The 40,412-nt window shown below is 71.5% G+C and carries 22 protein-coding genes, 1 tRNA gene and 1 pseudogene (1 of these 24 only partly in view); 8 read left to right on the top strand and 16 right to left on the bottom strand.

The annotated features are described in order from the left end of the window. Both IE278_RS14835 and IE278_RS42255 read right to left on the bottom strand, forming a co-directional pair. A partial coding sequence (locus IE278_RS14835) for a beta-ketoacyl synthase N-terminal-like domain-containing protein (RefSeq protein WP_189772406.1) occupies positions 1–281 on the bottom strand: 281 nt, incomplete at its 3' end. A gap of 6 nt (positions 282–287) precedes the next feature. Beyond that, positions 288–16,337, bottom strand: a complete 16,050-nt coding sequence (locus tag IE278_RS42255; RefSeq protein WP_246570318.1) for an SDR family NAD(P)-dependent oxidoreductase — start codon at positions 16,335–16,337, stop codon at positions 288–290. Between the two features lie 444 nt (positions 16,338–16,781). On the opposite strand from IE278_RS42255, the gene IE278_RS14805 reads away from it, so the two are divergent. Both IE278_RS14805 and IE278_RS14800 read left to right on the top strand, forming a co-directional pair. Next, on the top strand, positions 16,782–19,442 hold the full coding sequence (locus IE278_RS14805) for an AAA family ATPase (protein ID WP_189772405.1): 2,661 nt from the start codon (positions 16,782–16,784) through the stop codon (positions 19,440–19,442). A gap of 615 nt (positions 19,443–20,057) precedes the next feature. Continuing rightward, positions 20,058–21,086: a helix-turn-helix transcriptional regulator gene (locus IE278_RS14800; protein ID WP_189772404.1), complete on the top strand. Its 1,029-nt coding sequence runs from the start codon at positions 20,058–20,060 to the stop codon at positions 21,084–21,086. Here IE278_RS14800 and IE278_RS14795 read toward each other — a convergent pair. After that, positions 21,040–21,882, bottom strand: coding sequence for a 4'-phosphopantetheinyl transferase family protein (locus tag IE278_RS14795; RefSeq protein ID WP_189772403.1), 843 nt, complete (start codon positions 21,880–21,882; stop codon positions 21,040–21,042). The two genes, IE278_RS14800 and IE278_RS14795, sit on opposite strands and share 47 nt — an antisense overlap. 641 nt (positions 21,883–22,523) lie before the next feature. Then, positions 22,524–22,597 (bottom strand) — tRNA-Pro (locus IE278_RS14790). Positions 22,598–22,732: 135 nt separating this feature from the next. On the opposite strand from IE278_RS14790, the gene IE278_RS14785 reads away from it, so the two are divergent. Together IE278_RS14785 and IE278_RS14780 are read left to right on the top strand one after the other, a co-directional pair. Next, positions 22,733–23,245: a DUF309 domain-containing protein gene (locus tag IE278_RS14785; protein ID WP_189772402.1), complete on the top strand. Its 513-nt coding sequence runs from the start codon at positions 22,733–22,735 to the stop codon at positions 23,243–23,245. A 160-nt stretch (positions 23,246–23,405) separates the two neighbouring features. After that, complete coding sequence (locus IE278_RS14780) at positions 23,406–25,568, top strand: MDR family MFS transporter (protein ID WP_189772400.1); 2,163 nt, start codon at positions 23,406–23,408, stop codon at positions 25,566–25,568. Positions 25,569–25,624: 56 nt separating this feature from the next. Here the strand turns inward: IE278_RS14780 and IE278_RS14775 are convergent, their stop codons facing one another. Next, entirely contained in the window at positions 25,625–27,517 is a 1,893-nt protein-coding gene (locus IE278_RS14775) for a glycoside hydrolase family 15 protein (protein WP_189772398.1), read from the bottom strand. A 135-nt stretch (positions 27,518–27,652) separates the two neighbouring features. Next, positions 27,653–28,435, bottom strand: coding sequence for a sulfite exporter TauE/SafE family protein (locus tag IE278_RS14770; protein WP_189772396.1), 783 nt, complete (start codon positions 28,433–28,435; stop codon positions 27,653–27,655). 200 nt (positions 28,436–28,635) lie between these two features. On the opposite strand from IE278_RS14770, the gene IE278_RS14765 reads away from it, so the two are divergent. The 3 genes from IE278_RS14765 (at position 28,636) to IE278_RS14755 (ending at position 30,518) form a co-directional block, all read left to right on the top strand. Then, on the top strand, positions 28,636–29,442 hold the full coding sequence (locus IE278_RS14765) for an alpha/beta hydrolase (RefSeq protein ID WP_189772394.1): 807 nt from the start codon (positions 28,636–28,638) through the stop codon (positions 29,440–29,442). A gap of 66 nt (positions 29,443–29,508) precedes the next feature. Beyond that, a complete protein-coding gene (locus IE278_RS14760) occupies positions 29,509–29,859 on the top strand; it encodes a DUF3140 domain-containing protein (protein ID WP_189772466.1) in 351 nt (116 codons plus the stop codon). Beyond that, positions 29,856–30,518, top strand: a complete 663-nt coding sequence (locus tag IE278_RS14755) for an HhH-GDP family DNA glycosylase (protein WP_189772392.1) — start codon at positions 29,856–29,858, stop codon at positions 30,516–30,518. Before IE278_RS14760 ends, IE278_RS14755 begins: the two co-directional genes overlap by 4 nt. Positions 30,519–30,569: 51 nt before the next feature. Here IE278_RS14755 and IE278_RS14750 read toward each other — a convergent pair whose 3' ends face one another. The 8 genes and pseudogenes from IE278_RS14750 to IE278_RS14715 form a co-directional block, all read right to left on the bottom strand. Further along, on the bottom strand, positions 30,570–31,259 hold the full coding sequence (locus tag IE278_RS14750; RefSeq protein WP_189772390.1) for an SDR family NAD(P)-dependent oxidoreductase: 690 nt from the start codon (positions 31,257–31,259) through the stop codon (positions 30,570–30,572). Continuing rightward, positions 31,256–32,179 carry a cupin domain-containing protein gene (locus tag IE278_RS14745; RefSeq protein ID WP_189772388.1) on the bottom strand — a complete coding sequence of 308 codons (924 nt, stop codon included), beginning with the start codon at positions 32,177–32,179 and terminating at the stop codon, positions 31,256–31,258. Before IE278_RS14745 ends, IE278_RS14750 begins: the two co-directional genes overlap by 4 nt. Continuing rightward, positions 32,176–33,534, bottom strand: a complete 1,359-nt coding sequence (locus tag IE278_RS14740; protein ID WP_189772386.1) for an amidohydrolase family protein — start codon at positions 33,532–33,534, stop codon at positions 32,176–32,178. Before IE278_RS14740 ends, IE278_RS14745 begins: the two co-directional genes overlap by 4 nt. A gap of 60 nt (positions 33,535–33,594) precedes the next feature. Next, positions 33,595–34,575, bottom strand: coding sequence for an alpha-ketoacid dehydrogenase subunit beta (locus tag IE278_RS14735; RefSeq protein WP_189772384.1), 981 nt, complete (start codon positions 34,573–34,575; stop codon positions 33,595–33,597). Further along, entirely contained in the window at positions 34,563–35,594 is a 1,032-nt protein-coding gene (locus IE278_RS14730) for a thiamine pyrophosphate-dependent dehydrogenase E1 component subunit alpha (protein ID WP_189772382.1), read from the bottom strand. The genes IE278_RS14735 and IE278_RS14730 overlap by 13 nt, the downstream gene beginning before the upstream one ends. Next, complete coding sequence (locus IE278_RS14725; protein WP_189772381.1) at positions 35,591–36,931, bottom strand: M24 family metallopeptidase; 1,341 nt, start codon at positions 36,929–36,931, stop codon at positions 35,591–35,593. The genes IE278_RS14730 and IE278_RS14725 overlap by 4 nt, the downstream gene beginning before the upstream one ends. A gap of 48 nt (positions 36,932–36,979) precedes the next feature. Then, positions 36,980–37,651 (bottom strand): helix-turn-helix domain-containing protein, encoded by a 672-nt coding sequence (locus IE278_RS14720; protein ID WP_189772380.1) that lies wholly within the window; start codon positions 37,649–37,651, stop codon positions 36,980–36,982. A 154-nt stretch (positions 37,652–37,805) separates the two neighbouring features. Then, positions 37,806–38,432 (bottom strand): annotated as a pseudogene (locus IE278_RS14715) (penicillin acylase family protein); the annotation flags it as partial. Positions 38,433–38,576: 144 nt separating this feature from the next. Here IE278_RS14715 and IE278_RS14710 point away from each other — a divergent pair. Further along, positions 38,577–39,236, top strand: a complete 660-nt coding sequence (locus IE278_RS14710; protein WP_189772379.1) for an isochorismatase family protein — start codon at positions 38,577–38,579, stop codon at positions 39,234–39,236. Between the two features lie 77 nt (positions 39,237–39,313). Here IE278_RS14710 and IE278_RS14705 read toward each other — a convergent pair whose 3' ends face one another. Continuing rightward, positions 39,314–39,544, bottom strand: coding sequence for a hypothetical protein (locus tag IE278_RS14705; RefSeq protein ID WP_189772378.1), 231 nt, complete (start codon positions 39,542–39,544; stop codon positions 39,314–39,316). Continuing rightward, positions 39,541–40,412: the 3' portion of an amidohydrolase gene (locus tag IE278_RS14700; RefSeq protein WP_189772377.1), read on the bottom strand. Its footprint extends 703 nt past the window's final position; the window shows 872 of its 1,575 coding nt (coding positions 704–1,575); its start codon lies beyond the right edge, outside the window; its stop codon occupies positions 39,541–39,543. The genes IE278_RS14705 and IE278_RS14700 overlap by 4 nt, the downstream gene beginning before the upstream one ends.

Here is a 40,412-nt window from a genome sequence, read left to right as displayed (position 1 = left end):
ACGTAACTCTTGCCCGGACGACCGGGCTCGGGGTCGAACAGCCCGGCCAGATCCCAGCCCCGATCGACGGGGAACCCGGACAGCCCCTCCGCCCCGTCGGCGACCAGGTTCCAGAGGTCTTCCGGTGACTGGACCCCTCCCGGGTAGCGGCAGGCCATCGCGACGACGGCTATCGGTTCGCGCAGGTCCGAGGTGAGCCGGCGATGCTGCGCGCGCAGCCGTTCGGTCTCCTTGAGTGATGTCCTGAGTGCCTGGAGGAGTTTCTCGTCGGAATTGGGCATCGTCGTTCACTCTTCCCGCGTCGTGTCATCGAGACCGGCGCCTTCGAGCGCCAGGGTGATCAGGCTTTCCGCGTCCATCACGTCGATGGAGAGTTCGTCGGAGGGGCTGTCGGCCGGAGCCGGGTCCCGTTCCTGGGCGCCGGCGAGTTCGAGCAGGCTGTCCAGCAGTCCCGCCTCGCGCAGCCGGTGCAGGGGGATGGTCCGCAGGATCCGCCGGACCGACTCCTCACCGGCGTCGGTCCCGGCCGAGTCGGGGGCCAGCTCCGCGGCGATGTGTGCGGCGAGGACACGGGCGTTGGGGTAGTCGAACACCAGTGTCGGCGACAGCCGCAGTCCGGTCGCCGAGTTAAGGCTGTTGCGCAGTTCGACCGCGCTGAGGGAATCGAAGCCGAGTTCGTTGAAGGCCCGTTCCGGCTCGATCGCGCGGTGGTCGCCATGTCCGAGGACGGCGGCCGCGTGGCTGCGGACCACTTCCAGCAACACGTCGTCGCGTTCGTCCGGCGGCACGCCGTCCAGCCGTCGCACAAGCGCCGCCGCGGAGTCCGCTCCGGCATCGATGGTCCGCCGGGAGGTCCTGCCCACGAGGCCCCTGAACAGATGGGGCAGGTCGCCGCCCGCTGCGGCAAGGGCTTTGAGGTCGAGCCGTACGGGCAGCAGGGCCGCGTCGTCCAACGTGCTCACGGTGTCGAACAGGGCGAGGCCCTGGCCAGCGGAGAGCCCTTCCGCCCCGGACCGGGCGATCCGTTTGGCATCGGCATGGTCCAGCCGGGCAGCCATACCGCCGGACTCCGTGGCCCATGGACCCCAGGCGAGCGACTGGGCGGGCAGGCCGTTCGCCCGCCGGTGTACGGCCAGCGCGTCCAAGTAGGCATTGGCAGCGGCGTAGTTGCCCTGCCCCGGAGCACCCAGCACGCCCGCCGCCGACGAGAACAACACGAACGCCGACAAACCCATGTCACGGGTCAGCTCATGCAGATGCCAGGCCGCGTCCACCTTCGGACGAAGAATCGTGTCCACCCGCCCCGGCGTCAGGGACGAGATCACCCCGTCGTCCAACACCCCGGCGACATGCACCACACCCGACAGCTCACGGCCCGACACCAACGCCGCGACCGCTTCCCGGTCCGACACGTCACAGGCCACCGCCTCGACCTCGGCACCCAGCCCGGTCAGCTCCGCACACAACTCAGCCGCCCCGGGCGACTCCGCGCCCCGGCGCCCCACCAGGACGAGACGACGCACCCCGTGCCCCGTCACCAGGTGCCGCGCCACGAGGCTGCCGAGTGCACCGAACGCACCCGTCACCAGGACAGCGCCGGCACTGGAGAACACCGAGGCCGGCCCGTCCCGCCCTTCCAGCGCCACGCGGCCCAACCGAGGGGCGTGTACGACGCCGTCGCGGACCGCCAACTGCGGCTCGCCCATGGCGGCTGCCGCCACCACCTCGGCAAGGCCGGTGTCCGCATCGAGGTCGGCCAGCACGAACCGCCCGGGATTCTCCGACTGCGCCGACCGCACCAGACCCCACACCGCCGCACCCGCGAGGTCCGTGACGTCCTCGTCACCCACGGACACCGCACCCGAGGTCACGATCAGCAGTTCGGCCGCCGCATAGCGGTCCTCGTCGAGCCAGGCCCGTACGACCGCGAGCACCTCGTGGGTGGCCTCCCGGACGGCGGTGGCGTCCGGCCCGCCGACCACCGGGAACACCACGAGGTCGGGGACCGTGTCATCGGGCTTCAACGTGTCCCACCGCACCCAGGCCGGTTCCTCGGCCGGAAGCGGTGTGGTCGGCGTGGTCGGCGTCCACTCCACCTTGAACAGCGATTCATGGAACCGGTGAGTTCCGGCGGCGGACGACAGATGGTCCGGCGCGATCTCGCGCAGCGCCAGTGACTCGATGGACGCCACCGGTCGCCCGGACATGTCGGTCACCCGAAACGACCGCGCGCCGGTTCCGGCCGGGGCCACGTGCACCCGCAGCGCCGTGGCGCCGGAGGCGAACAGCTCCACACCCGACCAGGAGAAGGGCAGGGCCACTCCCTCACCGGCCGCCCCGTCGGCCGCCAACGCGTGCAGAGCCGCGTCCAGCAGTGCAGGGTGCAGCCCGAAACCGTCCACCACCTCCGTATCGGGGAGCGCGACCTCGGCGAACACCTCCTCACCACGCCGCCACACCGCCCGCAGCCCCCGGAACACCGGCCCGTACTCCAGACCTGCCTCCGCCAACCCGTCGTACAGGCCGTCCAGTTCAACCGGTACGGCGTCCACCGGCGGCCACTGCCGCAGGTCGAAAGCCGCGTCCGTGCCGTCGGCGGAGAGGGTGCCCAGTGCGTGGCGCGTCCAGGGGGCGTCGCCGTCCGGACGGGAGTACACCGACACCGGGCGCTGCTCGGGCTGATCGGTCTGCTCGGGCCGATCAGTCTGCTCGGGCCGATCGGTCGTACCACTGGCACCGACGACGACCTGGACGGAGGCATGGCCGTCGGCGGGCAGGACGAGCGGAGCCTCCAGGGTCAGTTCCTCGAGGCGGCCACAGCCCAGTTGGTCTCCGGCGCGGATGGCCAGCTCCACGAACCCCGTGCCGGGGAACAGGGTGACTCCGCCCACCGTGTGGTGGGCCAGCCAGGGGTGTCCGTGGACCGACAGACGGCCCGTCAGGACGACACCGCCCGAATCGGGCGACGAGACGACCGCGCTCAAGAGCGGATGCTCGGCCGCCCCGAGTCCCATCGAGCGGGCGTCCCCGCCGATCTGCGAATCGACCAGCCAGTACTTCTGGCGTTGGAACGCGTAGGTGGGAAGGTCCACACGCCGGACACCACGCCCGTCGAACAACCTGCCCCAGTCGACCGCGACGCCACCGGCGTACATCGACCCGACCGCCGCCAACAACGCCGCGGACTCTTCCTGCTCCCCGCGCAGCGTCGGCACCGCCAACACGCCGGCCCCGGCGTCATCCACCACGGCCCGCGTCATCGCGGTCAGGACGCCGTCGGGTCCCAGCTCCACGAACCGGGTGACCCCCTCGTCCCGCAGCGCCTGGACGCCATCGGCGAACCGGACAGCGTGTCGTACATGCCGCACCCAGTAGTCGGCGCCGGTGACCTCCGCTGCCGCGACGACACGACCCGTCAGGGTGGAGACGATCGGGATGGCGGGCGCGCTGTAGTTGACGGTCTCGGCGACTTCACGGAAGGCGTCGAGCATCGGGTCCATGAGCGGGGAGTGGAAGGCGTGCGAGACGCGCAGGCGACTCGTCTTACGGCCGAGCGCGGCGAAGTGGGCCTCGATGGCATCGACTTGGGCATCCGTACCGGACACCACGACCGAAGTTGGGCCGTTGACCGCCGCGATCGCCACCTCCGTGTCGTCCAGCAGCGGGGCGACCTCGTCCTCGGTGGCCTGGATCGCGGCCATGGCCCCGCCTGAGGGCAGCGCCTGCATCAACCGGCCGCGAGCGGCGACCAACCGCGCCCCGTCCTCCAGCGAGAACACCCCGGCGACATGGGCGGCGGCAAGCTCGCCGATCGAATGACCCGCCAGGAAGTCAGGGTGTACGCCCCACGATTCGAGCAGCCGGAACAACGCCACCTCGATCGCGAACAGACCGGTCTGGGTGAACACCGTCTGCCCCAGCGGCTCCGGCCCGGACCACATCACCTCGCGTATCGGCCGTTCGAGATGCTGGTCCAGCTCCGAGCATGTCTCGTCGAGCGCTGCCGCGAACACCGGGAAGGCCTCGTACAACACCCGTCCCATGCCCACCCGTTGCGCACCCTGCCCCGAGAACAGGAACGCCGTACGGCCGGAGGTCCCCGTTCCCCACACCACTCCACGGCCGGGGTCGCCCTCCGCCAACTCGGCCAGGCTGGCCAGCAGTTCGTCACGGTCCCGGCCGACCACCACGGCACGGTGTTCCATGGCCGGGCGTGACGTGGCCAGGGAGAACGCCACATCGGCAGGGTCCAACTCCGGGCGGGCCGTGAGATACGCCCGCAGTTTCTCCGCCTGGCCTCGCAAACCGTCGACGGACCGCCCGGACAGCACCCAGGGAACGAGCGGGAGTTCGCCCGTCGCCGACTCGTCAGGCTCGGCCTTCGCTACGACGGGTGCCGCTTCGATGATGACGTGGGCGTTGGTGCCGCTGATCCCGAACGACGAGACTCCCGCCCGCCGCGGACGACCATCCGCCTCCGGCCACTCCCGCGCCTCGGTCAGCAACTCCACCGCACCCGACGCCCAGTCCACCTCCGGCGTCGGAGCATCCACATGCAGCGTCCGGGGCAGGACCCCGTGATCCATGGCCTTGACCATCTTGATGATCCCCGCCACGCCCGCGGCTGCCTGCGTGTGCCCGATGTTCGACTTGATCGACCCCAGCCACAACGGCGGCCCGCCCTCCGGACGGTCCTGCCCGTACGTCGCCAGCAGCGCCTGCGCCTCGATCGGATCACCCAGCGTCGTCCCCGTGCCGTGTGCCTCCACCGCGTCCACGTCCGCCGTACCGAGGCCCGCGGTGGCCAACGCCTGCCGAATGACCCGGCGCTGGGACGGACCGTTCGGCGCCGTCAGACCGTTCGACGCGCCGTCCTGATTCACCGCGGAGCCACGGACGATAGCCAGTACCGGGTGACCGTTGGCGCGCGCGTCCGACAACCGCTCCACCAGCAGCATCCCCGCACCCTCACCCCACGAGGTTCCGTCCGCCCCGGCCGCGAACGACTTCGCCCGCCCGTCCGGAGCCAACCCGCGCTGACGACTGAACTCGATGAACGTCTCCGGCGTCGCCATCACCGTCACGCCACCGGCCAGCGCCAGCGCGCACTCCCCCGACCGCAACGCCTGGATCGCCCAGTGCAGTGCGACGAGCGACGACGAGCACGCCGTGTCCACGGTCACCGCCAGGCCCTCAAGACCGAGCGTGTAGGAGATGCGGCCGGATGCCACCGAACCCGTACTGCTGTTATGGGCGTAGTCGTGGTACATCATCCCGGCGAAGACACCCGTCGAACTGCCCCGCAGGGCGGCGGGGTCGATCCCCGCCCGCTCCAACGCCTCCCACGACACCTCCAACAGCAACCGCTGCTGCGGATCCATCAACCACGCCTCGTTCGGACTGATCCCGAAGAACCCGGGATCGAACCCGGCCGCGTCGTAGAGGAATCCGCCCTCGTTCACGTAACTGGTGTGGGGCCGTGCCCCTTCGGGGTCGTAGAGCCTGTCGGTGTTCCAGCCGCGATCGGTCGGGAAGCCCGCCACCCCGTCGGCTCCGCTCGCGACCAGGTCCCAGAGGTCTTCCGGCGAGGCGACGCCGCCGGGATAGCGGCAGGCCATGCCCACGATCGCGATCGGCTCGTCGTCGGCCGGGACCCTGACGGCGGTGGTCTTCCCGATGGTGGGCGCGAAGCCCATGATCTCGTCCACCAGGTGCTGAGCCAGTGCCAACGGCGTCGGGTGGTCGAACACCAGCGTCGCCGGCAGCCGGAGCCCCGTCACCTGGTTCAGCCGGTTGCGCTGCTCCACGGCGGACAGTGAGTCGAAGCCGAGGTCGCGGAAGGCCCGTTCCGGCTCGACCCGGCCCGGGTCGTCGTATCCCAGTACCGATGCCGCCTGGACACGGACGGTGTCCAGCATCGTCGGTACGCGCTCGGCCACGGGCAGCGCGGCGAGACGGACCCGCAGGGTCGACGCGGAACCCCCTCCCGCCTCGGCGGTGCGGCGCGTGCGTCCCGCGAGGGCGCGCAGCACATGCGGGAGCGCGTCGCCCGCGGCGGCCAGGGCCCCGGCTTCCAGGCCTATCGGGATGAGCAGGGCATCGCTGGTCCGCAGGGCGGCGTCGAAGAGTCCGAGTCCCTGGTCGACGGTCAGGGCGCGGACCCCGGACCTGCCCATCCGCTGGGCGTCACCGCCGTCCAGCCGGCCGGACATGCCCGTCCCGGTGGACCACAGGCCCCACGCCAGCGACCGTCCCGGCAGCCCGTGCGCTCGCCGGTGAGCGATCAGACCGTCCAGGTACGCGTTCGCCGCCGCGTAGTTCGCCTGCCCCGGCGCGCCCATCACGCCGGCCGCGGAGGAGAACACCACGAACGCCGACAGATCCATGGCGCGGGTCAGTTCGTGCAGGTGCCGGGCGCCCAGCGCCTTGGGGGCGAGCACCGTACGTATCCGCTCGGGAGTCAGGGACGCGATCACTCCGTCGTCCAGGAGCCCGGCCGCGTGGACGACGGCGGAGAGGTCGCGCTCGTCCAGGAGCGCGGCCACCGCGGTACGGTCGGCCACGTCGCAGGCCGCCACCTCGACCTCGGCACCCAGCCCGGCCAGCTCCGCACACAATTCCCCGGCCCCCGGCGCCTGCCCGCCGCTGCGACTGGTCAGCAGCAGGTTCCGTACCCCGTGGGCGGTCACCAGGTGCCGGGCCACCAGAGCGCCCAGGCCGCCGGTGCCACCGGTGATCAGGACGGTGCCCGTGCCGAACGCCGGTTCCGTGTCCCCCGACTCGGCTGGGACGACCGCCCGTGTCATCCGCGGTACGTGACCGGCTCCGGCCCGGATCACCACCTGGGGCTCGTCGGCGGCGACGACCTGCGCGACCACATCCGCGAGGTCGCCGGGCTCGTCCACGTCGGCGAGCAGGAAGCGGTCGGGGTCCTCCGACTGGGCGGACCGGACCAGCCCCCATATCGCGGCGCCGGTCAGCTCTGGTACATCTTCGCCTTCGAGTGCCACAGCGCCCGAGGTGACGAACAGGAGCCGCGAGGACGCGTACCGCTCGTGCGCCGACCACGTCTGCAGGGCGGTGAGCACCCGGCTCACCCCGTCGACGAGTTCGCCGCCCGTGACGGGCAGAACGACGACGTCGGGTACGCCCACCGCATCGGGCAGATCAGCCGCGCCGGTTCCGTCAGGTGCGTCGGGTACGTCGGAGATCGAGTCCCACAGCCCCCAGGCGACCCCGGTCCCAGCCCCGGCCTCTTCCCCCTCCTTCACCGGCGTGGCCGACTGCCACTCCAGGCGGTACAGGGAGTCGTGCGACGTCGATGCGGAGACCGTCAGCTGCTCCGGCGAAACCGGGCGCGACAGCAGGGAGTCGACGGACAGCACAGGCCGCCCGTCCTCGCCGGCGAGCCGCAGGGAGACCCCGTCGGCTCCGGCCGGTGCCAGCCGCGCCCGGACGAACCGTGCGCCGGAGGCGAACAGCCGCACACCGTTCCACGCGAACGGAAGCACCGTCTCGTCCGGGTCCCTCTCTCCCTGCTCCGTCCCGTCCTGGTCCGCGCCGTCCCCGGCGACCAAGGCTGTGTGCAGGACCGCGTCCAGGAGTGCGGGGTGTACACCGAATCGTTCGGCTTCCCCCCAGCCGTCCTCGGGGAGGGCGACCTCGGCGAAGAGTTCGTCGCCGCGCCGCCACACCGCCCGCAAACCCTGGAACAGGGGTCCGTAGTCGTAGCCCGCGGCGGCCAGACGTTCGTACGGGCCGTCCAGCGGGAGCTCCGAGGCGCCCTCCGGCGGCCACGCCGTCAGACCGAAGTCGGCGACGGGGGCGGGCACTTCGGCGGTCAGTACACCGGTGGCGTGCCGGGTCCAGGGCGCGTCGGGCGAGCCCTCGCTCGGCCGCGAATGGATGCCGACCGGCCGGCGGCCTGCCCCGTCCTCCTCGTCCACCACCACCTGCACGGTGACACCGCCGTGCTCGGGCAGGACCAGGGGAGCCTGGAGAGTGAGTTCCTCCAGCACCCCGCTGCCCAGGTGGTCGCCGGCGCGGATAGCGAGTTCGACGAGCCCGCTGCCCGGGAACAGGACCCCGCCCAGCACCCGGTGGTCGGCCAGCCAGGGCCGGGTTCCGACCGACAGCCTGCCGGTGAGCACCGCACCGCCCGAGTCCGGCAGGGTGAGGACCGCACTGAGCAGGGGGTGGTCGGCGGGCAGCAGTCCCGCGCCGGCCAGGTCGCCCGACTCGGCCGCCCCCTCCACCCAGTACCGCTGTCGCTGGAACGCGTAGGTCGGCAACTCCACCGCGGCGGGCGGGTTCTCGCCCTGGATCGCCCGCCAGGACACGGGCACCCCTCGCACATGAAGCTGCCCGACCGCGGCGACCAGGGTGACGGCCTCGGGTCGGCCGGACCGCAGGACCGCCGTCGCGGTGATGTCGCCGGTCTCTTCCTCCAGGGCGGCTTGGGTCATCGCGGTCAGCACGCCGTCCGGACCGAGTTCCAGGAACCGGTTCACACCCGCGGTCCGCAGGGTCCGCACACCGTCGGCGAACCGGACCGCCTCACGGACATGCCGGACCCAGTAGTCGGCCGAGTCCAAGTCCTCCGCGGGCCCACCCGTCACGTTCGAGACGACAGGGATGGCGGGCGCGCTGTAGGTGACGGTCTCGGCCACCTCACGGAAGGCGTCGAGCATCGGGTCCATGAGCGGGGAATGGAAGGCGTGCGAGACCCGCAGCCGGTTCGTCTTACGACCCAGCGCGGTGAAGTGGGCCTCAAGCGAACCCACTTGAGCCTCGGCACCGGACACCACCACCGAAGCAGGGCCGTTGACCGCCGCGATCGCCACCTCCGCGTCACCCAACCGCGCAGCGACCTCGTCCTCGCTCGCCTGGACCGCGACCATCGCCCCACCCGAAGGCAACGCCTGCATCAACCGGCCCCGTGCGGCGACCAACTTGGCCGCGTCACCGAGCGAGAACACCCCGGCCACATGCGCAGCCGCCAACTCACCGATGGAATGCCCCGCCAGGAAGTCAGGCCGTATACCCCACGACTCCACCAGCCGGAACAGCGCCACCTCGATCGCGAACAATCCCGCCTGCGTGAACACCGTCTGTCCCAGCAGCTCCGGCTCGGACCACACCACCTCACGCACCGGGCGATCCAGATACCGGTCCAACTCGCCGCACACCGCGTCGAACGCAGCCGCGAACACCGGGAACGACTCGTACAACTCCCGGCCCATTCCCGCCCGTTGCGCGCCCTGTCCCGAGAACAGGAACGCCGTACGGCCGGAGGCAGTCACCCCTCGTGCCGTGCCCGGCCCGGCGGTGTCCTCGATCAGCGAGTCCAGGCCCGACAGGAGTTCCTCGCGGTCGCGGCCCACGACGACCGCGCGGTGTTCCAGGAGCGCCCGCGTGGTCGCCAGCGCATGGCCCACCTCCGCCGGGTCGAGGTCCGGCCGGGACAGCACATGCGCGCGCAGCCGTTCCGCCTGTCCGAGCAGACCCTGTTCGTCCCGGCCGGAGAGCACCCACGAGAGGGCCGGGGGCGGATTCGGCGTCGTTTCCCCGGCCTCCGTGGTAGCGGGTTCCGGTGCCGCCTCGACGATCACATGGGAGTTGGTACCGCTGACCCCAAACGAGGAGATCCCGGCGCGGCGCGGACGGCCCTCCGTCCACGGCCACTCCCGGGCCTCGGTCAGCAACTCCACCTCGCCCGACGCCCAGTCCACCTCCGGGGTCGGCTCGTCGATGTGCAGCGTCCGGGGCAGGACGCCGTGGTCCATGGCCTTGACCATCTTGATGATCGCGGCGACTCCCGCGGCGGCCTGGGTGTGCCCGATGTTCGACTTGATCGAGCCGAGCCACAGCGGGCGCCCCTCGGGGCGGTCCTGCCCGTACGTGGCCAGCAGTGCCTGTGCCTCGATGGGGTCGCCCAGCGTGGTGCCCGTGCCGTGCGCCTCCACCGCGTCCACGTCCGCCGCGCCGAGGCCGGCGTTGGCGAGCGCCTGCCGGATCACGCGACGCTGGGACGGGCCGTTCGGGGCCGTCAGTCCGTTCGACGCTCCGTCCTGGTTCACCGCCGTGCCCCGCACCACCGCCAGCACCGGGTGGCCGTTGGCGCGCGCGTCCGACAGCCGCTCCACCAGCAGCATTCCCGCGCCTTCGGCCCAGGCGGTCCCGTCGGCCGAGGCAGCGAACGACTTGGCCCGTCCGTCGCGCGCGAGACCGCGCTGCTCGCTGAACTCGACGAAGACGTCCGGAGCCGCCATCACCGCGACACCGCCCGCCAGCGCGAGGGAGCACTCGCCCGAGCGGAGGGCCTGTACGGCGAGGTGCAGTGCGACCAGCGACGACGAGCACGCGGTGTCGACGGTGACCGCCGGTCCCTCAAGCCCGAGCGTGTAGGAGATGCGGCCGGAGGCGACCGAGCCCGTATTGCTGTTGTTCGCGTAGTCGTGGTACATCATCCCGGCGAACACGCCGGTCCGGCTGCCCCGCAGGGTGGTGGGATCCACCCCGGCACGTTCGACGGCCTCCCAGGAGACCTCCAGCAGCAGCCGCTGCTGCGGGTCCATCCAGCGGGCCTCGTTCGGGCTGATCCCGAAGAACCCGGGATCGAAGTCGGCCGCGTCGTGCAGGAATCCGCCCTGGTCTACGTAGCTGGTGCCGGGGCGGGAGCCCTCGGGGTCGTAGAGGCGCCGGAGGTTCCAGCCGCGGTCGGTGGGGAAGGGCGTGATGCCGTCGATCCCGTCCGCCACCAGGTCCCACAGCTGGTCAGGTGTGGTGACACCGCCCGGGTAGCGGCAGGCCATTCCCACGATCGCGATGGGGTCGTCGTCCACGGGGGTGCGTACGGTCACCGGCGCGGCGCCCGCCGCCTCTCCCAGGCCGGAGATCTCGTCCGCCAGGTACCGGGCCAGCACGGTCGGCGTCGGGTGGTCGAACACCAGCGTCGCGGGCAGCCGGAGTCCCGTCACCTGGTTCAGGCGTCCGCGCAGTTCCACGGCGGACAGGGAGTCGAAGCCGAGTTCGCGGAAGGCGCGCTCGGCGTCGATCGCGTCCTGGTCGTCGAAGCCGAGCACCGAGGCCGCCTGGGCGCGGACGATCTCCAGGACCACCGCGCGTCGGTCGTCCTCGGGCAGCGGCGCGAGGCGTTCGCGCAGCACCCCGGCGGCGGCCGGTCCTGACGCCACCCGGCGGCGCGGGCGGCCGGTGTCCAAACCCCGCAGGACGTGCGGCAGTTCACCGGAGGCGTCGGCCGGTGCTGCCGTGTCGAGGGCGATGGGGACCAGGAGTGGTTCCGGCCGGGAGGTGGCGGCGTCGAACAGGGCCAGGCCCTGCTCGGCGGTGAGGGCGTGCACGCCGGAGCGCGCCATGCGGCGGACGTCGCCGTGGTCCAGCCCGCCGGCCATGCCGGTGCCCGTGGCCCACAGCCCCCATGCCAGGGACCGGCCCACCAGCCCCCGCGCGTGCCGGTGCTGGACCAGTCCGTCCAAGTACGCGTTCGCCGCCGCGTAGTTGCCCTGCCCGGGTGAGCCGAGCACGCCCGCGGCGGAGGAGAACACGACGAACGCCGACAGGTCCATGCCGCCGGTCAGTTCGTGCAGGAATCGGGCGCCCATGGCCTTGGGCGCCAGCACCGCGTCCAGGCGTTCCGGGGTCAGGGACGCGACCACGCCGTCGTCCAGGATTCCGGCCGCGTGGACGACCGCGGTCAGGGTGCGCCCGGCCAGCAGCGTGGCCAGGGCCGCCCGGTCGCCGACGTCGCAGGCGGCCACCTCGACATGCGCGCCCAGTTCGGCGAGTTCGTCCCTGAGCTGTCCGGCGCCCGGCGCGTCCTCGCCGCGTCGGCTCGTCAGCAGCAGGTCACGTACCCCGTGGGCCGTCACCAGGTGCCGGGCCAGCAGGGCTCCCAGACCGCCGGTCCCTCCGGTGACCAGGACGGTGCCCGTGCCGAACGGCTCGTCCGGGCTGTCGTCGGACCGGCCCGGAACCCGCGCCAGTCTCGGGACGTGGGCCGTCCCGGCGCGGACGGCGGTCTGGGGTTCGCCCAGTGCCAGCGGGACGACGCCCGCCAGGTCGCCGGGGGTGTCGGTGTCCACCAGTACGATCCGGTCGGGGTCCTCGGACTGTGCCGAGCGGACCAGGCCCCAGGCGGCGGCGGCCGCGAGATCGGTGACATCCTCGCCGTCCACCGACACCGCGCCCGAGGTGACGATCAGCAGCCGGGATGCCGCGTACCGCTCCCCGGCCGTCCAGGCCTGCAGCGCGGCGAGCACGTCGTGAGTGAGGGCCCGTACGCCGCCGGCCCGTACGTCGTCGGCCCGTACGTCGCTGACCCGAACCTCGTTGGCCCGTACCCCGTCGGCCTGTACCTCGTCGGCCCGTACACCGTCGCCCCGTACCTCGCCCGCCCCGACCGGCAGGACGACGACGTCGGGGACCGTGTCACCCACCTCGTCCCACGCGGCCCAGCTCAAGTCGCCGGGGGCCGTGGGGAATCCCGCGGGAGACCATTCCAGCCGGTACAGGGAGTCCGCGGAGGCCGACGCGGAAGCCGACGCGGTGGCCGCGAGCCGCTCGGGCGCCACCGGGCGGGACACCAGGGAGTCGACCGACGCGACGGGCCGACCGGCGCCGTCGGCGATCCGCAGCGCCACCCCGTCCGAACCGGCCGGGCTCAGCTGCGCGCGGACCACCGGCGCCCCCGCCGCGAACAGCCGCACCCCGTTCCACGCGAAGGGCAGGACCAGGTCGTCGCCCGCGTCCCCGGAGACCGCGCTCGTGTGCAGGACGGCGTCCAGCAGCGCCGGATGCAGACCGAAGCGGGCCGCGTCGTCCCAGGCGTCCTCGGGCAAGGCGGCCTCGGCGAAGAGTTCGTCGCCGCGCCGCCACACCGCCCGCAGGCCCTGGAACAGGCGCCCGTAGCCGTAGCCGGTCCCGGCGAGCCGCTCGTACGCGTCGTCCACCGGGACCGCGGTCGCGCCGGGCGGCGGCCAGGCGGAGAGGTCGAAGGCCGGTGCGGCCGTACCGGAGGTGAGCGTGTCGGAGGTGAGCGTGTCGGGGATGAGCGTGCCGCCTGCGTGACGGACCCACACCTCGTCGCCGGCCGTGCCGCCCGACCGGGAGTAGATCCCGACCGGTCGCCGTCCGGTCTCGTCCGCGCTCTCCACCACGACCTGGACGGTGACGCCGTCGTGGTCGGGCAGCACCAGCGGCGCGTGCAGGGTCAGTTCCTCGACCGTTCCGCAGCCGACGCGGTCGCCCGCCCGGACCGCCAGCTCCACGAATGCCGTCCCGGGGAACAGCACGGCACCGCCGACCACGTGGTCGGCGAGCCAGGGCTGGGTGCCCGGCGACACGCGTCCCGTCAGTACGGCCCCGCCGCCCTCCGGCAGGGTCACCGCCGCTCCCAGCAGCGGGTGTTCGACGGGCTGGAGGCCCACCGAGGTGACGTCCCCCGCAGTGCCGGCGCTCTCCAGCCAGTAGCGGCGGCGCTGGAAGGCATAGGTCGGCAGGTCGACCCGGGTGGCGCTGCCGAGCAGCGGCCGCCAGTCGACGGCGAGGCCGTGCACGTGCAGATGGCCGATTGCGGTGAGCAGTTGGGTGGCCTCGGGCCTGTCCCGGCGCAGGACCGGAACGGTGAGCGCCGTGTTCCCCGCGGCGTCGAGGCAGGCTTCGGTCAGGGCGGCCAGAACGCCGTCGGGGCCCAGTTCCACGAAGCGGCTGACGCCCGCCGCCCGCAGCGTCCGAATACCGTCCTGGAATCGGACGGTCCGACGGATATGACGCGTCCAGTATTCCGCCGACCCCAGTTCTTCGGCCGTTCGGCCGGTGACGTTCGAAATGACGGGGATCGAAGGAGAGGAATAGGAAAGTCCCGCCGCGATCCCCTCGAATTCGGCGAGCATCGGCTCCATCAGCGGCGAGTGGAAAGCGTGCGACACCCGCAGTCGGCTGGTTTTGCGGCCGAGTCCCTCGAAATGCCCGGTGATGCGCCGCACCGCTTCTTCGGAGCCGGAGACGACGACCGCGTCCGGCCCGTTCACCGCCGCGATGTCGACGTCGGCGCCCAGTCGTGCGACGACCTCGTCCTCGGCGGCCTGGACGGCGGCCATCGCGCCGCCCGCCGGGAGCGCCTGCATCAGCCGTCCGCGGGCGGCGACGAGCGTGGCCGCGTCCGCCAGGGAGAGCACCCCGGCCACGTGGGCGGCGGCCAGCTCACCGATCGAGTGGCCCGCCACGTAGTCGGGCACGACACCTGCCGCTTCCAGGAGGCGGAACAGTGCCACCTCGACCGCGAAGAGGCCGGCCTGTGTGTAGGACGTCTGATCCAGCAGGTCGGGTTCGGACCGGACGACCTGCGCCAGGGGGCGGTCGAGGTGCGGGGCGAACGCGGCGCAGACGGCGTCGAAGGCGTCCGCGAACACGGGGAAGGCCGCGTGCAGTTCCTGTCCCATGCCGGGCCGTTGCGAACCCTGGCCGCTGAACAGGAACGCGGTCGGCTCCCCGGGCACGGCGACGCCCCGCAGTACGCTCCCCCGCCCGCCGAGCGGTTCGCCGGCCGGCTCGGCCAACTCGCTGAGTCCCGAAAGCAGTTCGGCGCGGTCCCGGCCGACGACCACGGCCCGGTGTTCCAGCGTGGCGCGGCCGGTCGCCAGCGAGTACGCCACGTCGTGGAGGTCCGGTTCGGGCCGTGTACGGAGATGGGTGCGCAGTCGGCCGGCCTGGCCCCGCAGACCGGCGCCGTCGCGCGCCGAGAGCGTCAGGGCCACGGCCGGGGGCCGGTGCGCCGACCGGTCGACGGCATCCGGGCCGGACGACGACCCACCGGCGTCCTGACCCTGGCCCGGAACCGAACTCGGACCCGAACCCGGAACCGAACCCGGCGGGGGAGCCGGAGCCGGAACGGGAACCGAACCCGGCGCGGGACCCGAACCCGGAACGGGAGCCGGCGCCTGCCCCCGCGCCTCCGCCCCCGCTTCTGCTTCCGCTTCCGCCTGCTCAAGAATGACGTGCGCGTTCGTGCCGCTGATGCCGAACGAGGAGACCCCCGCCCGGCGCGGACGGCCCGTCCATGGCCACTCCCGCGCCTCGGTGAGCAGCCGGACACCGCCCGGCGACCAGTCCACGTGGGAGGTCGGCTCGTCCACGTTCAGCGTCCTGGGCATCACCCCGTGCCGTAGCGCCTGGACGGTCTTGATGATCCCCGCGACGCCTGCGGCGGCCTGCGCGTGACCGATGTTCGACTTGACCGACCCCAGCCACAGCGGAGTGTCCTGCGCGCGGTCCCGCCCGTAGGTCGCCAGCAGCGCCTGGGCCTCGATCGGGTCGCCCAGTACGGTTCCGGTGCCGTGCGCCTCCACGAGGTCCACGTCGTGTGTGCTCAGCCCGGCGCCCGCCAGGGCCTGCTCGATCACCCTGCGCTGCGAGGGGCCGTTGGGCGCCGTCAGCCCGTTGGAGGCGCCGTCCTGGTTGACCGCCGAGCCGCGGACCACGGCCAGCACCGGGTGGCCGTTGGCGCGTGCGTCCGAGAGCCGCTCGACCAGCAGCATCCCGGCGCCCTCGCCCCAGCCCGTGCCGTCCGCGGCGGACGCGAACGCCTTGACGCGGCCGTCCGGGGCGAGTCCGCGCTGGCGGCTGAACTCGATGAACGTCTCGGGCGTCGCCATCACCGTCACACCGCCGGCGAGCGCCAGCGAGCACTCCCCCGACCGCAGGGAGCGCATGGCCCAGTGCAGCGCCACCAGCGACGACGAGCACGCCGTGTCCACCGTCACCGCCGGTCCCTCCAGGCCCAGCGTGTAGGAGATGCGTCCCGACGCGATCGCTCCGGTGCTGCTGTTGAACGCGTAGTCGTGGTAGTTGACGCCGGCGAAGACGCCGGTGCGGCTCCCCCGGTACGCGGACGGGTCGATGCCCGCCCGCTCGAACGCCTCCCACGAGATCTCCAGCAGCAGCCGCTGCTGCGGGTCCATCGTCAGCGCCTCGTTCGGGCCGATGCCGAAGAACCCCGGATCGAAGTCCCCCGCCTCGTGCAGAAAGCCGCCCCGGTCGACATAGCTCTTGCCCGGACGGCCGGGTTCGGGATCGAAGAGGTTCGCCACGTCCCAGCCGCGGTCCCGCGGCAGGCCGGAGAGTCCGTCCCGTTCCTCCGCGACCAGGGACCACAGTTCCTCGGGCGAGGCGACGCCCCCGGGGAAGCGGCACGCCATCCCGACGATCGCGACGGGTTCCCGCTCCCGCTCCTCGATCTCGGTGATACGGCGTCGCGCGTCGCGCAAATCCGTAGTCGTCCGCTTGAGATAGTCGAGGAGTTTTTCCTCAGTGCTCATCTCGGCCACCCCGCGCCCAATCGACCAGCTTTGGCGTCCACAATGGATCCGCACTCGAACGGCAATCGAAACGGACGCTAGCGAGCGGCCACCGGGGCTCACCACCCTTACCCGCCCCTACCCCTGTGCCACCCCCGCGCCGTCACCGGACGGGCTGCTGAATGGCGCGAGGAAAAGCCGAAGAGCGAAGCGGGTATTCAAATCCATCGGGGCGCGCCCTGCCACCCGCACCTCCCCCTGTTCCCAACCCGCGCACCCCTGTTCCGGCCGTACGCCCCGGGGTCGGGGTCCGGCCGGCGAAGATCTCCATGGCGTCGGGGCCGCGACTTCATGCAGTGCAACTTTCGGCCAGCGGACTCGCCGCTTCTCGGCCTGCCCCGTCCATAGACTCACGCCGGGCAAGAGGAACAAATGTTCATACAGTTCACACGGAACGGGGCCGCTGTGAGGCTGATAGATCGCACCAAGGAACTGGCCGTTCTGGACTCGGCGAGTGCCGAGGCACTGTCCGGGCGAACCCGGACGGTGCTCATCGAGGGCGCGGCGGGCTGCGGCAAGAGCGCGCTGCTCGCCACCGTGGCCGAGCGCGCCGCCGCCAAGGCCGTGGTCCTGCACGCGGAGGGCACGGAGTCGGAGAGCGTCCAGCCGCTGGGGCTGCTCCGCCAACTGCTGGACGGCGTCTCTGCCGACGGGCGGCCGCAGCTGCCCGACCCGGACGAGGGGCCGCCACGCCCCGAGTCGATGCGGGAGTTCTGCACGTGGCTGCACGGTTTCGCCGCGGCCAACCCGGTCGTGTGCTCCATCGACGATCTGCACCACGCCGACGAACTGTCGCTGCAGTACCTGCGGTACTTCATCCGTCATGTGCGCTCCGCGCGCATCCTTCTCGTCGCGGCCGCCACGCCGCACCACGGGAGCGCCGACTCCTCGCTGCAGTCCGAACTGCTGCGCAGTCCCGCCTCCCGGTACGTACGGCTGCGCAGGCTCAGCCGTCTCGGCGTCGCCCAGATGCTCGACGCCGATCCTGAACTGTCCCGGCACCACGGGCTGATGGAGGATCTGCACCACATCAGCGGCGGCAATCCGCTGCTGGTGCGCGCATTGCTGGAGGACTGCCGCGCCGCGTGGCCCGAGACCGCCGAACCGCGGGCACTGCGGCCGGTGACCGGGGGCCTGTTCGCGCACGCCGTGGACACCTGTCTGCGCCGCAGCGGTCGCGCCGCCCGCGAGGTGGCCGCCGCGTTCACCGTGCTGGGCGGTCTCGGGACCCCCGAGCGGTCCGCCGAACTGCTCGGCATCAGTGTCTCGGCCGCGGCGCGCGGCATAGCGGCGCTCACCGCCGCCGGCATTCTCGACGGCTGCGGTTTTCGGCACCCGGCGGCCCGCGCGGCCGTCCTCGACGACTTCACCTCGGCACAACAGGCCGGGCTGCACCGCCGTGTCGCCCGGCTGCTGCACGCCACGGAACCGCACTCGGCCGCCGTGACGGGGCATCTGCTCGCCTCCGCACAGGCGGACGTTCCCTGGTCCGAGACGCCGTGGGCGACGGACATGCTGCGCGACCACGCGGAGCGGCTGCTCGCCCGGGACGAGCCGAGGCCGGCGGCAGCGGCACTGCAACTGGCGTACGAGGCATGCTCCGACGAGCGGATCCGGATCGACATCACCACCCGCCTGTCCACCGTCCTGTGGCGCTTCGATCCGAGAAGGGCGGAAAGCCTCCTCTCCTCCTCTCTCGACAGCGCACAGGGCGGCACGCTGACGGGGCCGCAGCTGGGCTCGGTCGCCCATGTGCTGGCCTGCCAGGGCCGGGTGGCCGAGGCCGCGGCGATCAACGACCGGATCGCCGAGTCCGCGAACAGGACGGGTGACACGAGTCTCCAGCTCCCCGAGCTGCCGGGAAGCCGCGTCCTCACCTCGTACTGGGATGTGCCGGACGCGGCGGACCGCAGCGCGGGTACGGCGGCGGAGCGGGTGCTGGAGCAGTCGGTCCTCACCGATACGACCCTGCACGCGCTGCACCAGGCGGTCCGCGCCCTCGCCCATTCCGCGCAGCCCGAGCGGGCCGCCCACTGGAGCCAGAGCCTGGCCGAGGAGGCCGAGCGCCGCGAGGCTCCGGGCTGGCAGGCACTGTTCACCACCCTGCACGCGGAGGTGCTGCTGCGGCTCGGTGATCTGCGGGGTGCCGAACTGCAGGCCTCCGCCGCCCTGGACGTCCTGCCGGAACCCACGGCGGGCGCCTTCGCCTCGGCGCCCACCGCGGTACTCATCCGCGCGCACACCATGACCGGGCAGTTCGCCGCCGCGGCGGACCGGCTGAACCGGCCCGCCGACGACCAGCTGTTCGACAGCATCCACGGCCCCGGCCATCTGCGCGCCCGGGGGCTGTACCACCTGGCCACCGACCAGTTCCACCTGGCTCTCGGCGACTTCACCGAGGCAGGCCGGCTGCTGAAGCGCTGGCAGCTGGACAGGCCCCTCGTGCTGCCCTGGCGCACGGACGCGGCGGAGGCGCTGCTGCGGCTCGGTGAGGTGCAGCAGGCGGAGCGCCTCATCCAGCGTCAGCTCGCCTCTCCCGACGCCCGCCATCCGTGGGTGCGCGGCGTCTCCCTGCGGACGCACGCGAGGACGGTGCCTCAGGAGGACCGCCCCGCGCTGCTCGGTCAGGCCGTCGAGGAGCTGCGCCGGTCGGGGGACCGGGTCGAGCTCGCGCGGGCGCTCGGCGATCTCGGCAGGGCCCTGCAGTCGGTCGGCGAGGCCACCCGGGCCAACACGATGACCCGGCGCGCGTGGAACCTCGCGCACATCTGCGGGGCCAAGCCCCTGTGCGAGGAGACGATTCCCGGCAGGGCGTCCAGGGACCTCACCCGGGAGCGGACCCTGATCCCGGCGACCACCGCGATCGACTCGAAGCTCAGCAGCTCGGAGCAGCGGGTGGCCGCGCTCGCCGCGCAGGGCTACACGAACCGTGAGATCTCGCTGCGGCTCTACATCACCGTGAGCACGGTGGAACAGCATCTCACCAAGGTCTACCGGAAACTGAAGATCACCCGGCGGCAGGATCTTCCCGTGGATCTCCAACTGGCGTCGGCGCAGGGCTCCTGAGAACCTCGTCCGCGGCGACCGAAGGCCGCCGCGGGTTTCCACCGTTTCTTTGCCTTGGCACGGTGACAACCGAGTTCTGGAATTCACGTCGGGCCAGCACGGAGGCATTTTGCACTCGGTCAAGAATTACTGTCGCAATAGGTGGTGAACGTCGCGCTGCGCGGGCGACTCCCCGGCCGGGGCACCGCCCGCACCGCGTCCGCCCGCCGACCCGAGCCACCTGACCCTGGCACAGCAGTGGCCCCTCCCCGCGAAGGGGAGGGGCCACTGAAACTCACGTCAACTACACGTGCGCGGCCAGCCGTTGTCGTCGGACAGGCCCTGGAGCCAGCGCTCCCCGCCCGCCTCACGCCTAGCCGGACCCGCTGTCCCGCGCGCGGACCCCGTCGGCAGTCCGCCCGAAATGATGCTTCTCATCACGAAGAGCCCCATGCATCCCCCATTGATGCTGATTCTGTTTATTCAGCGGAGAAGCGTCGTACGTCGTCATCGCTTCCCACCCCCCTTCGAGTGACGAGATCCAGGATGCCCGACTCCCGCGCTCCCCCCAAGTCAGCTCCGCTGGCGTAAAGTTGCATGGCAACAACTGAAGTCAGCACGGGGGAGAAGGACTGCATGGGAGGAATCAACGGCTCCACGCCGGAGTTCGCCGAACTCGACCACGCAAGCGCCAACGCTTATCGACATGCAATTCAGCGTGGCCAGTTCGTGCGAGAAGAAATAGCCGATGAATTACAGGCGTCCAGCACGGAAGTGTCCCGGATCGAGGGGGTACTACGCCACCTGCGGCTGCTGCAGCCGCTGCCCGGCGACCCTGACCGGCTGGCTCCCGTGAGCCCGGACGCCGCCGCCGCGGAGCTGCTGGGCTCCTCGGAGTGGCAGATACGCGAACTGCAACAGGCGGTCAGTGAAGTCCGCACCCGAATGCTTTCCCTGATGCCGACCTATTTCGAGGGTCGCCGCCAGCGCAATCAGATGGAAGCCTTCGACCTCATCACGGACGTCGACACCATTCGCGCCCTCCTGGACGAGCATCTGCTCCGGGCGCGCGCCGAAATGTTGACCGTTCAACCTGGAGGAGCCCGTCCACCCGAAGTTCTCGACACCGTCCGGAATTCAAATGTCGCCGCACTGGACCGGGGTGTCCGAATGCGCACCCTCTACCAGCACACGGCACGCAGCGATCTGGTCACCAGCGCCTATGTCTCCGAAGTCACCGCCAAGGGCGCCGAGATACGCACCACCGACGAACTCATCGACAGACTGATCATCTACGACCGCGAAGTCGCCTTCCTGCCGGAACAGAACCTGCCCGACCCCGGGCGCGGCGCGGTGATCATAAGAGAGCCCAACCTGGTCGCCTTCATGTGCTCGGTGTTCGACCACATGTGGCAGGGCGCCCTGCCCTTCCAGCCCGGCACCAGCACCCCCGAGCCGCTCGCCGACGAGGTCAAGGCGTCGATCCTGCGGCTCATGGCCAACGGGTACAAGGACGAGATGGTGGCCCGGCGGCTCGGCATGTCCGTACGCACCTGCCGTCGGCACATCGCCGAGATCACCGAGGAGTTGAAGGCCACCAGCCGTTTCCAGGCGGGGGTCAACGCCACGCTGTCCGGGCTGGTCCAGCCCAGTTCGCAGGAGTAGCCACCTCGCGGGCGAGAGCCGTCCGTGAGGTGTCGAAGCCGGCGTCGTACACGGCGGCACCCACGCAGTAACCGTTGGGCAGCAGGAAGGTGCGGAACGCCCACTCGGCACCCGTGCCGGGCGTTCCGTCGGGCCGGTGCACCTGCACGGGCTTGCCGTCGGGGCCGAACCCGAACTCCGTGAAGCGGAGCCGGTTCTCGGCCCCGATGGCCTTTCCGTAGGCCTCTTTGAGCGTACGGAGCCGCACCAGCGTCGGATTGCGGTCGGCCTCCGGCAGGTTGGCGAGCGAGATCAGCTCGTAGGGCGTGCACACATGCCCGCTCATCCCCGGGCCGGACGGCTGCCGGTCGGCGCGCTCCGAGTCCACCCCGATCAGGCCGGTGGTGGTGAGCCCCACCAGCAGCAGGTCCTCGGCGTGACTCAGGCTGATGTCGACCCGGTCGCAGCCGCGCAGATACGGGCGTCCGGCCGGCCCGTAGCCGAGTTCCAGGTTCTCGGGGTCGCCGCACGGCATCGCGCCGGCCGCGTGTTTCAGCAGCAGGCGGCCGGCGACGTGCCGGATCCGGGCCTCGGGGCGGGCGAAGTCGAGATAGCGGGACCAGTCCCGGCCCAGCAGGCGGCGCATCTCCGGGACGTCCTCCGGCTCGGGGCACCAGTCGGCCAGCCGCGTGTGCACGAGGGCGGTCCCGCACTGCCGGAGATCGCGGAACACCCGTTCCCAGCCGTCGTCCCGGTCCAGGACCTCGACGGGTTCACGGAGCGGGGGTCCCACGGTCGAGTCGCCCGGAAGCGTCATAACGCGTCCCAGGGGAGCACGCGGCCCGCACGGCCGGCCGGAGAACCGCTCTGCCCACGGCCCCCCGCTCCGCGGCCCGCCTTCACCGGATCCGATGCCGTTCCGGGATCCCCGCACATCCGCCGCACCGAACGCGAGTGCCTGCCCAACGCCGTCTCCCGCCTCAAGACAGGGCACCCCCGGAGAACCACGAGGACACCGCTTACGCTACGAAGTCCGCACGTACGTCAAACCCCATATGAGACCAGTCGGCGCCCCTGCGGAACAAGGGGACCCGCCGCGCCCGAAGGGGAGAGTGTGGCCGATTTATCGACATGAGGATTCGGAACAGGCGTGTGGGCGCGACCGTCGCCGGCCGGATTACCGATTACGCGAACCGGTGCCCCCTGACGTTCCTGCCGTCTCTCCAAAACAATCCTCACCCATTGAATCAGTCTCCGGAGCATCGGAGCACTGATCAGTGAATCATGGGCCCACTCGGCGAAGAGGCCGACAGAACACCGGCACTTAATGCCGTGCAAGTTGTGGCCATCAGCGGAAACGTCTCGGCCATGATCGACGGACTCGACCGTGGAATCCGGAATGCGGCCCACGAGAAAAGGGCCCCCGCAGGCTGTCGCCTGCGAAGACCCTTCACACCGTCGGGACGACAGGATTTGAACCTGCGACCCCTTGACCCCCAGTCAAGTGCGCTACCAAGCTGCGCCACGTCCCGATGCGCCTCGCCGCGGTGAACCGCGTGATCGCGCGAACAGAACCTTACCGCACCCAAGGCGATGCCTCGAAGACGGCGAGTAGGGCGAGCAGGGCGGGTAGCACGAGCAGGGCGGGCAAGGGGGACAATCGAGGGATGAGTGACACTTCTGGCGACAGGCGGGACCGGGACACCGAGGGCCGCGCGCGCAACGCCCGGCCCCGGGACGGGCTCGGGCGACCCCTGCCGTACGGGGTGGACGGAGTGGAGCGGCAGCCCGAGGGGGTGGTGCGCGCCCCGGAGGACACGGTCACCGAGGCCCAGGTCCTACTGACGGCGGGGAAGCCGTTCCACGCGCACGAGGTCTTCGAGGACGCCTGGAAGTCGGGCCCCGACGAGGAGCGGGCGCTGTGGCGAGGGCTTGCCCAGCTCGCGGTGGGCCTGACGCACGCGGCCCGGGGGAACGTGACGGGCGGGGCCCGGTTGCTGCGGCGGGGGGCCGGCGCTGTCGAGGAGTGGGGCGCGGGTTCCGGGAACCCCCGTCCGTACGGGCTCGCGCTGGCCGAACTGGCCTCCTGGGCGCGGGAATTGGCGGGTTCCGTGGAGCGGGACGAGACTGCCGTGGACGCGTCGGCGCGGGCGCCGCGGCTGCGGGGCGGCGACTCGTAGGCCGCCCGCGGCCGGACGGGGTGACCGCTGTGACGCCGTGCGGCCGTGACGCCGTGCGGCGGGCTCGGGACGTGCGGGCGATTCATGGCAGCTCAGCGGCCCGCACCTCCGTACGACCCGTACCCCCACGCCGCCCGCACCCCCATGCGGACGGCCCCGCATGCACACCCCACCGGCCGGTGTGAAGCTGACCGGTGTGACGACCACCGACACCGCCGGACCCCCCGCAGGACCGCCCGCCGCCGAAGCGCCCGCCGCGCAGCCGCCCGTGCTGGACAAGCGCCGTCGCAACGTCGTCTTCGTGACGATCATGCTCGGCATGCTGCTGGCCGCGCTGGACCAGACGATCGTGGGGACGGCCCTGCCCACGATCGTGTCGGACCTCGGCGGCGCGGAGCACATGTCCTGGGTGGTCACCAGCTATCTGCTGGCGGAGACCGTCGCCACGGTGCTCGTCGGCAAGTTCGGTGACCTCTTCGGCCGGAAGCTCGTCTTCCAGGCGTCGGCGATCATCTTCATCACCGGCTCGTTCCTGTGCGGTCTCTCCTCGAACATGCTCCTGCTGATCTCCTGGCGGGCCATGCAGGGCATCGGCGCGGGTGGTCTGATGGTCACCGCGATGGCCCTGATCGCCGACGTGATCCCGCTGCGCGAGCGCGGCAAGTACCAGGGTGCGATCGGCGCGGTGTTCGGTGTCGCCACCGTGATCGGTCCCCTGCTCGGCGGCCTCTTCACCGACCACCTCACCTGGCGCTGGGCGTTCTACGTCAACGTCCCCATCGCGATCCTCGTCGTGGTGGCCGCGGCCCGCACGATCCCGGTGGTGAAGTCGCCGTCCCGGCCGGTCATCGACTATCTGGGCATCGCCCTGGTGGCGGTCGGCGCCAGCGCCCTGATCCTGGCGACGAGCTGGGGCGGCAACGAGTACGCCTGGGGCTCCCCCACGATCATCGGGCTCTTCGCGGGCGGTGTCCTCGCCCTCGCGGCCTTCTGCCGGGTGGAGACCCGCGCGGCCGAGCCCATGCTGCCGATGCGGCTGTTCGGCAACCCCGTCTTCACAGTCTGCTCGATCCTCAGCTTCATCGTGGGCTTCGCGATGCTCGGCGCGATGACGTTCCTGCCGACGTATCTGCAGTACGTGGACGGCGACTCGGCGACGGTCTCCGGCGTACGCACCCTGCCCATGGTCGTCGGTCTGCTCATCGCGTCGGTGTTCAGCGGCAACGTCATCAGCAAGACCGGCCACTACCGGATCTTCCCCATCGTCGGCTCGCTGGTGATGGGCGTCGGGCTCTATCTGCTCTCCCTGATGAACAGCGGCACCAGCACCTGGCTCTCCTCGCTCTACATGTTCGTGCTCGGCGCGGGGATCGGGCTGTGCATGCAGGTCCTCACCATCGCCGTGCAGAACACCGTCGAGTACACCGACCTGGGTACGGCGACGTCCGGCGTCACCTTCTTCCGTACGCTCGGCAGTTCCTTCGGGACCGCGGTCTTCGGCACGATCTACGCCAACACGCTGAAGCCGAACCTGGCGGACGGGGTCGCCGAGGCGGCCCGGATCGGCGGGACCGACCCCGCGGCCGTCACCAAGGCGGCGACCAGCCCTGAAGGGCTGCACAGCCTGCCGTCGGCGACCGCCGCGCCTCTGGTGAAGGCGTACGCCGAGACGCTGCAGACCGTCTTCCTGTGGACCGTGCCCGTGGCGGCGCTCGGATTCCTGGTCTCCCTGTTCCTCAAGCAGGTGCAGTTGCGCGACAGCGCGCGGATGGGGTCCACGGACATGGGCGAGGGCTTCGCGACCCCGTCCGCGGCCGACAACAAGCAGCGGCTCGAAGCCACGGTCGGGAAGATCCTCGGCGGTACCGGGCCCGAGACCCTGCGCCGGATCGTCGTCGAGGCGGACACCCGGCTGGACATCGCGGCGGCCTGGACCGTCATGCAGGTCGAGCTGTTCACCCGGATGGTCGGCCACGCCAGTCTTTCGATGATCGCCGCCCGCCGCCATATGCCTCCGGAGGTACTGGTGCCGGTCTTCCAGCGCATGGTCGACGAGGGCTACCTCACCCGTGAGGGCGGCCTCTTCTCCCACACCGAGGCGGGGGCGCGCGAGGCGCGGGTCATCGGCGAGGCGTGGGCGCGGTGGTTGGCCGACCGGGTCGAGCGGGACCTCGGGCGGCCGTCGGGGGCGGAGCTTCGTGTCGCCGTCGACAGCATCGCCAAGCGGCTCCTGGTCGAGGACCTGAGCGACGACACGCCGACGGAGGCCGGGGCCGGGGGCAAGACCCTCGCCACGGCCACGGCGGAGGGTGGCCGCCGGTAGCTCCGCCGCGACGGTGGTGTGGTGGCTGCGGCTCCGCCGGCGGGCGCCGGGGTGGCTCAGCCCAGGGCCTTGTCCAGGTTGAAGGCCGCGCTGATCAGGGCCAGGTGGGTGAAGGCCTGGGGGAAGTTGCCCTGTTGTTCGCCGGTGTGGCTGATCTCCTCGGCGTACAGGCCGAGGTGGTTGGCGTAGGTGAGCATCTTCTCGAAGGCCAGGCGTGCCTCGTCGAGCCGGCCGGCCCGGGTCAGCGCCTCGACGTACCAGAAGGAGCAGATCGAGAAGGTGCCCTCCTCGCCGCGCAGGCCGTCGGGGCTGACCTTCGGGTCGTAGCGGTAGACCAGCGAGTCGGAGACCAGGTCCTCGGTGAGCGCGTCGAGTGTGGAGAGCCACTTCGGGTCGGTCGGTGAGATGAACTTGGCCAGCGGCATCATCAGCACCGCGGCGTCCAGGACGTCGTCGTCCTCGTGCTGGACGAAGGCCTTGCGCGTCGGTGACCAGCAGCGGTCCATGATCCGCCGGTAGATCGTGTCGCGGGCGCCGCGCCAGCGCGGGAGGTCCGCGGGCAGGCCCCGGCGGTTGGCCAGCCTGATCGCCCGCTCGATCGCCACCCAGCACATGAGCCGGGAGTAGAGGAAGTTCTTCCGGCCGCCGCGGGTCTCCCAGACACCCTCGTCGGGCTGGTCCCAGTGGTCGCACACCCACTCCACCAGCGCGCAGATGTCGTCCCACTGGTCGCTGGAGATCGGCTGGGCCCACTTGTCGTAGAGGTAGACCGAGTCGATGAGGGCGCCGTAGATGTCGAGCTGGAGCTGGTCGGCCGCCGCGTTGCCGATCCGGACGGGGGCGGAGCCCTGGTATCCCTCCAGGTGGCCGACTTCCTGTTCGCGCAGGTCGGTGCGCCCGTCGATGCCGTACATGATCTGCAGCGGGCCCGCGGGGCGGCCGTCCCCGGGGCTGATGTGCCGGGCCGTGAACGCCATGAACGACTTGGCCTCGCTCGTGAACCCCAGGCGCAGCAGGGCGTACACGCAGAAGGCCGCGTCGCGCACCCACACGTACCGGTAGTCCCAGTTCCGTTCGCCGCCGATCTGCTCGGGCAGGCTGGTCGTCGCGGCGGCCACGATCGCGCCGGTCGGCGCGTAGGTGAGCAGTTTGAGGGTCAGCGCGGAGCGGTGCACCATCTCGCGCCACCGGCCGCGGTACTGGGATGCGGTCAGCCAGTTCCGCCAGAACGCCACGGTGGCGCCGAACAGTTCCTCCGCCTCGGCGCGCGGGCAGCGGCGGGGCTGGGTGTCGCCGCTGACCTGGTCGAGGGCGAACACCGCCGACTCGCCCTCCTGGAGTTTGAAGTCCGCCGTCGCGTCCAGCCCGTCGCAGGCGAGCGGTTCGGTGGAGGTCAGGGCGAGCGACAGGTTCTTGGACTCGAAGACCACCATGTCGTCGTGGAGGCGGGCGGTGTGCGGCTGTGCCGCGTAGTCGAAGCGCGGTGCCACGCGGGCGTGGAAGGGGACCGAGCCACGTACGCACAGCACGCGGCGGATCAGCCGGTGCCGGTCCGCCTCCCCCGCGTCGCCGGTGCCGTCTCCGCCTCCGTCGCCGTCGACCGGCATGAAGTCCTGGATCTCGCCGACGCCGTCCTCGGTGAAGAAGCGGGTGAGCAGGACGTTGGTGTCCGGGAAGTAGAACTGCTTGGTCCGCGCCGGGACGGCTGCCGTCAGTTCGAAGGAACCGCCCTGGTCCGCGTCGAGGATCGAGGCGAAGACGCTGGGGGCGTCGAAGGAGGGGCAGCAGTACCAGTCGATCGTGCCGTCGATGCCCACGAGGGCGACGCTGCGCAGGTCGCCGATCAGGCCGTGGTCGGCGATCGGGAGGTAGCGGGTGCCGTCGGAGGGCGTCGGCGGTTCCTCGCCGTCGGACGCCGGTGGGGCCTGGTGAGCGGATGCCTCGGGCATGGGCTCAGCGTAGACGTTCCACTGGGGGGTTTGTCGGGAATCTGCGGGTCCGTTTGGGCCGGGCGCGCCCACGCGGCGGAGCCGCGGAAGGTCACAGCCCCGCGCCCCAACAGCCCCGCGCCCCAGGGGCACGGGTCAGCGGAGGAGCAGTTGCAGGCCGCCCAGGACCGTCGCCGCGATCACCAGGCGTTCGAAGAGGCGTTGGTTGATGCGGTCCACGGCCCATTTGCCGATGAGTGCGCCCGGCAGGACGAAGGCCGCGAGGGCCGCGTCCAGGAGCAGGGAGTGGCCGTCGATCAGGCCGAGGCCGACGCTGAAGGGGACCTTGGAGACGTTGACGATCAGGAAGAAGAAGGCGGAGGTGCCCAGGAAGCCGAGCTTGCGGAAGCCCGCGGACAGGAGATACATCGACATCACCGGGCCGCCCGCGTTGGCGACCATCGTGGTGAAGCCACCCAGCACTCCGTAGGAGCGGGCCTTGATCCGGCCGGTCCGCGTGGCCACCGAGTCGGGCTGCTCGTCGGCCCCGCCCGCCTCGGCCTTCCGGCGGCGCCACACGGTGACCGCGGCCATGAACAGCAGGATCGCGCCGATCGACGTACGCACCATCGCGTCGTCGGCCCACACCAGGAACACCGTGCCCACGACCACGCCCGCGGCGACCGCGGGGAACAGCCTCCACAGGGTCGGCCAGTGCGCGTGCCGCCGGTAGGTGAGTACGGCGAGCACGTCCCCGACGATCAGGATAGGCAGCAGCACCCCTGTCGACGCCCTGGCCGGCAGGACCGCCGCGAAGATCGCGAGGCTCACGGTGTTGGCCCCGCTCACGGCGGTCTTGGAGAAGCCGACGAGCAGGGCCGCGGCGGCGAGGGCGGCGAACTCCCAGGGAGTGATGTGCCAGAGCGTCATCGTGTTCATGCGGGAACCGATGCTATGCCCACCTATCCGGCCCTGTCAGGGGCGTCTCGACAGGTGACCCCGACCTCCCGACCGGTGACCCGCCGCGGGTTCCCCCGGCGGGTGTCCCCTGCCGCCGCCACCTGCCGCGTGCTCTGGACCGGCCCCCCACCCCCTGGAAAGATCGTCCTCGAACCTTCGCCGCCGCCGATGGAGGACCCATGGCCGACTCCCGCGAACACACCCTCACGGGCACCCGGAGCAGCATCACGGCACGCGAGTGGCCACGGGAGCGACCGCGGTACGTGGCACTGCTGGTCCACGGCTACGGCGAACACATCGGCCGTTACGAGTACGTCGCCGACGTGCTGCACGGGCATGGCGCGGCGGTGTTCGGCCCCGACCACATGGGACACGGGAAGTCCGGCGGCGAACGCGTGCTGATCGAGGACTTCGAGGACGTGGTGAGCGACGTCCACGCGGTGGAACTGCTGGCCCGGGACACGTACCCCGGGGTGCCCATCGTGCTGATCGGTCACTCGATGGGCGGGCTCGTCGCGGCGCGCCACGCCCAGCGGTACGGGGACGGGCTGGCCGCGCTCGTCCTGTCGGGGCCGGTGATCGGCGACTGGCAGCCGCTGCATCAGCTGCTCGCGCTCGATCCGCTGCCCGAGGTGCCCATCGACCCGACGGCGCTCTCGCGCGATCCTGCGGTCGGCCGGGTGTACGCGGCGGACCCCCTCGTCTGGCACGGGCCGTTCAAGCGCCCCACACTGGAGGCGTTCGTCCGCACGCTGGAGACCATCTCCAAGAGCGGTGACGTGGGGGCTCTCCCGCTGCTGTGGCTGCACGGGGACGACGACCGGATCGTGCCGCTGCCGGCCAGCCGGGCGGGCGTCGAGGAGCTGCGCGGCGCCGACTGGGACGAGCGCGTGTACCCGGGCGCACAGCACGAGGTGTTCAACGAGACGGTCAAGGACGCGGTCCTGGCGGACCTGACACGCTTCGTGGACGACGTGCTCGCGTAGAAACACCCATCAGGGGCAGGCACGATACGACCCATGACGAGGTGCACGAACGACAAGGGAGACCTGATGGCCGACGCCCTCGAACTCGACGCGCTGTGGGCCGAGTTCCACCGCGTGGTGAACATGACCTCTCAGGAGCTGGCCGCCTGGCTGCGGGTGAACGACGCCTCCGAGGAGTCCGTGGCGCCGCCCGAGCACGCGGGCGCACCGACCGGCGAGCATGTGCTGGCCATCCTGCAGAAGCGGCGCATCGACCTCACCGAGGACGACCTCGACGTGATGTACGAGGTCGTGGACACCGTCACCGCCGAGACCGGCCCCGAGCGCGAGCCGAAGCAGGCGTCCGAGGCCGAGGAGACCCGCCGCCGCCACCGGCTGATGACCCTGGGCCATGACCCGACCAGGCCACTGGCGTGAGCGGCGAACAGGAGAGGGTCCTGCGGGCTTTGGTGTCCCGCCACGGCCGTACGTTCGCCGAGGAGGGGGGCATCACGCTGCGGAACACCCCGCAGCCGCTGTACCGGACCCTGGTCATGGCCTGTCTGCTCAGCGCGCGGATCCGTTCCTCCGTCGCCCTGGCGACCACGCGCGCCCTGTACGAGGCGGGGTTGCGCGATCCCCGCCGGATGGCCGCGGCGACCTGGCAGCAGCGGGTCGACGCGTTGGGCCGTGGCGGTTACCGGCGTTACGACGAGCGCACGGCGACCCAACTGGGCGACGGAGCGCGGCTGTTGCTGGACCGCTGGGGAGGCGATCCGCGCCGGATACGGGAGGCGGCGGACGGTGACCAGAAGGAGCTTCGCGGCCTGCTCAGGGAGCTTCCGGGGCTGGGGCCCGCGGGCGTGGACATCTTTCTGCGTGAGGTGCAGCGGGTGTGGCCCGAGGTCTCGCCCCACCTCGACGCGAAAGCTCTCCAGGGCGCGGGCAGGCTCGGTCTGCCCGAGGGCCCCGGTCGACTGAGGGAGCTCGCCGGGGACGTCGAACCCGCCGTCCTGGCGGCGGCTCTGGTGCGGGCGGCGCTGGACAAGTCGGTCGTGGAGGACTGTGTGCGGCACGCCGAGGAGGCACGGACCTAGAGGACCGCCATCACCTTCACCGGGTCGGCGCCGCTGTCACTGTTCCCGCGTTCACCGCAGCAGCCATCCGCCGTCCACCGCGAGGTCGACGCCGTTGACCGCCTCGTTGCGGAGCAGGAAGTCCACCGCGTCCACGACGTCCCGCATCCGCGCGAGCCGGCCCGTGGGCGTCTGCGCGCGGTAGTTCTCCAGCACCTCGGCGGGCTTGTCCGACCAGTACGGGCTGTCGCCGACGATCCCCGGGTGGACGGCGTTGACGCGGATCGGGGCGAGTTCGGTGGCGAGGGTGCGTACGAGGCCGGTGACGCCCGCGTTCACCGTGGCGACCGTGGTGGCGCCGGGGTAGGGCCGCTCCTTGGCCTGCCCGCCGAAGACCACGACGGCGCTCTCCTGCGTCATGCGCGGCACCAGCGTGTGGACGACCTCGGTGTAGCCGACGAGTTTGAGGGTCACGAGGTACTGCGCGGCCTCGATGTCGTACGCGGTGACGGTGTTCCGGTCCCGTGAGACAGCGGCGAGCACGAGATGGCCGACCCGTTCCACACCGGCCAGCGCGGACGCGATCTCCCGTGGCCGGGAGAGGTCGAGGGCGATCCCGTGCGCGCCGATCTCCTTGGCCACCGTGTCGGCCCGGTGGGCGTCGCGCCCGGTGAGGACGACTTCGTCACCGCGTTCCGCGCGGGCGCGGGCGATCGCGAGACCGATACCGGCCGTGCCCCCGACGACGACCACACCGCTCATGGCGTCCGCCCTCCCCTGTCCGGTGCGGCCAGTACGTCACGCAGGTGGTCCCAGTCGCGCGCGAACCGGTAGGAGTGGCGCGACGGCGGCTGCGGCGCCTGTGTCTCAAGCCAACGCACCGGCCCCGTACCGGCGTTGGTGAAGCCGTGCACGCAACCGGCGCCCGCCCAGGCGGCGTCGCCCACTTCCAGCCGGTACCGCTCACCGTCGAAGGTGGCGCCGACCGCGCCCTCGACGATCAGGTACGTCTCCTCGAAGGGGTGGTCGTGCGCGCCGGCGACGCCGTCGGCCGCGTACTGGACCATGAACATCGTCGAGGCGACGGCGCCCAGGTCGGCGTCCACCATCATCTTGACGGTGATGCCGCTGTAGACGAGCAGGGCACTACGCATACTGGCCGACACGGCGAGGAGGTCCTGGGACTGCTTTCCCGGGTCCATCTGGGCGGCCTCGAAGTGGCCGAAGGAGCGGGTGCGCGGGTCGCGTACGTCGATCCGGGCGGGCTCGCGGACGGGCGGGGCCTGGCGGGCGGGCACGGCCTGGGTGTCGTACCCGTAGCGGGCTCTCGGCACCGGCGCGAGCATGTCCGCCCAGCGCGCGACGGTGTCCCGGCCGCCGCGCCAGGCGTGCGGGACACCCGTCGGCAGCAGCCCGTAGTCACCTTCTTCGAGGAGGTACGAGCCCTCGGGCGTATCGAGGATCACGGTCCCCGACAGCAGGTGGAAGGACTCCTCGTACGAGTGGACGTGGGCCCCGATCGTCCCGTCCGGGGCCAGTTCGCAGACCCCGAAGCCGGTGTGTACGGAGCCGTCCTCCTCGCCGACCACCGTCCGTCGCGTGAATCCCACGCTGTCGTACGGCAGTTGGGGCGGTACGGCGAATGCGGCGTCGGCCGCCCGCCGGATCACGTGGTGGGTCATGCCTGCCGCTTCCCCCGTGCCTCGGCCGCGGCGGTGAGGCGGTCGCGGGACTCCTCGACCAGGCGCCGCGCCCGCCCGGTGTCGGCCAGCAGCCTGCCGTCGCGCTTGTGGACGACACCGTCGACGATGACGGTCTCGACGTTGGAGACGTCCGCGCTCAGCGTCACGGCGGCCACCGGGTCGATGAGCGGCGCGATGTTGAGCGCGGTCGCGTCGATCGCCACGACGTCGGCACGCTTGCCCGGGGTCAGCGAGCCGGTCCGGTCCTCGAGTCCGGCGACATGCGCCCCGTTGACGGTCGCGATCTCCAACATCTGACGTGCCGTCAACATGGTGTCGGGGACGGGGCTGTCGGCCTGCCAGCACGCTGCGTTCACGCGGGCCCGCTCGGCGCCGAAGGCCGCGCGGATCTGGGTGAACATGTCTCCGGGCACGGTGGTGACGACGTCGATGCTCAGGGAGGGCCGCAGGCCGTACTCGATCGCCTTCATCACGGGCGGCCAGCCGTGCCCCATCTGTGTCTCCACCTGCGGGGCGATGGACACGGCGCCGCCGCTGTCGGCGACCATCCGCCACTCCTCCTCGCTGAAGTAGCAGCAGTGCACGTAGGTGGTGTCGGGGCCGAGCAGACCGAGGCCGTGGAGCTGCTCGACCATCCCGAACCGGCCGGCGAGCCGTCCCATGCCGGCGTGCACGGTGAGGGGAATGCCCAGTTCTCGCGCGAGGTGCCATTCGGCCTCGACGACGTCGTTGATGCAGAAGCCGGGACCGCGGGTGGCCAGGCCCATGGTCAACAGGCCGCCGTCGGAGGAGAAGTGCCGCTCGCGGACCCGCCGTACGTCGTCTCCCGGCATCGCGATCTTGCTCTCGTACCAGTAGTCGGCGAGCGAGGTGTTGGCGCTGCCGTACGCGTACTGGGCCCGGATGCCGGTCTCGGTGAGGGCCTGGACCGCCGCGTCGGGGTGTTCGGGGGTGTTGTTGATGTGGGACCAGTCGACGAGGGTCGTGATACCGGCGTTCAGGCATTCGAGCGAGCCCGCCAGGTTGCCCGCGTACACGTCCTCGGGGCCGTAGACGGGCGCGTAGGTGTCCAGGACCTCGACGAAGTAGTCGTCGAGTGTGGCGTCGGGCGCGCAGCCGCGGATGGACGCCTCCCAGGTGTGCCGGTGGGTGTCGACGAAGCCCGGCACGAGGATGCGGCCCGTCATGTCGAGCACTTCCGCGTCCGCGACGATGTCGTGTGCGACGGCGGCGATCCGCCCGTCCTCGATCAGGACGTCACCGCCGGGCAGGTCCCCGATCGCGGGATCCATCGAGAGCACGTGGCCCGAGCGCAGGAGCATTCGGTTGGTCATCGCCCTACTCGCCTCTCTCCATGCCGAGTTCCGAGTTCAGTGAGCCGTCCAAGGCCCGGTTCAGTACGCGCTGAGGTCGCGGACCGTCGCCGCGACCTTGTCGACGGTCGGGACGACCTCCCTTTCGAGTACGTCCGCGAACGGCAGCGGCACGCATGCGGCGGCGACCCTGCGGACGGGCGCGTCGAGGAGCCCGAAGCCCTCGTCGGCGACGATCGACACGAGCGTGCCGCCCCAGCCGCCCTGGTAGGGGTTCTCCTCGACGACCACGAGCCGTGAGGTCTTCGCGAGAGAGCCGAGCACGGTCATCACGTCGAGCGGCACGAGGCAGCGCAGGTCGACGACTTCCACATCGATGCCCTCCTCGGCCAGCCGCTCGGCGGCGGAGAGCGCCACCGGCACCATCGAGGCGAGGGCGACGAGCGTGACGTCGTCGCCCTCGCGCACGACGGCCGCGTGGCCCAGTTCGACGACGTGGTCCGGCGGCGCGGGCGGCCCCTTGCCCGCGAACAGCCCCTTGTGCTCGAAGAAGACGACCGGATCGTCGCTGCGGATGGCGGCGGCCATCATGCCGATCACGTCGGCGGGTGTGGCCGGAGCCGCGATCTTCAGTCCGGGGACGGTCAGCGCCCAGTTCTCGGTGGCCTGGGAATGCTGCGCGCCGAAGCCGAGGCCGCCGCCGTTGGCCGTACGCACCACCAGCGGCACGGTCACCTGACCACCCGTCATATAGCGCACCTTGGGGATCTCGTTGGCGAGGTAGTCCCAGCAGCAGGCCAGGAAGTCCGAGAACATGATCTCCGCGACGGGCCGCATCCCGGTCATCGCTGCGCCCATCGCCGCCCCGACGATGGCCTGTTCGGAGATCGGCGTGTCCCACACCCGTCCGGCGCCGAACTCCTCGTACAGCCCGGCCGTCGTCTTGAACACCCCGCCCGCCGCGCCGATGTCCTCGCCGAGGCACACCACCGCCGGGTCGCGCCGCATCTCCCGCGCGATGCCCTCGGCGACGGCCTGCCGGTAGGTGATCACGTCCGCCATCGCGCACCTCCGTCGGCCCATACGTCGGTCAGCGCGTCCCGGGGATCGGGCGCGGGCGCCTTCTTCGCGGCCTCGACGGCCGCCTGTACGACGGCTTCGGCGCGCTGGTCCGCAGCGACGAGCGTCTCGGCAGGCATCCCGAGTTCGGCGAGCCGGCCGCGTGCCACGTCGAGCGGGTCGTGCTTGAGCCAGCGCTCCACCTCCTCGGCCGGGCGGTAGGCGGCGGGATCGGCGCGGCTGTGGCCGTAGTGCCGGTAGGTCCGCGCCTCCAGCAGGCCGGGCCCGTCCCCCGCCCGGGCCCGGCCCGCCAGCCGGGCCACCGCCTCCCGTACGGCGACCACGTCGTTGCCGTCGACGGTCTCGCCGGGGATGCCGTACGCCGGGGCCCGGTCGGCGGCGGGGTCGGCCACGGCGGTGACGTCGGCGATCGGGGTGTACTCCATGTAGAGGTTGTTCTCGCAGACGAACAGCACGGGCAGCCTCCATACGGCGGCCAGGTTGAGCGCCTCGTGGAAGGCGCCGATGTTGGTCGCCCCGTCGCCGAAGAAAGCGACGGCGAGCTGTCCGGTGCCCCGCAGCCGGGCCGACCATGCGGCGCCGACCGCCAGGGGGAGATGGGCGCCGACGATCGCGTACGAGCCGAGCATGTTGGCCGAGGCCTTGGTGAGGTGCATCGAGCCGCCCTTGGCCCCGCACAGGCCGCTCGCGCGGCTCATCAGTTCGGCGAGGCATTCCTCGGGGGTCGCGCCGCGAGCCAGGGCGTGGTGGTGGCCGCGGTAGGTGGCGAACACGTAGTCGTCGTCGCGCAGGGCCGCGCTCGCCCCGACCGCGACGGCCTCCTGTCCGGCGGCGAGGTGCGTGGTGCCTTTGACGAGGCCGGACAGGAACAGGTCGTGGGCGGCCTTCTCCGTGCGCCGGATCACGGCCATCTCCTCGTAGAGGGCGAGGAGTTCGGCGGCCTCGGAGCCGGGGCCCGTACCTGTTTCCGAGCCGACCGCCGGCTGCGGGACGCGGGTCATCGGTCTCCCCTGCCCTCGCGGGTGTTCAGATGGGACTGGGACTCCCGGCGGGTGTCGAGCGCGCCGTCCACGGTCCAGTACTTGCGGCCCGCGACGAGCAGTTCCTCCGCCGGGAACTTGGTGATCACCTCGCAGCCGTCGGCGGTGACGACCACCTCTTCCTCGATGCGCGCCGCCGACCAGCCGTCCGCCGCCGGCCAGTACGTCTCCAGCGCGAACACCATGCCCTCTTCGAGGACTTCGGGGTGGTCGAGCGAGACCAGGCGGCTGAGGACGGGCTTCTCCCAGATGGACAGGCCCACCCCGTGCCCGTACTGCAGGGCGAACGCGGCGGTCTCGTCCGGAAAGCCGAACTCCTGGGCGCGCGGCCAGACTTCGACGATGTCGGCGGTCGTCGCACCTGGCCGGACCAGGGCGATCGCCTCGTCCATGTAGGCACGGCAGCGGATGTACGCGTCGCGCTGCGCGGCCGAGGCACTGCCGACGGCGAACGTGCGGTAGTAGCAGGTGCGGTAGCCGAGGTGGCTGTGCAGGATGTCGAAGAAGGCGGGGTCGCCGGGACGGATCAGCCGGTCGCTGTAGACGTGCGGATGCGGTGAACAGCGTTCCCCGGAGATCGCGTTGACCCCTTCGACGTACTCGCTGCCCAGGTCGTAGAGGACCTTGGACACGAGTCCGACGCACTCGTTCTCACGCACGCCCGGCCGCAGGTGGGCGTACAGCTCCTCGTACGCGGCGTCGACCATCGAGCACGCCTGGGTGAGCAGGGAGATCTCGTCGGGCGTCTTGACCCTGCGGGCCTCAAGGAACACCTGCTGCCCGTCGACGACGTCGATGCCCTGCTCCTTGAGCGCGTGCAGGACGGGCATCTCGGCGATGTCGACGCCCAACGGCTCGCCCGCCAGCCCGTGTTCGCGCAGTTCGGCGGCCACCTTCGCCGCGACGTCGGCGCCGATCCCGGCATCCGGGTGGAAGGCACCGCGCAGGGTCGAGATGCCCGCGCGGGCACCCGTCGGCGGGCTGCCTTCCTTGCCGTCGCCGTGGTCGAGCCACGGGTTGTACAGCTGGTGGTGACGGGCGGCGGAGCCGAAGTCCCAGACGACCGGTTCGCCGCCGCGGACGAGGAGGGCGAAGCGGATCAGCTTGTCCATCGCCCAGGTGCCGATGTGGGTGGACGACATATAGCGGATGTTGGCGAAGTCGAAGCTGAGCAACGCGCCCAACTCGGAGCGATTCAGGGCTTCGTGGAGCCGGTCCAGCCGCTCCCCGCGAAGCCGGTCGAGGTCGATGCGCTGTTCCCAGTCGACTGCGTTCGGTCCGTAGGTGCGGATTGCCATTGACGACCACCACCCTCATCCGGAGTGAACGACCGCCCGGGGAAAGTGTCAAGGCATACTGAACACGAACCAGACACCCACGGCAGGTTCGGCGCCGTCGTTGCGGTAGCGGTGCGGGGTCGTCGACTCGAAGCTCACCGCGTCGCCGGGCCGGATCACGTACTCGTCGAAGCCGAGGGTGAGGATCAGTTCGCCGGAGGTCAGATAGCCGTACTCGGTCCCGGCATGCCGCATCAGAGCGCCCGTGCCGGAGGAGGCTCCGCCGGGGCGGTAGGTGACGAGCAGGAAGTCGACGTCGGCGCCGGGGACCCGGCCGAGGCGTTCCCACACGACGCCCGAGTCCAGCTCCAGCACCTCCCGTTCACCGCCGCCGACCAGCGGGCCGATCCTGCGGCGGGGGTCGGCGGCGAAGGCGGCGAGCGCGTGCAGGACGGTGTCCGGCGGTGCGCCCACGGGTGCCGGGTGCCCGGCCGCGATCCCCGCCATCGGGGTGGGGGCCGGGTCGTCCTCGGCGTCGAAGAGCGACTCGACCGGGATGGCGAGCGCGGTGGTGATCGCGTACAGCGTGCTCACCGACGGCTGGCTCTTGCCGGTCTCTATCTGTGAGACGAGGCTCGCGGACACCCCGACCTCCCGGGCCAGCGCGCGCAGGCTCATACCGCGCGCCGTACGCGCCCGGCGGATGCGCGCGCCGACCGGCGGCACCGCGGCAGGGGACACGGGCGGCTCCTCTCGCAGCGGTGACTCGTGCGGGGGCGTTCACCTCCATTGAACAGTACGGCACCCTCAGTCGTCGTCGGGTTCCTCGACGAGCAGGGCGAAGTCTCGCCGACCGTGACAACTGCCTCTGGGTCGTTGCCCTCGGCGCCCACGGGTAGAAGCCGGGGTTCTGGAGGAAGCGGTGCGGGTCCCCCGCGATCAGGGGGAAGCCTGCGGCGGTGCGGTCACCCGAGAACGTCCAGCCGTTCGAGCCCGCGGTACCGGGATCGTCGGAGGCGAACAACTCCATTGCGTCGCGGTCGAGTTGACGGGCCACTTCCTCGCGCCACAGCCTGGTCGGGAATCCGGCGAACAGGATGTGGTGGGTGAGCCACACCCCGAGAGGCGTCCAGCTCTCCCAGGGTTCCGGGGCGAGTCCCGTGGCCGCGAACTCGGGTGTGTCCGCCGCCGCACGTACGAGGCCGAAGTTGACTCCGTCGACATAGGCGCGGACCCAGGCGGCCGTCTCCTCCTCCAGCGCGTCGAAGCAGCGCCGGGCCGTGTCGTCGAGCCGGGCCCGGCGGGCGAAGCGGTCCCACGGCACGGCGCCCGCGCCGAGGAAGGAGGCGGTGGTGCCCTGGGAGCGGTGCCGTTCCAGCTCCAGTCGCCAGGCACGGTCGCGTACCGCGTTGCGTCCCTGGGCGAAGGCCAGCCGCAGCGGATCGGCAGCCCGGAGGTGCGGGATGCCCCAGGCGTCCCGGTAGGTACTGCCGGAGGCGTCCCGGGACGTGCTGCCGGTCATGACCCGGTCTCCCTCGCACTCGAATTTCCTGGTCCACGGCTCAATCGGGTGCCTGGCACTCCACCCTCCGTCAAGTTAGCTTAGGCTAAGCTAACTTGCCTTTAGAGGGCTCGGGGGTCCACGCCACCAGGGAGGAGTCCGCCCATGGTCCTGCCCGTCATCCACTCCTATGCCATGCCCGACCGTTCCGCGGTTCCCGCGTCCGGCCCGGCCTGGACGATCGATCCGGCGCGGGCCGCGCTGCTGGTCCACGACATGCAGAACCACTTCGTCCAGGCCTTCCCGCCGGACTGCTCACCCGTCGTGGAACTGATCGACAACATCGCCACCCTGCGCGAACTGGCGGGCACCCTCGGCATGCCGATCGTCTTCAGCGCCGAGCCGGCCGAGCAGCGCCCCGGCCAGCGCGGCCTGATGAGCGACATCTGGGGGCCCGGCATCGGACCTGAGCCCGACGGGGACGCGGCGGTCGTGGCACCGCTGATGCCCCGGGTGGGCGAACACCTGATGGTCAACGTCCGCCACAACGCGTTCCTGCGCAGCCATCTCGGCAGGCTGCTGCGCTCCGAGGGGCGCGATCAGCTGATCCTCTGCGGGGTACGGGCCCATCTCGGCATCCTGCTCACGGCCGCTGACGCCTTCATGCACGACATCCAGCCGTTCGTGGTGGCCGACGCGGTGGCCGACTTCTCCGCCGAGGACCACTCCATGGCACTGCGGTGGATCGCTCGTACCGGTGTCGTCTGCACCACCAACCAGCTGATCCGTCACCTGCTGCACGGCAGGGCGGCCCAGAGCATGTGACCTGCGCCGACTGGCTGTTGGGCCGTTGCGCCCGAGGGGACGCGGCGGCGGGTGGCTCTCGCACGACGGCGAACGGCTCACGCGCAAGGGCGTCCCGGATACTCGTCGCTCTCCGGTACGCCCGCCTCGCGCATCCTGCGCAGGACCTCGCCCCGGGTCGGCCCGTCGTCGATGTCCACCACACCGTTGGTGTCCCGGTCGAAGACGAGGACGTCCCCCGCGGTGTCCCAGAGCACCCACCTGCGTGGGTACGCGGGCGCCTGCCACAGATGGGCGTACGTCTCCACGCTGTCGATGCGCGTACTCACAGGGCGCCTCCCTCGCTCTCCCGGCCGTCGACGAATGTCGCGACCACGTCGATGTCGCCGATGCGCGAGACCTCGACGCCCGTCGGGTCGTCGCCCAGGACGACCAGGTCCGCGCACCTGCCCGGTGTGAGGCTGCCCGCACGGTCCTCCCAGTGGCAGGCGAAGGCGCCGGCCACGGTGTAGGCGCGCAGTGCCTCTTCGACCGTGATGCCCTCGTCCGGGCCGATGACCTGCCCCGACGCGGAGGCCCGCTCGACCATGAACTGGACCGCCCGCAGGGGTGATCCGTCCGCGACGGGCCGGTCGGAACTGCCGACCAGTGTGACGCCGTGGTCGAGGAATCCCCTTCCACGGTACAGCCAGGGTGCCCGCTCCTTCCCCATGACGGCCGCGTAGTCGTCGCCGAAGTACCGCAGGAAGTTCGGCTGGACCACGGCCGCCACGCCCAGCCGCGCGAGGCGGTCCAACTGGTCGGGACGGATGAGGCCCGCGTGCTCGATACGGTGCCGGGCGCCCGGCCGGGGACGCAGGCGCTGCGCCCGCTCCAGCGCGTCGAGGGCCACGTCGGCCGCCCGGTCACCGATGGCGTGGACGGCCAGCTGCCAGCCCGCGAGATGACCGTCGACGATCGTGTCCGCCAGCGCCCCGGGGTCCTCCTGCAACTGGCCTGCGTGGTCGAGTCCTTCGTAGGGGCGGCTGAGGGCGGCGGTACGGGCCATCATGCCGCCGTCGGTGTAGATCTTCAGCGCGCCGACGGAGAGCCGGTCGCCGCCGAACCCCGTCCGCAGACCGAGGTCGAGGGCGCGCGGGATGCCGTCGTCCCGGTGCGCGGCGACCGGGCGCAGCCGGTCCGCGGACACCATGAGCT

Origin of the sequence: Streptomyces tauricus (assembly GCF_014650955.1) — a bacterium.
In the GTDB taxonomy this organism is placed as follows: Bacteria; Actinomycetota; Actinomycetes; order Streptomycetales; family Streptomycetaceae; genus Streptomyces; species Streptomyces tauricus.
The sequence above is the reverse complement of the archived record's forward strand: the minus strand, read 5'-3'. Positions and strand labels throughout refer to the sequence as shown.

What these genes read in the sequence shown, in the direction of transcription:
- IE278_RS14760 (WP_189772466.1), top strand. Translation starts at nt 29,509, where the DNA reads ATGGCCGACGCCCTCGAACTCGACGCGCTGTGGGCCGAGTTCCACCGC.
- IE278_RS14740 (WP_189772386.1), bottom strand. Translation starts at nt 33,534, where the DNA reads ATGACCAACCGAATGCTCCTGCGCTCGGGCCACGTGCTCTCGATGGAT.
- IE278_RS14765 (WP_189772394.1), top strand. Translation starts at nt 28,636, where the DNA reads ATGGCCGACTCCCGCGAACACACCCTCACGGGCACCCGGAGCAGCATC.
- IE278_RS14795 (WP_189772403.1), bottom strand. Translation starts at nt 21,882, where the DNA reads ATGACGCTTCCGGGCGACTCGACCGTGGGACCCCCGCTCCGTGAACCC.
- IE278_RS14710 (WP_189772379.1), top strand. Translation starts at nt 38,577, where the DNA reads ATGGTCCTGCCCGTCATCCACTCCTATGCCATGCCCGACCGTTCCGCG.
- IE278_RS14785 (WP_189772402.1), top strand. Translation starts at nt 22,733, where the DNA reads ATGAGTGACACTTCTGGCGACAGGCGGGACCGGGACACCGAGGGCCGC.
- IE278_RS14745 (WP_189772388.1), bottom strand. Translation starts at nt 32,179, where the DNA reads ATGACCCACCACGTGATCCGGCGGGCGGCCGACGCCGCATTCGCCGTA.
- IE278_RS14770 (WP_189772396.1), bottom strand. Translation starts at nt 28,435, where the DNA reads ATGAACACGATGACGCTCTGGCACATCACTCCCTGGGAGTTCGCCGCC.
- IE278_RS14775 (WP_189772398.1), bottom strand. Translation starts at nt 27,517, where the DNA reads ATGCCCGAGGCATCCGCTCACCAGGCCCCACCGGCGTCCGACGGCGAG.
- IE278_RS14725 (WP_189772381.1), bottom strand. Translation starts at nt 36,931, where the DNA reads ATGGCAATCCGCACCTACGGACCGAACGCAGTCGACTGGGAACAGCGC.
- IE278_RS14730 (WP_189772382.1), bottom strand. Translation starts at nt 35,594, where the DNA reads ATGACCCGCGTCCCGCAGCCGGCGGTCGGCTCGGAAACAGGTACGGGC.
- IE278_RS14800 (WP_189772404.1), top strand. Translation starts at nt 20,058, where the DNA reads ATGGGAGGAATCAACGGCTCCACGCCGGAGTTCGCCGAACTCGACCAC.
- IE278_RS14750 (WP_189772390.1), bottom strand. Translation starts at nt 31,259, where the DNA reads ATGAGCGGTGTGGTCGTCGTCGGGGGCACGGCCGGTATCGGTCTCGCG.
- IE278_RS14735 (WP_189772384.1), bottom strand. Translation starts at nt 34,575, where the DNA reads ATGGCGGACGTGATCACCTACCGGCAGGCCGTCGCCGAGGGCATCGCG.
- IE278_RS42255 (WP_246570318.1), bottom strand. Translation starts at nt 16,337, where the DNA reads ATGAGCACTGAGGAAAAACTCCTCGACTATCTCAAGCGGACGACTACG.
- IE278_RS14780 (WP_189772400.1), top strand. Translation starts at nt 23,406, where the DNA reads ATGCACACCCCACCGGCCGGTGTGAAGCTGACCGGTGTGACGACCACC.